Below are 57,671 nucleotides of genomic sequence, written 5' to 3'. Positions count from 1 at the left end.
ATGTTGCGGCCGTGGTAGATGAGGACTTCCTTCATCCGGCCGGTGACGTAGAGCCCTCCGCCGTGGACCACGGCCAGGTCGCCCGTACGGAGGAACCCGCTCCGCCCGTCGGAGGTGGCCGCGTCGAACGACGCCCTGGTCTCCTCGGGACGGTCCCAGTACCCGTGCGTCACGCTGGAGCCGCTGATCCAGATCTCCCCCACCGCGCCGTCGGGCAGGACATCCCCTGTGTTCGGGTCGACGATCAGCAGCCGTGTGTCGGAGCCGGGGATCTCGACGTCGCCGCAGCGCACGAGTTCGCGTCCCGGCTCGTCCCCGGGGACCGGGTGGAACTCGCCCTTCTCCAGGCGTGCCGCGTCGACGCGGACCACGGTGGGGGGTTCGTCCCCGGCGTCGCAGGTCACCATGAGGGTCGCCTCGGCCAGCCCGTAGCCCGCGACCAGGGTTCCGGGACGGAATCCGAAGTCCTCGAACCGCCGTGAGAAACGGCGCAGGGTCGCGGGCAGCACCGGTTCGGCACCGTCAAGCGCCCACTTCCACCGCGAGAGATCGATCCCCTCGGCCTGTTCATCGGTGATACGGCGAACACACAGGTCGTAACCGAAGTTCGGAGAGGAGGAGAAGTCGAGGTCGCGTTGGTCGATCAGGTGGAGCCAGGAGTGCGGACGCCGCAGGAAGGCGGACGCCGGCATGTGGACTGTGCTCGCCCCGTAGTAGAGGGGGAACAGGAACATGGACAGCAGGCCGAAATCGTGGTGCATCGGCAGCCAGCCGCCGAAGCGGTTCTCGGATCCGCACCCGTTGACCCGGCTGAAGTGCTCGGCGTTGTCAACGATGTTGTGGTGGCGCACCACGACGCCGCGGGGCGTGCTCGTCGATCCGGAGGTGAACTGGAGGAAGGCGACATGGTCGGGTCCGGTCCCGGGGTCGCTCCAGGCGCCGGGGCCGGGAAGTTCCTCGGACCGGTCGGTCACGATGACGGGAGGAGCGTCGTCGAGGGTGCCGACCCATGCCCCGGTGTCCCCCACCGCTGATTCCTCGGTCAGCAGAGCGGACGCTCCGATACTGCGGATCATCTCTCCCGACCGGTCGCTGCGGTGCCGCTGGCCGTCCGGCAGCGGGGCGACCGCCGGTACGACCCCGGCGTAGAGGCACCCGATGAACGCTGTGAAGAACGCCGTTCCCGGCGGGTACAGCAGCAGCGCGCGATCTCCCGGGGAGAAGTCGCGTTGCAGCAGGGCCGCCACACGACGGGCCCCCCGGTCGAGGGCCGCATAATCGAGGGTTTCTACCGAGTTCTCCAGGGGATTGGCCACGAAACTGACGGCTTCCTTGTTCGGAACCGAGTTCGCGTGCGCCACAAGGCAGGAGACAAGGGTGGGACCCGACTCGACCTTCGGAAGAACATCCATCAACTCACCTCTCGGTATCCCTCACCTCCGGAACACACCGATCATGCAGAGGTCCGCCGACCGGGACAAGGTGTGATCCAGCGGATGAACAGCCATACCCGACCGGGCATACCCGGTCGAATATCCGGCTCCGCGATGCGGAGAGAAGCGTGTTTCCCGAGGTCGTATCCGGTACGTCCGCCCGCCGGCCCACGTGTTCGACAGGAAGGTCGGCCACGACGTTCACCACTTCCTTCTCTTGAGACACCGATAATTCACTGTTTCCACGAGAGAACGCTGTTCCAGGGGTTGCTCCCCGCTGACCTGCTCGGATCACACCTCGGCGTGCCAGGAGGACCATCGATTCGGCCTTGACCGTCCTTTACGGCCGAAGTGACGCCGTACAGGACAGCAGGACAAGCCGCCCGGAAGGTCCATTTGCCATCCGGGAACCCCAGAAGCGCACCATACGTCTTCCACCTGCATCTTCACCGACAGCCACCGCCCCCTCGACACCCCATCTCGGGAGCGGTGATCCTGAAATTCAGAGCACAAATTCCTTTCATATTGGACTACAAAATTCCCTGGCGCATCGCCGATGCCACTGCAGAAGCACGGTTGGGGGCATCGAGTTTCGCGAGGACACTTGTCACCAACCGCTTTGCACCGTGCTCAGAAATACGAAGCCTCCGCCCGATCTGCCTATTACTGAGACCCTCCGAAAGAAGGATCAGGGTTTCGCGCTGGCGTTCGGTTATCCGAGTGGAACGTATCGCCGTCCTGACCTGGTGCGACCCCTGGAGCAGGAGCTCCCGTGCCACTTCAGAGGGCATGGGGAAGTCTCCGGACAGCACACGGGACACTGCGTCGGCGATGATCCCTGCATTCAACTTGCTTTGCAGGAGAAAGCCGTCAGCCCTAGAGAAATCCTCCATAAATTCGATTCGCGATGGATCTCTGATCAGGATCAAGACCTTGCAGGAAAGAGGGATATCGGACCACTGGACGGATCCGATGTCGGCATCGGCGAGAATCAGGACGCAGCGGGACAGGTCGATCGATCCGAAGTCGACGCTCCGAACGTCCCGAGAGATGAGTGGCACCCAGAGCGGGAATTCAGACATGAGGGTCCGCATACCCTGCCTCAGCACACTGTCCGCGACCGAGACGATCACCTGCGTGCCGACCAACTGATCCGAACAGTTCCGCCACAGCCCCGATTCACGCATCGGAGATTCGGAGTCCCGACTGACCAAGCAATTATCTTCTGCGCCACTCACGGTCATTATTTGATCCAAAAGATGGTATGAGCCGACTCGTTGACCGAGACCTCCAAGCCCCCGACGAGACCCCAGCACCCCTTTAACAAAGAACCCCAAGAGAGCATAAAAATAACCCCGCAATGATCGGAAGAACCAGCCAGCGGGGAAGAGAGCACCTGAACAAGACCTAAGACCCAAGAACCCCAGGAAAATTTAATCCAGTGAAGGAACATGAAAATTTCACACGCGGGACAAATATCACCAGGACCTCAGATCAGGGTGTGCGAATTTCGCTGGGAGCGCTCCCAACCGCATCGCAACGACCCCATGGTAGGGAGATCATCCTCACACTGTCAAGGCATGAGCATCCAAAAAGGGACGTTTCATGATTGGAGCGCTGCCGGTCGGCCCGGCTCGGAGGAGGAGGCTTCAGGCCGCACCGGAGATAGTCGGATAGAAAATGTCTGCCCTCCTTCCGGAGGGCCTGCCACCGAAGGTCCGGGGAAGTGAAGTCCTTGCACGTCCAAGCCTTTTCCGGAGGCACGGCGGACTCATGCCGCCGTGCCTCCGGCGCTCGCCGACACTGTGGGAATCGCGAACCAATCGGAATTCAGTACCGAACGGACTGCCGAAAGATCCCGGTTTCGGGCAGGGCTCACCCGGCTAACGACACGTGCCCGTTCTCTTCCTGAAACCGTTCGGGGAGGGCCCGCCGACCCCGCACACTGACCGGAGGGCTATGCGGAGGCGGTCACGGGGACGCCCTGATCGGCGGCGGTGGCGAAGTCGTCGTCCACGACCACCACCCGGCGGCCGACGCGGGCCAGCAGCGAGGCGGCGGCGGTGGCGCGGTAACCGCCGCCGCAGTGCACCCACACCGCCCCTTCCGGAACCTCGTCGACGCGCCGGGACAGTTCGGGCAGCGGAATGTGGACGGCACCGGCGACGTGGGAGCCCTCCCACTCGCGGCCGAGCCGCACGTCCAGCACCGCCCCGGGTTCGGGCAGGCCGTCGGGGACCCTCCCCTCCAGTGCGGCGGCCAGGTCGGCGAAGTCGGCGGTGTCCGTGGAACGGACCTGGCCGGGCTCCGCGGCCATCTGCTCGGGGGTTCCGGTGGCCGCGGCAGCGACGCGGTCGATACCGATCCGCACGAGGTCGCGCTGAGCCCGCGCGACCTCGTCGGCGCTCTGCCCCAGGAGGGTGAGCGGTGCCCCCCAGTCGATGAGCCAGCCCAGCCAGGTGGCCATCGGCCCGTCCAGGGCCAGGCTGACGGTTCCGGCCAGGTGGGCGCGGGCGTAGGCCTTGCGGTTGCGCAGGTCCACGACCCACTCGCCCGCCGCCAGGCGTAGGCGCAGGTGGTGCGGGTCCGCGACGGCGGGCGGGCGCAGGTCCACCGGTTCGGGACCGGCGAGGTTGGTCACGCCCATGTGGGCGTAGTAGGCGGGGTAGGTGTCCAGGCCCGCCAGGGTGTGGGCGACGAACTCGTCGGCGGCCAGCCGCAGCGCGGGGTTGCGCTCCCTCTCCCGCCCCACGGTGGAGGTGCCCCCCTCGGCCCGTGCCGCCGAGCAGAAGCCGCCGAAGCCGTGCGTGGGCCACACCTGTGCCCCCTCGGGGAGCAGGTCGGCGAGCCGGTGCGCGGAGGCGTGCTGGCGCCGGGCGAGGGCCTCGGCGTGCTCGCGGCCCAGCAGGTCGGTGCGGCCGGTGGTGCCGAACAGCAGTGAGCCGCCGGTGAACACACCCTCGGTACCGTCGGGGCCCTCCAGTACGTAGGCGAGGTGGTGGAAGGTGTGTCCGGGGGTGGCGACGGCGCGTACCCGCATGCGCGGGGAGACCTCCAGGAGGTCGCCGTCGGAGAGCGGTGTGCGCTGGAAGGCGACATGGTCGGCGGCGGCCATCGCGTAGGTCGCACCGGTCAGTCGGCACAGTTCCAGACCACCGGAGACGTAGTCGTTGTGGATATGGGTCTCCACCACGTGGGTGATACGCGTCCCGAGGCGGCCCGCGAGGGCGATGATCCGGTCGACGTCGCGCTGGGGGTCGACCACCAGGGCCGCCTCGCCGTCGTTGGCCAGGTAGCTGCGGTCCCCAAGCGAGGACGTCTCGATCACCCGGACGTCGATCCCGGACTCCATCGTCACCACTCCCCTGGCCCGCCGGATACCACGCGGGCGCCGGCGGGCCGTTGCTGTCAGTGTCCGGCGTGTGATCCTTACCGTCCGCTGTGCCGGAACACCCCCTTGCGATCGGCGGCACGGGGACGCGGCGCGGCGGGCCGCTCCCCCCCGTCCGGTGTGTCTTGCTCCCCCGGACCGGCCTCTGCCGCCGGTCCACCTCGCACCGCCGCCCAGGCCAGGGGCCAGAACGCCACGATCGCGGCGGCTCCGATCACGTAGCCGATGGTGAACAGCGGCGTCAGCATCGCCAGGCCCAGGACGACCAGGGCGACCACCACCAGGGCCGTCATCGTCCGGCCCGTGATCACGGTGCGCATGGCCCCCATCGCAAACGCCAGCGCGCCGCACAGGAAGGTGACCGCGCTGACCAAGAACATCACCACGGTCGACGGCCTCGTGGCCTGTACCAAGGCGAGGACGTCGGTTCCGGCCTGGCTCACCGCCGCGACGGCCGGCTCCTTCCCCGCCAACGCGGCGAGGAACACCAGGGCCACGGTGACCAGGGGCAGCCCAAAGGAGCTCCAGCGTTCCTCACCCGCCTCCCGCAGCATGTCGTGCAGCCCTTGGAAGGCCAGGGCGAGCAGGGCCAGCGCCACGACCGCCAGCACGTGCGTCAGGGACCACCGGGTCGGATCGGCCGCGATCACCTCCGCCAGACCCTCCGCAGTGACCGTGGTGTGCGCGAGAAAGGGGTGGTACAGGATCACGGCGAACAGGGCCACCGGCGCGGTGAACATGGTGACGGCTCGAAACCAGTCGCGCGTACGTGCGGGCATACTGCCCCCTCCGGTGCGGGAACCGGCCCGGGAGTCCGTGCGCCCCGGGCGCGAACGGCTTCCCTCCAGCCTACGGCGGCGGACGGCCCTCGTACAGGAAATCCGTACCACCGCCCGAGGCGCGGCGCTTGTCAGCGGCGTGCGGACCCACGCCTTCCCGAGGCCCCGTCGGCACATCGCACGAACGGCGGCACCGGAAATTGCCCCGATTGCGCAGAGACGGGCACCGGTTCCCCCTCCAGGAGGTGGACACGGCCCGGGCTGGATCCGATCCACCGCGACGGGGCGGCCGCCCTCGTGCGGCCCGGCCCCACCGAAAGCCGATCGTCAATGGAGGTCAGAGCGCCTCCACACCGGTCCGGTGCCGCGATCGAGCGGACCGACGGTGGGAGGGTCCGCTCGGGTCACCCACGCTCGGCCCGGCGGGCGCGGTGCTCCCGCAGGAAGTCCCGATACCAGTGGTAGCTGTCCTTGGGGTGGCGCTCCAGGGTGTCGTAGTCGACCCGAACCAGCCCGAACCGCCGGTCGTAGCCGAAGGCCCACTCGAAGTTGTCCAGCAGCGACCACACGAAGTAGCCGCGCACGTCCACGCCCGCCTCGATCGCCCTGGCCAGGGACGCCAGGTGGTCGCGCAGGTAGTCCACCCGCCCGGTGTCGCGGACCCGGCCCCGCGCGTCGGGCCGGTCGTCCTCGGCCGAGCCGTTCTCGGTGATGAACACGGGCGGCATGCCGGGGTAGCGGCGGTTCAGGTCCACGAGCAGGTCGGCGAAGGTGTCGGGGACGACCGGCCACCCCATGGTGGTGTGCCGCACGCCCTCGAAGGGCACCTGTTCGGTGCCGATGTCCGCGGCGGTGCGCAATTCGGGGTCGGGTTCGGTGTGCGGGGCGTCGCGCAGCATGATCGGCCGGTAGTAGTTGATCCCCAGGAAGTCCAGCGACTGGGCGATCACCTCCAGGTCTCCCTCGCGGCGGTGGGAGCCGTCGGCCAGGGCGCCCCAGGTCTCGGTCTCGTTGTCGGGGTAGGCACCGGTGAGGATCGGATCCAGCCAGGTGCGGTTGTGCAGGGTGCGCGCCCGCTCCACGGCCGCACGATCGGCCTCGCTGTCGGTGGCGGGCAGCAGGTGGTCGGGGTTGAGGGTGATCCCCACCTGCTCGGCTCCGGCGTCGCGCAGTTCACCGACGGCCAGACCGTGGGCGAGCAGGAGGTGGTGGGCGGCGGCCAACGCGGGACGGCCCTCCCTGGTTCCGGGTGCGTGGCGGCCCACGGCGTGGCCGACGAAGGCCGAGCAGAAGGGTTCGTTGAGGGTGATCCAGCGGCGGACGCGGTCGCCGAGGCGGTCGGCGACCAGTCCGGCGTACTCGGCGAAGCGGTGCGCGGTGTCCCGGTCGCGCCAGCCGCCGCCGTCCTCCAGGGCCTGGGGCAGGTCCCAGTGGTAGAGGGTGAGGGCGGGTTCGATCCCGGCCTCCAGGACCGTGTCCACCAGGCGGTCGTAGAAGGCCAGGCCCTCGGGGTTGGCCGGGCCGCGGCCGGTGGGCTGGACCCGGGGCCAGGCGACGGAGAAGCGGTACAGGTCCACCCCGAGGCCGGCCATGAGCGCGACGTCCTCGGGGTAGCGGTGGTAGTGGTCGCAGGCGGTGTCGCCGCTTTCGCCCCGGGCGACGCGGCCGGGGGTGCGGCAGTAGGTGTCCCAGATCGAGGGGCCCCGTCCGCCCTCGTGTGCCGCTCCCTCCACCTGGTAGGCAGCGGTGGCGGTGCCGAAGAGCAGTTCAGGTGGGAGGGCGGGGTCGCTCATGCTGGGACCTTCCTGATTGGGAGCGCTCCCACCCTAATGGTCCCCTCGTCCGGCTCGGAAGGGAAGCGTCCCCTCCCCGGCTCGGGGCGGCCCGGCGGTCTCCACCGCCGGGCCGCCCGGGCCCGTCAGGAACCGCCGTTGAGCATGGCCGCGGTGAGGACGTTTCCGGCCACACCCCAGCCGCCGTCGACGACCTCGTCGACCAGCACGACCGTGGTGGCCCTGGCGCGCTCACCGTAGAGGTCGGCGTACAGATCGGTGGTGCGCTCGACGATCTCCTTCTTCTGCTCGTCGGTGAGGGTGTCGGCAGGGACCTTGAAGTTGGCGAAGGGCATGGATCTCTCCTCCAGTCGAAAGCGGGTAAGGCGGGTGTTCCTCCGCCGGAGCGGAAGTCCGGTGGTGCGGCCGGGGCTAGACGATCCCGCCGTTGGCGCGCACGATCTGGCCGTTGACCCAGTGCCCCGCGGGCGAGGCCAGGAAGGCCACGGTCGCGGCCATGTCCTCGGGGGTGCCCAGCCGCTCCAGCGGGGCCCGCCGCGCGAGCGCGGCCACGGTCTCCTCGTCCTTGCCCTCGAAGAAGAGTTCGGTGGCCGTGGGGCCCGGAGCGACGGCGTTGACACTCACGTCGCGCCCCCGCAACTCTTGTGCGAGGACCTGGGTCATCACCTCGACGGCCCCCTTGCTCGCCGCGTAGGCGCCGTAGGAGGGGAAGCGCAGGCCGACGACTGAGGAGGACAGCGTCACGATCGCGCCGCCCGGGCGGACCCGCCGGGCCGCCTGCTGGGCGACCACGAACGCGCCGCGGACGTTGGTGCGGTGCAGGGCGTCGAACTCCGCCAGGTCGAGGCCGGCGATCGGTGCGAGCGCGATCCGCCCGGCGGAGTGGACCACCGCGTCCACCCCGCCGAAGGCCCGCTCCGCGGTGTCGAAGCTCTCCGCGACCGCGTCCGGGTCGGCGACGTCGGCGGCCGATGCCAGCGCCCGCCCGCCGCCCGCCTCGATCTCGCTCACCACGGCGTCGGCCTCACCCTTGTTCGCGGCGTAGCCGACGACGACCGCCATGCCCTGACCGGCGAGGGCGAGGGCAACGGCGCGGCCGATCCCCCGGGATCCTCCGGTGACGACCGCGACGCGGGACTCCGCGGTGTTCGTGCTGTTCTGTGTGGTCATGCCCCCATACTGAGCGGCTTCGGCAAGAAGTGGCAGAGGCTCCGGACAGGGGGGACGCCGTCCCCTGTCTCCCGCGGCCGGACAGGGCGCACACTGGAGACGATGAGTACCGCCAAGTACGCCGAACTCGGTGCCTTCCTGCGCTCGCGCCGTGACCGCGTGCGCCCCTCCGACGTGGGCCTGCCGCACGGGCCGCGCCGCCGCGTGCCGGGGCTGCGGCGCGACGAGGTCGCCCAGTTGGCGGGTGCCTCGGTGGAGTACTACACCGAACTGGAGCGCGGCCGCGGATCCCAGCCCTCGGAACAGATGCTGAGCGCTCTGGCACGGGCGCTGCGGCTCACCCGCGACGAGCGCGACCACCTCTACCGTTTGGCGCACCGCCCGGTGCCCGCCGACGGCGGCGGCGCCTCGCACGTCCACCCGGGCATGCTGGACCTGCTGGACCGGCTGGACACCACCCCGGCCCAGGTGATCACCGACCTGCACGTCACACTCGTCCAGAACCGGCTGGCGGTCGCGCTGCTCGGCGACCAGTCGGGATTCCACGGCAGGCGGGCGAGCTTCGTCTACCGGTGGTTCACCGACCCCGCGGCCCGCGACCTGTACCCCGAGGAGGACCACGACGGTCAGACACGCGCCTTCACCGCCGACCTCAGGGCGGCGGCGGGGCGGCGGGAGTCGTCGGACACCGAGGCCGTGTCCCTGGTCACGGCGCTGCTCGACGAGTCACCGGAGTTCGCGCGGGTGTGGGCCGAACACGATGTGGCGTTCCGGCGCCAGGACCGCAAGCGGATCCGGCACCCGGAACTGGGGACCCTGGAGGTCGACTGCCTGAACCTGTTCAGTGAGGACGGGCGCCAGCGGCTGCTGTGGTTCACCCCGGCCGTGGGGACCGACAGCGCCGACCGCCTCGCGCTGCTGTCGGTGCTCGGCACACAGGACATGGCCCGTTGACGTCCTTCCCTGGGCGAACCCCGGGAAGGACGTCAAGAACCCCCCGACGGCCGGTCGGCCCTCTTCGTCCGCCGCGAACAGGGCACCGCACGGATCCACCTGCGCGGGATCCAGCCCGAGCGCGGCCTCGGCCCCGGATCCCGCTCCGACCCGCCAGCCGGCCACGAACTGGCCATCGGAGGCGAGTCCTGCGACGGGTTCCTGTACGAGTCCTACTCCTGGGCCGGCCTGGACCCGCCAGGCTTGGTGGTCCCCTGGGCCCGGGACCAGGAGGAGTCCCCACAGCCCGGCCTGTCGCCGCTGAGCCGCGTGTCGGGGGGCCACGAGGCGCTGTCCGGCACCGGAGCCTGCTCGGCTCCTGGGCGACGGGGACCACGTCACAGGAGGGGGCGCCTCTGCGTGCGCACCACGCACGGCGGGGTCGCGCCGGTGGAGGTGCTCGACGCGTCCGACCGTTCCGCCCGCCCACCCCGCACCCCGTGGGCGGGGTAACGCGGGCCAATCGGCTTCGCCCTCCCTACGGCAAAAGGCGGCTTGGTACCCTTCCAGGGCCAGTCGTACCACTTTCGTGGTCAGGGAATCCGGTGTGAATCCGGAACTGACGCGCAGCGGTGATGGGGACGGGCGGGGTATCGCGCCACTGGGCGGGGCCGCGGCGACCGAGCGTCGGAGCGGCCGCTCCCGGGAAGGCACCCCGTCCGGGTGAACCAGAGTCCGAAGACCTGCTGGCACCCGCGCGCCGACCGCGCGCGGGGTCCACGGCCAGGCTCCGCGTTCGAGCCCCGACACAAAGGCATACCTCCATGCTGCGCACAGCGCTGTCCCCCGCCCCTGCCCTGCTCGCCCTCTCCCTCCTGGCCACCGCCTGCGGCGCGGCCCCCGAGGAGGCCGAGGACGGCTCCGGGGCCGCCGCCGGCACCCCGACCCTCGACAACTGCGGGCACGGGGTCGCCGTGGGATCGCCCCCGGAGCGGGTCGTCTCCCTCAACCAGGGCACCACCGAAATCCTGCTCTCCCTCGGCCTTGAGGAGCGCGTCGTCGGCACCGCCACCTGGACCGACCCGATCATGGAGGGGCTGGAGGAGGCGAACTCCGGCATCCCGCGCCTGGCCGAGAACAACCCGTCTTTCGAGGCGGTCTTGGAGGCCGAGCCGGACTTCGTGACCGCCTCCTTCGAGTCCACGCTCGGCGCGGGCGGCGTCGCCACCCGGGAGCAGTTCGAGGACCTGGGCGTGGGCACCTACGTGTCCCCCTCCGACTGCGCGGCGGGCAAGGACAACGACAGCGGCGGCGACGGCTCACGCAGTGAGGCGCTCACCCTGGACACCGTCTACGGGGAGGTGCGCGACCTGGCCCGGATCTTCGGGGTGGCCGAACGCGGCGAGGAGCTCGTCGCGGAGCTGGAGCAGCGAGTGGACACGGCCACCGACGGGCTGGACGTCGCGGACGTGACGGTCATGTACTGGTTCGCCAATTCCGAGTCGCCCTACCTCGCGGGCTGCTGCGGCGCCCCCGGCATCATCACCCGCGCGGTGGGCGCGGAGAACGCCTTCGACGACACCCGCGACGAGTGGCCCCAGATCAACTGGGAGACCGTCGCCGACCGCGACCCGGACGTCATCGTGCTCGGCGACCTGACCCGCGACTCGCAGACGGCGGAGACCGCGCAGGCCAAGATCGGCTTCCTGGAGGACAACCCCGCCACCGCCGAACTCACCGCCGTGCGCGATGAGCGCTACGTCCTGCTCAGCGGGCAGGCCATGAACCCGACCATCCGCACGGTCGAGGGCATCGAGATCGTCGCCGCCGGGCTGCGGGATCTCGGGCTCGCCCTGTGAGGGCCCTCCAGCTCGTCCTGCTGGTCGTCGGCGGTCTGGTGGCGCTGGCCGCGTCCGTCGCGGTCTCGGTGACCCTCGGCCCCGCCGACATCTCCACCCTCGACGTGTGGCGGTCCGTCTGCGCCCGCCTGGGGTGGGGCGAGTCCCCCCTGAGCGCGCTGCGCGAGGGCATCGTGTGGGACCTGCGTATGCCGCGTACCCTGCTCGCCGCGGTGTGCGGGGCTGGCCTGGCCCTGTGCGGGGCGGTCATGCAGTCCCTGCTGCGCAACCCGCTCGCCGACCCGTTCGTGCTCGGGGTGTCCTCCGGTGCCTCGACCGGCGCGGTCGCGGTGCTGGTGCTGGGCTGGGGCGCCGGCGCGGTGTCCCTGTCGGCGGGCGCCTTCGTGGGTGCGCTGGCCTCCTTCGGCCTGGTGATGCTGCTGGCGCACACCCTCGGCGGCAGCCTGGACCGGGTGGTGCTGTCCGGGGTCGCGGCCATGCAGTTGTTCTCGGCGCTGACCTCGGTGATCGTGCTGACGTCGGCGTCGGCGGAGACCACCCGGGGCGTGCTGTTCTGGCTGCTGGGCTCGCTCAGCGGTTCGCGGTGGTCCGACGTGGCGCTGTGCGCGGGCGTGCTGGGCCTGGTGCTCGCCGTCTGCCTCGCACACAGCACGACCCTGGACGGGTTCGCCTTCGGCGAGGAGGCGGCGGCGAGTCTGGGCATCCGGGTGACCCGGGTACGTCTGGTACTGCTGTGCGCCACCGCGCTGCTCACGGCGGCACTCGTCAGCTCGGCGGGGGCGATCGGTTTCGTGGGGCTGGTGCTGCCGCACGCCACCCGTGCGCTCACCGGCCCCGGACACGCCCGGCTGCTGCCCGTCACGGCACTGATCGGTGCCGTCTTCCTGGTGTGGGTGGACACGGCCGCCCGCACCGTGCTCGACCCGCGGGAGATCCCGGTGGGGGTGGTGACCTCCCTCATCGGGGTGCCCGCCTTCGTCGCCGTGCTCTACCGCGCCAGGAGGCGCACGTGAGAGACCTCGAACCCGGTGCGGCGCCCTCCGGAGGGCTGCGCGCCGACGCCGTGGGGCACCGAACCGGACGGCGGCTGGTCCTGGACGGCGTCACCCTCGCCCCGCGGCCCGGCGAGACCGTCGGCCTGCTGGGACCCAACGGTTCGGGCAAGTCCACCCTGCTCAGGATCCTCGGCGGCGTCCTCGAACCCACCGCGGGGACGGTCACCCTGGACGGCCGTCCGCTGCACCGGTACGGCCGCCGCGCCGCCGCGCGCCGTATCGCCGCCGTCCAGCAGAGCTCCCAGGCCCAGACCGAGTTGACCGTGCGGGACGTGGTGTCCCTGGGGCGCGTCCCGCACCGCCGCCCGTGGGCGGTGGCCTCCGGGGCGGACCGCCGGGCCGTGGACGCGGCCCTGAAGCGGGCCGGGCTCACCGGCCGGGCGGACCAGTCCTGGCACACCCTCTCCGGCGGCGAGCGCCAACGCACCCAGATCGCCCGCGCCCTCGCCCAGGAGCCGAACGAGCTACTGCTCGACGAACCCACCAACCACCTCGACATCCAGCACCAGATCGACCTGATGGAGCTGATCACGGGTCTGCCCGTCACCACCGTGATCGCCCTGCACGACCTCAACCTGGCCGCGATGTACTGCGACCGCCTGCTCGTCCTGCGCGGCGGCCGCGCCGCGGCGGAGGGCACGCCCGCCCAGGTCCTGACCCCGTCGCTCATCGCGGACGTCTACGGGGTCCGGGCCGAGGTCGGCTCCGGGCCGGGGTATCCGGTGATCCGGTTCCTGCGACGCGGCAGCGGAAGCGGCGCACAGGGGGCGGTACACGCGAACGCACACGGCACGACCACGACCACCGTCAGCACCGAGGAAGGAATCCGACCTTGACGCGGATCGCTCTGCTGTCCACCTCCGACACCGACCTGCTCTCCGCACGGGCCAGCGGAGCCGACTACACGTGGGCCAACCCCTCACGCGCCTCCGACGCCGTGCTCACCGACACCGTCGGGGGCGCCGACGTGGTGGTGGTGCGCCTGCTGGGCTCCCCGCACGATCTGTGGCCGGGCCTGGACGACGCCCGGGGGCGTGGCACACCGCTGGTCGTCCTCGGCGGCGAGCAGCAGCCCAGCGCCGAACTGATGGAGCACTCCACCGTCCCCATCGGGCTGGCGGCCGACGCCCACCGCTACCTCGCGGAGGGCGGGCCGGCCAACCTGGGGCGTCTGCACGCCTTCCTGTCGGACACCGTGCTGCTGACCGGGGAGGGGTTCGAGCCGCCCGAGCCCGTCCCGGCGTGGGGCCGCGGCGCACGCGACCTGCCCGACGCCCCGGGGCTGCCCCGGGTGGGCATCCTCTACTACCGGGCGCACGAGGCCAGCGGCAACACCGCGTTCGCGCACGCGCTGGCCGACGCGGTCGACGCCACCGGGACGGCCGTGGGCGTGCCCGTGTTCGCGGGGTCGCTGCGCTCGGCCCCCGACGAGCTGTTCGAGGCGCTGGCGGAGTTCGACGCCCTGGTGGTCACCGTGCTGGCGGCGGGCGGCAGTGTGCCCGCGTCGGCGGGAGCGGGCGGCCACGACGAGGCGTGGGACGTGGAGCGGATCGCCGCGCTGGACGTGCCGGTCCTCCAAGGGCTGTGCCTGACCAGCTCGCGCGCCGACTGGGAGGCCTCCGACGACGGGGTCACCCCGCTGGACTCGGCGAGCCAGATCGCCATCCCGGAGTTCGACGGGCGGATCATCACGGTGCCCTTCTCCTTCAAGGAGTTCGACAGCGACGGGCTGCCCCACTACCGGGCCGACGCCGAGCGCTGCGCCCGCTTGGCCGGGACCGCTGCCGCCCACGCCCGGCTGCGGCACGTGCCGCCCGCCGAGAAGCGGATCGCGGTGGTGCTGTCGGCCTACCCCACCAAGCACTCGCGAATCGGCAACGCGGTCGGCCTGGACACCCCGCGGTCACTGGTGCGGCTGCTGCGCCGCCTGCGCGCCGAGGGCTACGACCTGGGCGGGCCCGACGCCCTGCCCGGCCTGGACCTGGCCGACGACACCGAGGCCGGGGACGCCCTGGTGCACGCCCTGATCGCGGCGGGCGGCCAGGACGAGGACTGGCTGACCTCCGGGCAGATGACCGATGCCCAGGTGCGGATCACGCCGGAGGAGTACTCCGCCTGGACCGGGCACCTGCCCGCGTCGCTGAAGGAGGCGATGGCCGAGCACTGGGGCCCCGCGCCCGGCCGCCTGTACGTCAACGACTCCGGTGAGCTGGTCCTGGCGGCGATGCGTGCCGGGAACGTCGTCGTCCTGGTCCAGCCGCCGCGCGGGTTCGGGGAGAACCCGGTGGCGATCTACCACGACCCGGACCTGCCGCCCAGCCACCACTACCTGGCCGCCTACCGGTGGCTGGAGCACGGGTTCGGCGCGCACGCCGTCGTCCACCTGGGCAAGCACGGCTCCCTGGAGTGGCTGCCGGGCAAGAACGCCGCGCTGTCGGCCGAGTGCGCCACGGACGCGGTGCTCGGCGACCTGCCGCTGGTGTACCCGTTCCTGGTCAACGACCCGGGCGAGGGGGCGCAGGCCAAGCGCCGCGCCCACGCCACGGTCGTCGACCACCTCATTCCGCCGATGGCGCGCGCGGAGACCTACGGCGACATCACGCGGCTGGAGCAGTTGCTGGACGAGTACGCCAACATCGCGGCCATGGACCCGGCGAAGCTGCCCGCGATCCGCGGCGAGATCTGGTCGCTGATGCGCGCGGCGGAGATGCACCGCGACCTGGGTCTGGAGGAGCGGCCCGGTGACGAGGAGTTCGACGACTTCCTGCTGCACGTCGACGGCTGGCTGTGCGAGATCAAGGACGTGCAGATCCGCGACGGCCTGCACGTGCTCGGCGAGGCGCCGGAGGGTGGGACGCGGGTGAACCTCGTGCTGGCCGTGCTGCGGGCCGCGCAGGTATGGAGCGGCGAGCGGGCGGCGCTGCCCGGTCTGCGGTCCGCCCTCGGCCTGAGGGAGGGCGCGCCCACCGCCGAGGTCGACGGGGTGGAGGCGCGCGCCCGCGACCTCGTCGAGCGGATGGAGGCCGCCGACTGGGACCCTGCCGCCTCGGCCGGCCTGCACGACGCACCCGAGGTGCGCCGCGTCCTGGAGTTCGCGGCCACCCAGGTGGTGCCGCGCCTGGCACGCACCACCAACGAACTCGACCACACCGTCCACGCCCTGGCGGGCGGATACGTCCCGGCGGGCCCGTCCGGTTCGCCGCTGCGCGGCCTGGTCAACGTGCTGCCCACGGGACGCAACTTCTACACCGTCGACCCCCGCGCCGTGCCCTCACGGCTGGCCTGGCAGACCGGGCAGGCGATGGCCGAATCGCTGCTGCGCCGCCACCTGGACGAGACCGGCACCTATCCGGAGTCGGTGGGGCTGTCGGTGTGGGGCACCTCCGCGATGCGCACCTCCGGCGACGACATCGCCGAGGTCCTGGCACTGCTGGGCGTGCGCCCGGAGTGGGACGAGGCCTCGCGGCGGGTCTCCCGCCTGGACGTGGTGCCGCTGGAGGAGCTGGGACGTCCGCGCGTGGACGTCACCGTGCGCATCTCCGGCTTCTTCCGCGACGCGTTCCCGCACGTGGTGGCCCTGCTGGACGACGCCGTGACCCTGGTGGCCGACCTGGACGAGCCGGACGAACAGAACTTCGTGCGCGCCCACGCCCGCGCCGACCTGGCCGAGCACGGCGACCGGCGGCGCGCCACCACCCGCATCTTCGGTTCCGCGCCCGGCTCCTACGGCGCGGGCATCCTCCAGGTGGTGGAGTCGGGCACCTGGCGCGACGACCGCGACCTGGCGGAGGTGTACACGGCCTGGGGCGGCTTCGCCTACGGGCGCGGCCTGGACGGCGCCCCGGCCGCCGACGACATGCGCACCAACTACCGCCGGATCAAGGTCGCGGCGAAGAACATCGACAGCGCCGAGCACGACATCGCCGACTCCGACGACTACTTCCAGTACCACGGCGGCATGGTGGCCACGGTGCGCGCGCTGACCGGCTCCGACCCCAAGGCCTACGTGGGCGACTCCACCTCGCCGGACGCGGTGCGCACCCGCACCCTGGGCGAGGAGACGGCGCGCGTGTTCCGGGCCCGGGTGGTGAACCCGCGCTGGATCTCCGCGATGCGCCGCCACGGCTACAAGGGCGCCTTCGAACTGGCGGCGACGGTGGACTACCTGTTCGGGTTCGACGCCACGGCCGGGGTCGTGCACGACTGGATGTACGAGAGGCTCGCGGCGGAGTACGTGCTGGACGAGGCGACGCAGGAGTTCCTGCGCCGCTCCAACCCGTGGGCGCTGCACGGGATCGTGGAGCGCCTGCACGAGGCGGCACGGCGCGGGCTGTGGTCCGAGCCCGACCCGGCGACGCTGGAGGCGCTGACCGAGGTCTACCTGGAGGTGGAGGGCGACATGGAGGACCGGGCGGAGTGAGGGTACGGATCCTCGGTATCGGGATGGGTCCGCAGCACGTCACGGGCGAGGTCGCTGACGCGCTGCGGGGCTGCGACTACGCGGTGGCGGCCCGCAAGCGCGACGGCAACGCCCTGCTGGCCGTACGCCGGCAGGTCTGCGACGCCTACGGTGTGCCCCTGGTGGCCGTGCCCGACCCCGAGCGCGACCGAGACCCGGCGGACTACCGGGCCGCGGTCGCCGCGTGGCACGAGGCGCGCGTGGCCGCCTACGAGCGGGTGCTGGGCGAGCGCGGCGGGACGGCGGCGTTCCTGGTGTGGGGTGACCCGTCGCTGTACGACTCCACCCTGCGGATCGTGCGGGCGATCACCGATCGGGGCGCGATCCCGGTGGAGTTCGACGTGCTGCCGGGGATCAGTGCCCCGCAACTGCTGGCCGCCCGGCACCGGATCGTGCTGCACGAGGTGGGCCGCCCGGTGCACGTCGTTCCAGCGCGCGGACTGGGCGGGGCGGTGGCCGCCGGGCTGGACGGGATCGTCGTCATGCTCGGTGGGGAGAGCGCGTTCGAGGGGCTGGAGGGGTGGTCGGTGTGGTGGGGGGCCAACCTGGGCACCGACACCGAGGAACTGGTCTCCGGTCGGGTCGGCGACGTGCTGCCCGCGATCGGAGCGGCTCGGTCCAGGGCCAGGGAGCGGACCGGGTGGGTCATGGACATCGCCCTGCTGAGGAGGCCGGAATGAGTGCCGTCGGGGGGAGGCGTGCCGGGCTGCTGGTGGCCGGGACCACCTCCGACGCGGGCAAGAGCGCCGTGGCCACCGGGCTGTGCCGGGCCTTCGCGCGGCGCGGGGTGCGGGTGGCGCCCTACAAGGCGCAGAACATGTCCAACAACTCGATGGTCTGCCACGGCCCGGACGGCCGCCCAGCGGAGATCGGGCGCGCCCAGTGGGTGCAGGCGCTGGCCGCCCGCGCCGTGCCGGAACCCGCCATGAACCCGGTGCTGCTCAAACCGGGCGGCGACCGGCGCAGCCACGCCGTCCTGCTCGGCCACCCGGCGGGCGAGGTGTCCTCCTCCGACTGGGAGGCGGGCCGCCGCCACCTGGCACAGGCCGCGCACGCCGCCTTCGACGGCCTGGCCGCGCGCTACGACGTGGTCGTCGCCGAGGGCGCGGGCAGCCCCGCCGAGATCAACCTGCGTTCGGGGGACTACGTGAACATGGGGCTGGCCCGGCACGCGGACCTGCCGGCGGTGGTGGTCGGCGACATCGACCGGGGTGGGGTGTTCGCCGCGATGTACGGCACGGTGGGTCTGCTGGAGGCGGCGGACCAGGCGCTGGTGGCGGGGTTCGTGGTCAACAAGTTCCGGGGGGACCCCGCGCTGCTGCGGCCCGGGCTGGACAGCCTGGAGCGGATGACCGGGCGTCGGGTGTACGGCACCCTGCCGTGGGACCAAAGGCTGTGGCTGGACTCCGAGGACGCCCTGGACCTGGAGGGCCGCCGGTCGACGGGGACCGCCGCCCGCAAGGTGGCGGTGGTACGGCTGCCCCGGATCAGCAACTTCACCGACGTGGACGCCCTGGGGCTGGAGCCCGGCCTGGACGTGGTGTTCGCCTCCGGCCCGCGCGACCTGGCCGACGCGGACCTGGTGGTACTGCCCGGCACCCGGGCCACCCTCGCCGACCTGGTGTGGCTGCGTGCGCGCGGGCTGGACCGGGCGGTCGCCGAACACGTGCGACGCGGCCGTCCGCTGCTCGGTGTCTGCGGCGGGTTCCAGATGCTCGGCCGGGCCGTCGCCGACCCCGACGGGGTGGAGGCCGCGCCGGGCACGGCGGCGGAGGGCCTGGGGCTGCTCGACGTGCGTACCGGTTTCACGGCGGAGAAGACCCTGGGGCTGCCGTCCGGAAAGGCGTGGGGCGTGCCCGTGGACGGCTACGAGATCCACCACGGCCGGGTCGCGGTGGGCGGCGGCGCTGAGGCGTTTCCGGGCGGTGCACGGTCAGGGCGGGTGTTCGGCACCCTGTGGCACGGCTGTCTGGAGGGCGACGCCTTCCGCTCCGCCTTCCTGGCCGAGGCACTCGGCCTGGAGCCCTCCGGGGTGTGCTTCGCCGATGCCCGGGAGCGGCGTATCGATCTGCTCGCCGACCTGTTGGAGGAGCACGTGGACACCGGCGCGCTGCTCGGCCTGGCCCGTGAGGGTGCTCCGGAGGGGCTGCCGGTGCTGGCCCCCGGTGGAAGCGGTGCCGCGTGAGACTCCTGTTGTTGGGCGGCACCTCCGAGGCCCGCGAGCTCGCCGCTCTCCTGGTGGAGGCGGGCGTGGACGTCACCACGTCGTTGGCCGGGCGGGTGGCCCGGCCGCGCCTGCCGGTGGGCCGGGTGCGCGTCGGCGGGTTCGGCGGGGTGCCGGGGCTGCGTGCGGCGCTCGCCGACTACGACGCGGTGGTGGACGCCACCCACCCCTTCGCGACGGGCATGAGCGCCAACGCTGCGGCGGCCTGCACCGATCTTCCCCTGCTGCGGTTGGAGCGGCCCGGGTGGGAACCCGATCCGGCCTGGTACTACGTCGACGACCACGAGGCGGCCGCCGCACGGGCCGCCGAACTCGGGGAGCGGCCCTTCCTCACGGTGGGCCGCCAGGAGCTGGCCCGGCTCGTCCCGGCGCTGGGGCCGCTGGCGGTGCTGGCCCGGGTCGTGGACGTGCCCGACCTGGACCTGCCCGCTGCCTGGCGGCTGGTGACCAGCCGGGGACCCTACCGGCTGGGCGGTGAGCGGGAGCTGATGGCCGGGCACGGCGCGGACGTGCTGGTGACCAAGGACGCGGGCGGTACCTACACTTGGCCGAAGATGGCGGCGGCACGGCTGCTGGGCGTGCCGGTCGTGGTGGTGCGCCGTCCGTGGGGCCCGGCCGGGGTGCCCACCGTCCACGACGTGGCGTCGGCTTTCGACTGGGTGCGCGCCCTGCGCCGGTGAACCGGGGCCGCACCGGGACGCTGGGCCTCGGCGCGGCCGGACCCGGTTCAGCCGCGCTGTCCCCAGTCGAGGAGGTCGGCCAGGCCCGCGGCGGCGAAGGCGGCGGCCAGGTCGTCCCGGCCCTCGGTGAAGTGGGCCCAGCCCTCGTAGTGGACGGGGACCACGCGCCGGGCGCCGAGGACACGTGCCGCCTCGGCCGCCTGGGCGCTGTCGAGGACGAGGGTGCTTCCGCCGAAGATCTCGGGGAAGCGCGGTGCGCCGGCGAACAGCAGGGCGGTGTCCACGGGGGCGAAGCGCTCGGCGATCCGCTCGACCGCGTCGAGGCTGGCGTTGTCACCGCTGACGTAGACGGTGGGCAGGCCCTCGCCGGTCAGGACGAAGCCGACGACCTGGCCGGTGAACGGTTCGACCTCCTCGCGGGGTCCGGGGCCGTGGACGGCCGGGACGGCGGTCACGGTGACGGTCCCTCCCCCGGGTCGGTCCAGTTCGGCGCTCTCCCCGTCGGCCAGGCCCCGGGCCGTGCCGCCGAGGCGCTTGCCACCGCCGGTCGTGGTCAGGGTGAGGGGGACGTCGGCGAGCAGTGCGCGGCCGGAGGTGTCGAGGTTGTCGGGGTGCTCGTCGTGGGAGAGCAGCACGGCGTCGACGCGTCCGAGGTCGGCGGGGACACCCGCGGCGGGGGCGGTCTTGGTCAGGGTCGGCCCGGCGACGGCGTTCTGGTCGCCGGGGGCGTCGAAGGTCGGGTCGGTCAGGAAGCGCAGGCCGCCGTAGTCGAAGAGGGCGGTCGGCCCGCCGAAGACGCGGACGGGGAACTGCGCGGTGGTGGTGCCGGTCGCGGACATGAGCACATACCTCACGGATAGAAGATGTTTTATCCGTGATGCACTCTAGATCCACCTCACGAATAGAAGCAAGTTCTTCCGTGAGAAATAGGTGTGGCCCGCTGCGAACAGCGGGCCACTGCGGACAGGGCCGGCACTCAGACCTCCGGTGCGGGCTCGACCCCGACCTGCCAGACGTGGCCGTCCGGGTCGGTGCACAGGGCGACACAGCCCCACGGCCGGTGCTCGGGTTCGGCGAGCACCCCTCCCCCGGCGTCCCGGACCCGCCCGACCAGTTCGGCCACCTCCCCCTCGGTCGGCACCCCCGCACCCAGGAGGCACTCGCTGGTCCCGGCCGGGGTGAGGGCGCGACCGTCACCCAGAACCCAGTCGAACCCGTCGTCGGGAACGAGCACCAGAACGGTGCGCTGGTCGAGGCGGAACATCAGCGGTTCGGGCATCCCGTCCTCGGCGGGCTCCCCGATGGGCTCGAACCCGAAGGCGTCGCGGTAGAACCGCATCGACGCCGCCCGGCCGGAGATCGGCAGGCAGACCTAGAGATCACGGACCCGCACGGACATGTTCGCTCCTCTTCGATCGGGACACACGACAGGGCATCCCCATCCGAGAACGACAACAATGCGGCGCCCAGTCGAAGGTTGCCCACTAGGTTGCCCACTAGTTCTAGCGGGCAACCTAATGGGCAACCCGCCAGTGGAGCGTGCACGATGACGAACTCTTCGCACTGGTACGGGACCTGCGACGTTTCGGTGGCGACCTCGTCCGACGTCGAGGTCAAGAGAGCGCACGACAGGCTGCCCAAGTCCACGCACGAGACACTGTCCGCCTTCGCGAACAAGGAGGGCGGCGTCCTGATCCTCGGCCTGGACGAGAAGAGCGGCTTCGAGTCCGTCGGGGTGAGGGACGCGGCCAAGCTCGTTGCCGACCTCGGGCCGCAGTGCTCGGAGTTCGAGCCACCCATCCGTGCCGACATCAAGACCCGCAGATTCGAGTCGGTGGACCTCATCGTCGCGGAGATCCCGGAGACCCTTCCGGCGCAGAAGCCGTGCCACCTCAAGTCGATGGGGATCTATCAGGGCAGCTTCATACGTGTCGGTGACGGTGACCGCCGCATGACGCAGTACGAGATCCTCGCCGCTCTGGACGAGGGCGCTCTGAGCCGCTCGGAGATCCAGACCAGGACGGGGCTGCCCAGACAAACGGTCTTGCGGTGGCTGGACCGGCTGAAGCGAGCAGGCCTTGTGGAGAGCCTCGGACGGAACCGCAACGAGATCCGCTACCAACGGACCGGGCAGCAACGCTTGACCGAGGCCGACGACGTGAACGGCTGAGAACCGAGAGCGTGATCCCTGCCGGAGAAGGACACAGGGGCGGCGCCGCACCCGCAGGGCTCAGCGACGGCCGGGCACCATTGCGGCGACGGCCGCCGCCGTGCACACCGCGCCCAGGCCCACCCGGCGGGCCAGCGCCGTGGCGCGCCCGATGTCGGCGGGCGCGGCCTGGCGCCCCTCACCCATGACCGGGCGGTGCTCGGTCCGGTCCCCGTACCGGTTGGTACCGCCCAGGCGGATGCCCAGGGCGCCCGCGAAGGACGCCTCCACCACCCCGGCGTTGGGGCTGGGGTGGGCACCGGCGTCGCGGCGCCACGCCCGCAGCGCCGCGCGCGCCCGCCCCGGCGCGGCGGCCGCCGCCCAGGCACCCGCCAGGCGCGCACCGGGCACGTTGAGCACGTCGTCCAAGCGGGCGGACGCCCAACCGAAGCGGGCGTAGCGCACGCCGCGGTGCCCGACCATGGCGTCGAGCGTGTTGGCGGCGCGGTAGGCCAGCAGACCGGGTGCTCCGGCGAGCGCCCCCCAGACCAGCGGCGCGACCACCGCGTCGGAGGTGTTCTCGGCCACCGACTCCACGACGGCCCGCGCCACCTGCGCAGAGTCCAGCGCGCTGGTGTCGCGCCCCACCAGGGAGCGTAGCCGTCGGCGCGCGGCGAGCAGGTCACCGGCGGCGAGCAGCGCGTGCACGGCGTCGGCCTCCCGTTCCAGCGAGCGCCCGCCGAGCACGGTCCACGTGGCCAGGGCGGTCACCGCCACCCGTGCCGCCGGACGGCGGGCGGCCGCCCGCTCCAGGACGGCGCCCAGCCCTGCGGCGGCGCCCACCAGGAGGGCGGTGTGGGCGGCACCGCGCGCGTGCGCGTCGGCGTACAGGCGCCGCTCCAGCGCCGCCGCCACCCTGCCGAACCCGGCCACCGGGTGGAACCGGCGGGGGTCGCCCAGCAGCCGGTCCGCACCGTACCCCAGCAGGAGGCCGGCGGCCCGGGCCCCGCGGGCGTTCAGGCGCGGTCGGCGCACGACCGCACCTCCCCGGCCAGGGCGTCGAGCAGGAGGCGGGAGGTCTCCGGGGGGCGCACGGCCACGCGCACCCAGGAGGCGTCCAGCCCGGGGAAGGTGTCGGCCCGCCGCGCCGCCACGCCCCGGGCGCGCAGACGGGCGTGGACGCCCTCGCCCGCCCGCACGAGGACGAACGGTGCGCGCGAGGGCACGAAGGGCAGACCCGCCGCGCGCAGACCGGATTCGAGGAAGGCGCGCCAGCCCTCCAAAGTCCGCGCGCGCTCCAGCGCCTCGGCGCCCGCCCGCCCGCCCGTGCAGGCGACGGTGGCGGCGACGGCCGGGGCCGACACCGACCACGGCGTCTGCGCGCGTGCCATCTCGGCGATCACCACCGCGTCCCCGACGGCGTACCCGGCGCGGATACCCGGGATCGACCAGTGCTTGGTGAGGCTGCGCAGCACCACCAGCCCCTCGCTGCGCTCACCGGCCAGCGACTCCGGCTCGCCCGGCACGGCGTCCATGAACGCCTCGTCCACGGCCACCACCCGCCCGGGACGGCACAGCTTGCGCAGAGCCCGGGCCGGGTGCAGGACACCGGTGGGGTTGGTCGGGTTGCCCACCACCACCAGGTCGGCGTCCTCGGGCACGGCCCCGGGGTCGAACGCGAACCCGTCCCCGGCGGCGCAGAACACGGGGGTGACGGTGTGCCCGGCCTGTTCCAGTGCGGCGTGCGGCTCGGTGAACTGGGGGTGCACCACGACCGGCCGACGCCAGGGCCGCACCCGCGCGAGCAGGGTGAACGCCTCCGCGGCACCCGCCGTCGGCAGCGCCTCGGCGCTTTCGCGGCCGTGGCGGCGGGCGACCGCGTCACGGGCCGGTGCGGGGTCGGGGTAGGCGTCGGCGCGGTCCAGGCTCTCGTGCAGAACCCGGTCCAGCCAGGCGGGGCGCGGCCCGGCGTAGACGTTGACGGCGAAGTCCAGCAGGCCGCCGCGCGCCTCGGTGTCGCCGTGGTGGCGCAACGGTTCGGCGACCGGTTCCGGGAGGTCCGCGAGGGTGCCGGGCGGTCGGCTCGCGGCGCGGAGCGGAGCGGTGGCGGGACGTGCTGCGCTCCCCCGGGCCGCGTCGGCGAACCGGGCGGCGAACCGGGGGTGCCCGGCCCAGTGGACGTGCAGATAGGAGGCGTGCAGAGTCGGTGAGGCGAACCCCTCCGGCCCGCCGTCGATCTCCCACGCCTGGCCGCCCTCGGCGGAGCCGGGGGTGAGGCGTGTGCGGTGGAACTCGTGGCCGGTCGCCCGCTCCCCCGCCCGGGTGAGCAGGGTGTCGCGGGGCGCGGCCGCCTCGGGATAGCGCAGGGTGAGGCGCTCCGTCATCCGGGCGTCGGCGGGAACGGCACCGGCCATGGGGGCGCCGTCGAGGGAGCGCGCCAGGTAGAGCAGCCCGGCGCACTCGGCGACCGTGGGCACCCCCTCGGCCACGGCCTCCCCCAGTTCGTTCAGCAGGCCCCGGTTGGCGGACAGTCGGCCGACGTACACCTCCGGGAAGCCGCCGCCCAGATAGACGCCCCGGGTCCCGGCGGGCAGCGCCGTGTCGGTGAGCGGGTCGAAGCCGACCACCTCGCATCCGGCGGCGGTGAGCAGCTCCTCGGTCTCGGGATAGCGGAAGGTGAAGGCCCGGCCGCCCGCCACGGCCACCACCGGCCGGCCCCGTCCCGGGGCCGCCCCCAGTTCCCGAACCGGGTCCCAGGGCCGGGCGTCCAGGTCGGGCGCGGACCGGGCCAGGTCGAGCAGCGCGGCCAGGTCCACCTGCTCGGCGACGCGCTCGCCGAGCCGCCGGACCACCTCCGCGGATTCGGCGCGCTCGGCCGCCGGGACGAGCCCCAGGTGCCGGGACGGACGGGAGATCCCCCCGTCGCGGCCCACCACGCCCAGGACGGGCAGGCGTGTGGAGCGGACGATCTCGGCGGTGTTGCGCTCCGATCCCGCCTTGTTGAGGATCACGCCCGCCACCTGGACCCCCGGGTCGTAGGCGGCCATACCCGCCACCAGCGCACCCACCGACCGCGACATGCGGGACACGTCCACCACCAGCACCACCGGTGTGCGGGTCAGTGCGGCCACGTGCGCCGACGAGGCGAACCCGCCGGTGCCGATCCGCCCGTCGTGCAGACCCATCACCCCCTCCACGACCGCGACGTCGGCGCCGCGCGCGCCGTGCAGCAGCAGCGGCACCACCCGGTCCTCCCCCACCAGGTGGGGGTCCAGGTTGCGGCCGGGCCGCCCAGTGGCCAGCGCGTGGTAGCCGGGGTCGATGTAGTCGGGCCCCACCTTGTGGCCGCTCACCGCGTACCCGGCCTCGCGCAGCGCCGCCATGATCCCGGTGGCGACGGTGGTCTTGCCCTGCCCGGTCATGGGTGCGGCAACCATCAGCCGGGGCAGGGGGGTCACCACTCGATCCCCCGCTGCCCCTTCCGCCCGGCGTCCATGGGGTGCTTGACCTTGGCCATCTCCGTGACCAGGTCGGCGGCCTCCACCAGGCGCGGGTGGGCGCGGCGGCCGGTGATCACCACGTGCTGGCGGCCGGGGCGCTCGGCAAGCGCGGACACCACGTCCCCGACGTCGATCCACCCCCAGTCGAGGGGGTAGGTGAACTCGTCGAGGATGAGCAGGTCGTGCGTCTGGTCGGCCAGGCGGCGCTTGATCTCCGCCCAGCCCTCGGCGGCAGCGGCGGCGTGGTCCTCGGCACTGCCCTCCTTGCGGATCCACGACCAGCCCGAACCCATCTTGTGCCACTCCACGGGGCCGCCCTCCCCGGTCTCCTCGTGCAGGCGGCCCAGGCGCTCCAGGACGGTCTGCTCGCCGATGCGCCACTTCGCCGACTTGACGAACTGGAACACCCCGATCCGCCAGCCCTGGTTCCAGCCGCGCAGCGCGAGGCCGAACGCGGCGGTCGACTTGCCCTTGCCGTCTCCGGTGTGCACAGCCAGCAGCGGCTGGTGGCGGCGCTGGCGGGTGGTGAGCCCGTCGTCGGGGATCACGTTCGGTCGTCCCTGGGGCATCAGGCGGCCCTCTCTCGTACGGCGCCGCCCAGCGCGGTGGCGCTGACGTCGCGGACGGGCATGTGGTCGGCGCCCAGGTGGGCGGCCAGACGTGCGGCCAGCCCCAGGCGCAGCGGCCCGGACTCGCCGTCGACCACGACCGTGGTGACGCCCAGTCCGGCGACGTGGTCGGCGGCCCTCAGCGCACGGCCGACGGCCCCCTTCCCCCCGGTGGCGCGGCCGTCGGTGACCACCACCAGGAGCGGGCGCAGCCTCGGATCGCGCAACCGCTCGCGGCGCAGGACCCGGGCCGCCTCCAGCAGGCCCTCCGCGATCGGAGTGCGCCCCCCGGCGGGCAGGCCGTCCAGGCGGGCGGCGGCGATGTCCACCGACCGGGTGGGCGGCAGTGCGAGTTCGGCGGTCTCGCCCCGGAAAGTGACCAGGCCGACCTTGTCGCGGCGCCGGTAGGCGTCCAGGAGCAGGGAGAGGATGGCGGTCTTCACCTCGCCCATGCGCTTGCGCGCCGCCATGGAGCCGGAGGCGTCCACGCAGAACAGGACGAGGTTGCTCTCCTGGCCCTCGCGGACCGCCGCGCGCAGATCGGCGGGTTCGAAGCGCAGGCGGCCGCCGCTCCGGGGCCGGGACGCGGCGGCCCGCACGGTCTCGACCATGTGCAGGGTGCTTCCGGAGCCCCGGCCGAGCGGGGCTGCTCCGATCCTGCGTCCGCGCACGCCCACGGCGCGGCTGCGCCTGCCGTCGGCCCCCTCCCCGGAGCCCCGCACGGTCAGCAGCCGGGTCCGGTAGGGGTCGGCGGCCTTGGCCACGGGCGCACCGCCCGCCGGACCGGGTGCCGGGGCGTCCTCACCGAAGCGGTCGCCCCGGGCCTCGGGTCCGGTGGCGTCCCCGGAGGCGGGCGGCTCTGGGGCAGCGGGCCCGTCCGTGTCCGGGTGGTCGGGGGTGTCTCCGGGATCCGTCTCGTCGGTACCGGTGGGGCCGTCGGTCCCGGGGCGGTCGCCGCCACCGTCCGGGCCGTCCGGCTCCGGGGGATCGGGCGGCAACTCCTCGTCGCCCAGCACCCGGTCGAGGAGGTCCTCGTCGAGGCCGGGGGCGTCGAAGGGGTTGCGACGGCGCCGGTGCGGCAGGGAGAGAAGAGCGGCGCGGCGGATGTCGGCCCTGGTGACCGAGGCGCGCCCCGCCCAGGCCGCGTGCGCCATCGCCGTGCGCGCGGTGACGATGTCGGCCCGCAGCCCGTCCACCTCGAAGGCCGCGCACACCTCGGAGACCTTCAGCAGCGCGGCCTCCGACAGCCGCACCCTGGCGAGCCGCCCGCGGGCGGCGGCCACGCGCGCGGAGAGGGACTCCTCCGCCGCACGGTAGCGCTCGGCGAAGGCGGCGGGGTCGGTGTCGAAGGCCATGCGGCGGCGCACCACCTCCACCCGGACGGCGGGGTCGGCGGGGGCGGCCACGTCCACGGCGAGCCCGAACCGGTCGAGCAACTGCGGGCGCAGCTCGCCCTCCTCGGGGTTCATCGTGCCGACGAGCAGGAACCGGGCGGCGTGTTCCACGGAGAAGCCGTCGCGCTCCACGGTCGCCCGGCCGGTGGCGGCGGCGTCCAGGAGAAGGTCGACGAGGTGATCGTGGAGCAGGTTGACCTCGTCCACGTAGAGGATGCCTCGGTGGGCCCTGGCCAGCAGCCCGGGTTCGTAGGCGACCCTGCCGTGGGTGAGCGCCTGCTCCAGGTGCAGGGAGCCCAGTACCCGGTCCTCGGTGGCGCCCACGGGCAGTTCGACCAGGCGCGCCGGGCGGCTCTCCACGGGGGTCCCGGGTTCGAAGGGGCCGTCCGGGGAGCGCTGTCCGGGGTCCGCAGGGTCCACGGAGAACCGGTCGCCCCGGTAGACGTCCACGGGCGGCAGGAGCGAGGCCAGGCCCCGCACCGCCGTGGACTTGGCGGTGCCCTTCTCGCCGCGCACCAGCACGCCGCCGATCTCCGGTGAGACGCTGATGAGGACGAGGGACAGGCCGAGGTCGTCGAGGGGTTCGTCGTCGCAGCCGACGATCGCGGAGAAGGGGTAGTGCGAAGACCGCAATGGCATGTGAGGCTCCCGCTCGTTGCGCCATCGTTCAAGGACGGACGCGAGGCCGGTCTTCGGACTTGCCGGGTCCCCACCAGGGGGCTCGGTTCACCGCAGCGGGCCTGTGCCGGAGTCTCACCGGGCTTCCCAGATTCTCCCCTCCCGCCCTTCCCACCGTTTCCGATAGCCGGACCGTCGGAGCACCTCGCACCTGTGGCAACGATAACGTCAGGTGCATGTCGGACAAGACGCCCCCTTCTCCCGGGACCGGGATCACCGTCATCGGCATCGGCGCGGACGGCTGGCCGGGCCTGCCGGAGCGGCTGCGCGGCCTGGTCATGGCCGCGCAGACGGTGCTGGGCGGGCACCGGCACCTGGCGCTGCTGCCGGACCGCCCCGGGCAGCGCCGCGAGGTGTGGCCCTCCCCCCTGCGCGAACAGCTGCCGGACCTGCTCGCCTCCCTCGACGACGCCCCCGTGGTGGCGCTCGCCTCCGGCGACCCGCTGGTGTCCGGGATCGGCACCACCCTGATCGACCTGCTGGGCGCGGACGCCGTGCGCGTCGAACCCGCGGTGTCCTCGGTCGCCCTGGCCCGCGCCCGGATGGGCTGGCCCGCCGAACGGTGCACCGTGGTAACCCTGGTCGGCCGTGATCCCCGGCGGCTGTTGCGCCACCTGGCCCCCGGCCACCGCGTCCTGGCGCTCTCCTCCGACGCTCGCACCCCGGCGGCGGTCGCCGCCCTGCTGGCCGGGGCGGGCTACGGGGCCACCCTCATGACCGTGCTGGGCGACCTGGGATCGGACACGGAGTCGACCCTGGCGGCCACCGCCGAACGCTGGCTGTCGGCCCCTCCCGAGACAGTGCCCTCGCTGAACGTCCTGGCCCTGGAACTCCTCGGCCCGCCCGGCCACGGCCTGGTGCCGGGACTGCCCGACGACGCCTTCGAGAGCGACGGGCAGCTCACCAGGCGGGACCTGCGCGCCTCGGCCCTGGCCCGGCTGGCGCCCGCACCCGGGCAGCACCTGTGGGACGTGGGGGCGGGCGCGGGTTCGGTGGGGATCGAGTGGATGCGCGCCCACCCGGCCTGCACCGCCACCGCCGTGGAGGCCGACGCCGAGCGGGCCGAGCGGATCGTGCGCAACGCGGGCCGCCTCGGCGTGCCCGGCCTGACCGTGGTCACCGGCCGCGCCCCGGCGGTGCTGACCGGGCTGCGCGCACCCGACGCGGTGTTCGTGGGCGGCGGGGCGACCCGGCCGGGCGTGCTGGACTCCTGCCTGGGTGCGCTGCGTCCCGGCGGGCGGATCGCGGTGCACGGGGTGACGGTGGAGACCGAACACCTGCTCGCTGACACCCACCGGTCCCACGGAGGGGAGCTGGCCCGCATCGCCGTGGAGACCGCCGCCCCCCTCGGGGGCTTCACCGGGTGGACACCGGCACGCACCGTCACCCAGTGGTCCCTCACCAAACCAGCGTGATCTTGCTACCGGCGCAGGAAAACGGCCCTGATCCTGCACTGGTAGCAAGATCACGTGACGATCCCCCGCTATCTCGGGCGCTCCGGGTCGTACAGGTACGACTCTCCGCCGCCGTCAGGGCCGAGCGCCCGGCCCACGAGGATCACCGCCGCCTGGCGCAGCCCCGCCTTCTCCACGGCGTCGGCGATCGTGGCCACCGTGCCCCACAGCACCGCCTCGCCCGGCTGGCTGGCCCGGTAGACCACCACCACCGGACAGTCGGCACCGTACTCCGGTGCGATCTCCGCCATGAGTTCGCGCACCCGCCGGATCGCCAGGTGCAGCACCAGGGTGGCCCGGGTGGCGGCGAACGCGGCGAGGGACTCGGTCTGCGGCATGGCGGTCGAGCGGGCTCGGGTCCGCGTCAGCACCACCGACTGGGCCACCAGCGGCACGGTCAGCTCCCGGCCCGCCAACGCCGAGGCCGCCGCGTAGGCGGGCACCCCCGGGGTGACGTCCCACGGCACGCCCGCCGCGTCCAGGCGCCGGGTCTGCTCGGCCAGCGCCGAGTACAGCGACGGGTCGCCCGAGGTGAGCCGGACGGTGTCCCGGCCCGCGCCGTGCGCCTCCACCAGGTGGGCGGTGATGCGGTCCAGGTCCAGTCCCTGGGTGTCCACCAGTTCGGCACCGGGCGCACAGTGGGTGAGCACCCGCGGGTCCAGGTAGGTGCCGGGATAGAGCACGGTGTCGGCCTCGGCGAGCATCCGCGTGGCACGGACGGTGAGCAGGTCGGCGGCGCCGGGGCCCGCCCCCACGAAGTGCACGGTCACGGCTTCACCCACCTCGGTGTCCAGACGCGGCCCGTCGCGGAGACCCGGGTGCCGGAGGCCCCGACGATGAGCAGGCAGCGCATGTCGATCGCGGCCGGGTCGAGCCCCTCCAGAGTGGTCACCTCCAGGGACTCGCCGTCGCGGCCGATGGAGCGGCCCACCACGACCACGGTGCCGGGGTCGCGGTGCTCCAGCAGGATCCGGCGGGCAGCGGCGATCTGCTCGGTGCGGGAGCGGGAGGCCGGGTTGTAGACGGCCAGCGCCAGGTCTGCGTCGGCGACGGCGCGCAGCCGCCGCTCCACCACCTCCCACGGTTTGAGCCGGTCCGACAGGCTCACCACCGCGAAGTCGCCACCGACGGGGGCACCCGCGCGCGCGGCCACGGCCTGCACGGCGCTGACCCCGGGCAGCACCCGGACCGGTACGTCCCGGTAGGCGGGGTCCTCGGCGGCCTCGAACACGGCGGTGGCCATGCCGAACACCCCGGCGTCCCCGCCGGAGACCACGGCGACGCGCTCACCGTTCTTGGCGAGGTCGAGGGCGAGGCGGGCGCGCTGGAGTTCGACGGTGTTGCCGGAGGCGTGCCGGGTGAGGCCGGGGCGCTGGAGCACCCGGTCGACGTAGGGGCCGTAGCCCACCACGTGGTCCACCTCGGCGAGCGCGGCCGACACCTCGGGGGTGAGCCAGCTCTCCGGCCCCGGCCCCAGTCCCACCACCAGCAGTTCGGCGGCCGGTCCGGCGGGCTCCGGGGGCACGGGTGCCGCAGCGGCCTCACGGGAGCGGGTGCCGTTGCGGCTGTCGCCGGTGACCAGGACCAGGGAGAAGTAGGGCACCGTGGACGGGTCTGCCTCGGCGACCGGGAGGCGCCGCTCCCCGTCCATCGAGGCGCGCTCCACGTAGACCGCGTGCTCCAGCCGCCCGGCGACGGCCAGGGCGCGGCGCACGGCGGGGAACGTGCGGCCCAGCTTCATGATCACGGCGGCGTCGGTGTCGGCCAGGCGGCGGGCCAGTTCCGCCTCGGGCAGGGTTCCGGGCAGCACGGTGAGCACGTCGGTCTGCCGGGCCAGCGGCGACTCCGCGACGGCCGCGGCTGCGGTGAACGCCGGGACGCCGGGCACGATCCGCGTCTCGTAGCGCTGTGAGAGCCGGTCGTGCATGTACATGTACGACCCGTAGAACAGGGGGTCGCCCTCCGAGAGCAGGACGACGTCGCGCCCGGCGTCCAGGTGGGCGGCCAACCGCGCGGCGGACTCGGTGTAGAAGTCGGCGAGGGCGCCCTCGTAGCCACCGGGGTGGTCGGTGGTGCCGGTGGTCACCGGGTAGGTGAGCCGCTCCTCCACCGCCGTGTGCGGGATGAGGTCGGCGGCGGTACGGCGGGCGTTGGACTCCTTGCCGACACCGGCGTGGTAGGCGACGACGTCGGCTCCGGAAATGAGCCGGGCGGCCTTGAGGGTGATGAGTTCGGGGTCTCCGGGGCCGACCCCGACACCGTGGAAGCGGCCGGTCACTCCTCCTCCTTGGCGAGTGCGTTGAGGGCCGAGGCGGTCATGGCGGACCCGCCCCGGCGGCCGTGGGCGGTCACGTAGGGGATGTCGGTGCCGTGACGGTCGGCGAAGCCGGCGAGCGCCCGCTTGGACTCGGCGGCGCCGATGAAGCCGACCGGGCAGCCCACGATCGCGGCCGGGAGCGGCGCGCCGTCCGCCAGCATCTCCAGCAGGTGGAAGAGGGCGGTGGGCGCATTGCCGACCGCGACCACCGCGCCCTCCAGCAGCGGCTCCCACAGGGACACCGCCGCGGCGCTGCGGGTGGTGCCCCACTGCCGGGCGAGGCCGGGCACCCGTGCGTCGCCGAGCAGGCACAGCACCTCGTTGCCGCGCGGCAGTCGGGCGGCGGTCACCCCGGAGGCGACCATGGTGGCGTCGCACAGGATGGGCGCCCCCGCACGGAGGGCGGTGCGCGCGGCGGGCACCAGGCCGGGGTGGATGTCCAGATCGTCGGCGAGGTCCACCTGTCCGGTGCCGTGGATCATGCGCACGGCGAGGCGCTCGGCGTTGGCGGGCAGGTGCGCGAGGCGGGCCTCACGCCGAATGGTGGCGAAGGAGTCGGTGTAGATGGCGGGCCCGTCGTCGACGTAGTCGTAGCGCCGGGTCGGCCTTGTGGGCTTGGTCACCGGACCTCCCCGGGAACCACGACGCCGCGCCAGGGCGTGACGACGAGGGCGTCGGCCCCGGCCGCGTCCGCCTCGTCGGCGAGGGCGTCGGCGGCGGCCCGGTCCAGGCCCTCCGCGGGCACGGGCACGTGCCGTCCGCTTCCGGGCAGCGGGCCGTGCGGCAGCGGCGGCGCGGGGGCGGGCAGCTTCGGATCCGCGGTGACCGGCGCGGCCAGCGGCGCGGGGAGTTCGGCGACGTGCCAGGGGGCGGTGGGGCCGGTGCCGCGCCGTTCCAGGAAGGCGTCGGCCAGTCCGGTGAGCGCGTCCGCGGCCCCGTCGAGCCGGACCCGGGGGCCGTGGTGTCCTCCGATCCGGAGCTGCGCGGTCTCCCCGTCCAGTGCGGTCAGGCCGAGGTCGCAGGGGTGTTCGGCCAGGTCGCCGCGGCCGTCGTCGAGGACGAACAGGAAGCGTCCCGGGAGGACGGCGCGGCGGGGTTCGGCGCACAGCGCCCGGTCCAGGGATGCGGCGACGGGGCGCAGATCGGCCCGGCCGCCGGTGAGGCCGGTGCACGGGGAGGCCATGATGTTGCGGACCAGTTCGTGGGTGGGCGAGGGCAGCAGCCCGCTCTCCGCGATCGCCCGGAGCACCCCGGGTTCCAGTGTTCCGTCCCGGCCGGGCAGGGCGCGCAGTTGCACGTTGGCGCGGCCGGTGGTGTGGATCCGCCCGTCGCCGAACCGCTGTGCCACGGCGGCCAGGGCGCGCAGCGACCGGGCGGGGATCCGGCCGCCGACCAGTCGGAGCCGGACGAGCAGTCCGTCGTCGGCGGGCCAGGGCCGCAGGGCGCCGGGGCAGCGGTCGCGGCGGGTGCGGGGGACGGAGGGGGGCGGGTCCGTCGACGGCATGGCGTCCTTCGGGGTCAGGGACCCGGTGCGCGGGGTCCGCGATCGACCTGACGGCCGGTCACCGCCAGTGCCAGCAGGTCTTCGGACTCGGGATCGACCGGTGCGGGGCGCCTTCCCGGGGCGTGTTGCCCCAGTGGCCGCCGCCGGGAACCGCGTCCCCGGGGCCTGCTCCGCCCGTCACCCTCACCGCTGCGCGTCAGTCCCGGATTCGCACCGGGTTCCCTGCTCCATGTGGTGGAGTTCGACTGGCGTCACGAGCGTACCGCGTCCTTTTTCTACCTTTTCCGGCTGGTCCGCGCTCCGGCCGAGCCCTCGACCGGGGTCGGCGCGGGCGTCAGTCCCGGTCCTGCGCGCGACGCCCGAGACGCCAGTAGGCACAGAACTGAACGCGCCCCTTGGGCACGCCGGCCTTCAGAGCGATGGCGCGCGCCGCCAGGACGAACGACGCCTCACCGACGATGTACACCCCCGTCGCCGGGGCGATGGCAGCCGAACGCAGATGCTCCAGCGCGCGCCCGCCCGCGTCCTCGCCGGGGCCGCGCACCAGCCACACCGGGTCGGCGTCGGCCAGGGGGCGGCGATCGGCGGCGGCGGGGACCTCCAGCACGTACTCGGCGGGCGCTCCGGCGAGGGAGCGGGCGATGCCCTCCACACCGGGCAGGCCGCTCTCGTCCGCCACCACCAGGACCGGGCCGGTGTGGTCGTCCATGTTGAACAGGCGGCCCTGGTCGAGCAGGCCCACCGGGTCGCCGGGCCGGGCTGCCAGGGCCCAGCGGGCGGCCCTGCCCTCGACCTCTCCTGTGGTGGGCGAGCGGTGGACGACGAAGTCCACGTCCACCTCCCAGGCGCGGCCCGCCCTGCGGACCTCGCGCATGGTGTAGTTGCGCACGACGGGCCGCCGCTCCTCGTCGATCGCCAGCAGCCGGGAGTACCAGCCCTCCGCCGGGCCGAAGGGCAGGTCCAGGGAGCCGTCGGGGGCGGGCAGGAACAGGCGGAACCAGTGGTCGTGGCCGAGGGGCTCGAACTCTTCCTCGAAGCCGTCGCCGGTGCTGAGCAGGGTGACGCGGGCAAAGCCCGGCGAGGGCCGGGACACGTCCGCGACGGCGAAGGTGCGGACGGCGGCGCGACGGGGCGCGACGGGGCGGGTGGCGGCGAGCTGCTGGGCCACGGTGCATCCTAACGGCGGGGACGGGTCGGGGTCGGGGCCGTGTCGTCCGCGGCAGGCCCGCGAAAGCGACAGTAAGGCGAGTCTCACCTTACTTGGCACCAGGACCCCGAACGGGTGCCTGGGCCCCGTGTGCCCCGTGGAGAAGAATCCGCGTACCCATAGGGCACATTCGAATACCGCGGGCTATATTCGCGGTGCCTCACCCGGCCGGCCCCACCTCCGCCAGGAGTGCCCACTGGCCCGCGCGCGGCTGCCCAGTGGCGGCGAGGCCCGACCGGTGCCCCGCCGCGGAGAGGCCCGGGACGTGCTCGCCGCCCCCGTTTCGGCCGCGTGCTCGACGCCGAGGAGGCGGCCCGGCTGACCGACGCCGAACCGGGCGGGCCGTTCGGCGGTGTGATGGCCGCAGTGCTGCCCAGCTCCGGTGAGGCGCACCAGCGGCGGCGCCTGACCAGCAAGTGGTTCACCACGCGCATGAACGCGCTGCGCCCGGAGACCGGGCTCAGGGCCGACGCACTCGTCGGCGCGATGGTCGAGCAGGGGCCGCCCGCCGGCCTCGGGGCTGGCCCGGGCTTCCCGCTGCCGGTGTTCGTCATCTGCGACACGCTGGGGGTGCCCGCCGACGAGCTCAAGCGGGTGGAGGGCCTGATCATCGGCGGACTGAACGAGGTCCCCGTCCTCTGCTGGCCTCCGCCGCGCCCTCCCGTGCCGAGCCCCGCTCGCGGCACGGGAGGGCGTGCGGCGGTCAGCCGCCGATCACCCACGGGTCCTCGCGGGGCGGTTCGACCACCGTGAAGCAGCGGCCGCACGGCTCCCCGCCGATCTCGGGGCCGCAGTGGCGGACGCCCGCGCCCGCGCGGAGGCCGCACGACCGCATTCGCGCCCCAGGCGTTATACGGAGCCCCTCCCGCCCCGTGTCCGTGTCAGCACTCCAGGGACGCCGCCTCACGGGCCAGGGCGGTGACCGCGTCCCAGTCCCCCGCGGCGACGAGGTCGGCCGGGGCCAGCCAACTGCCGCCCACGCACCCCACGTTGGGCAGGGCCAGGTAGGTCGGCGCCGAGGCGGGGGTGATTCCCCCGGTCGGACAGAACCGCACCTGCGGCAGGGGGCCGCCCAGAGACTTCAGGAACGGGACGCCGCCCGCCGCCTCGGCCGGGAAGAACTTCATCTCGGTGATCCCGCGCTCCAGCAGCGCCAGCGCCTCGGACACCGTGGCCACGCCGGGCAGGAACGGCAGGCCCGTGTCGATCATGGCCGCGGCCAGGTCAGGCGTGCACCCGGGGCTGACCAGGAAGCGCGCCCCCGCCTTGGCCGCGGCCTCCGCCTGCTCGGCGGCGGCCACCGTGCCCGCGCCCACCACGGCGTCGGGCACCTCCGCGGCGATCCGCTCGATCGCGCTCAGGGCGGCGGGGGTGCGCAGCGTCACCTCGACACCGGGGATCCCGCCCGCCACCAGGGCCCGGGCCAGCGGTACGGCGGCCTCCGCGTCCGAGACCACCACCACGGGCAGGACCGGGGCGAGACCGAGCACGTCGGCGCCGGTTCGGGGGATCGTCGTCATGTGTACGTCTCCAAAGTCGGTGGGATCGTGGTTCACAGGCCGAAGACGCCGGCGCCGGTCTCGGCCGGGCCGACCGCGCCCCGCATGGCGGCGAACAGTTCGCGCCCGGTGCCGAACGAGGAGTCCACGCTCGGCCGCGCGGCCTCGCGGCCTTCGAGGTCGGCCAGCACCTCCAGGGTCCCCTCCACCGCGTCCAGCCGGATGGGGTCTCCGTCGCGCACGAGGGCGAGCGGACCGCCCGCCTCGGCCTCCGGGGAGACGTGGATGGCGGCGGGCACCTTGCCGGAGGCCCCCGACATCCGGCCGTCGGTCACCAGGGCGACCTTCTGGCCCTGGTCCTGGAGCACCCCGAGCTGGGGCGTCAGCTTGTGCAGTTCGGGCATGCCGTTGGCGCGCGGCCCCTGGAAGCGGACCACGGCCACGAAGTCACCGGTCAGCTCACCTGCGGAGAAGGCCGCCAAGAGCTCGGACTGGTCGGCGAAGACCCGGGCGGGCGCTTCCACGACGTGGCGTTCGGGGGCGACCGCCGACACCTTGATGACCGCGCGGCCCAGGTTGCCCGAGAGCATGCGCAGGCCGCCGTCCGCGGCAAAGGGCTCCTCCACACTGCGCAGGACGGTCGTGTCGGCGCTCTCCTTGGGGCCGTCGCACCAGGTCAGCGACTTCCCCTCCAGGCGGGGGGTCTGCCGGTAGGCGCCGAGCCCCTCCCCGAACACGGTGCGCACGTCCTCGTGGAGCAGGCCCGCGTCCAGGAGGGTGCCGATCAGGTAGGCCATGCCGCCCACCTCGTGGAACCGGTTCACGTCGGCGGAGCCGTTGGGGTACATCCGGGCGAGCAGCGGCACCACCTCGGACAGCGCGGCGAAGTCGTCCCAGGTCAACTGGATCCCGGCCGCGCGGGCGATGGCCACCAGGTGCAGGGTGTGGTTGGTGGATCCGCCGGTGGCCAGCAGCGCGACCACGGCGTTGACGATCGCCCGCTCGTCGATCTGCTCGCCGACCGGGGTGTGGTTCTCGCCCAGTGCGGTGTTGGCCAGGACGCGCCGACCGGCTTCGGCGGTCAGGGCCTCGCGCAGCGGCGTGCCCGGCTGCTCGAAACTGGCACCGGGCAGGTGCAGGCCCATGACCTCCATGAGCATCTGGTTGGAGTTGGCGGTGCCGTAGAAGGTGCAGGTGCCGGGCGAGTGGTAGGCGGCGGACTCGGCCTGGAGGAGCTCCTTGCGCCCCACCTTGCCCTGCGCGAACTCCTGGCGCACGCGTGCCTTGTCCTTGTTGGGCAGGCCCGAGGGCATCGGCCCGGCGGGCACGAACGCCACGGGCAGGTGGCCGAAGGAGAGCGCGCCGATGAGCAGGCCGGGGACGATCTTGTCGCACACGCCGAGCATCAGGGCGCCGTCGAACATGTCGTGTGAGAGGGCGACGGCGGTGGCCATCGCGATGACGTCCCTGCTGAACAGGGACAGCTCCATCCCGGCCCGGCCCTGGGTGACGCCGTCGCACATGGCGGGGACGCCGCCCGCGAACTGACCGACGCCGCCCGCCTCGGCCAGAGCCGCCTTGATGACGGCCGGGTAGGACTCCAGCGGCTGGTGTGCCGAGAGCATGTCGTTGTAGGCGGAGACGATCGCCACGTTGGGGGTGACGTCGCCGGACAGCACCTTTTTCTCGGGGAGGGCACAGGCCGCGAACCCGTGCGCGAGGTTGGCGCATCCGAGCGCTCCGCGCGCGGGGCCCTCACTGATCGCCGCGTGGATCCTCTCCAGATAGGCTGCCCGGGTGTCGGCGCTGCGCTCCGCCAGACGCCGGGTGACGTCGTCGACGACCCGGTGGACGGTGCCGGACGTGCTGGGGTCGGTGTTCGCGGTCATCGGGACTGCTCCTCTTCGTACCATGTCCGGCCGGTGCGACCGATGAGTCGGTGTGCGCCGACGGGCCCGGGGCTGCCGGCCGGATAGGTCTCGGGGCTCGTGTGCAGGCCGTTCCAGGCCTCGATGATGGGGTCCACCCAGCGCCAGGCGGCCTCGACCTCGTCGCGGCGCATGAAGAGGGTGGAGTCCCCCGCCAGCACATCCGCCAGCAACCGCTCGTAGGCCTCGGGAGCGCGGTTGGCGAAGGTGTCGGCGAAACTCAGTTCCAGCGGGACGGGGCGCAGCCGCAGCGCCCCCGCTCCGGGGGTCTTGGCGAGCATGGTGAGGTGGATGCCCTCGTCCGGTTGGAGGCGGATGACGAGGCTGGCCGCCCCCGGCGGGGTCTCGATGCCCGGGAAGATCGTGTGCGGGACGTCACGGAAGCGGATGACGATCTCCGAGCGGTCGCGCGCCAGGCGCTTACCGGTCCGCAGGTAGAAGGGGACGCCGGCCCACCGCCAGTTGGCGATCTCGGCGCGCAGGGCCACGTAGGTCTCGGCGGTGGCACCAGGCGCTCCGCCCGGTTCGTCGAGGTAGCCCGATACCTCGGTGCCGTGGATCCGCCCGGGCGCGTACTGCCCTCGGACGGTGTCCTGGGCGACGAGGTCGCCGCTCAGGGGGCGCAGCGACTGGAGGACCTTGAGCTTCTCGTCGCGGACGGCCTCGCGGTCGTAGCTGGAGGGCGGCTCCATGGCCGTCAGGCACAGCAGTTGGAGCAGGTGGTTCTGGACCATGTCGCGCATGGCGCCGGAGGTGTCGTAGTAGCCGCGCCGACCGCCGACGCCGACGGTCTCGGCCGCGGTGATCTGCACGTGGTCGATCCAGCGGGAGTTCCACAGGGGTTCGAGGAAGACGTTGGCGAACCGCAGGACCAACAGGTTCTGCACCGTCTCCTTCCCCAGGTAGTGGTCGATCCGGTAGGTCTGCTCCTCGCTGAAGACGGCGCCGACGGCGTCATTGACCTCCTGTGAGGAGGCCAGGTCGCGGCCGAGGGGCTTCTCCATGACGACCCTGGAGCCGGGGGTGACCAGTCCGGCGTCGCTCAGGCCCCGGCAGATCGGGCCGGAGATCATCGGCGGGACGGCGAGGTAGAAGACGCGCTCGCGGCCGGTGCCGAGGGCGTCGGCCAGGTCGGACCACCCGGCGGGGTCCCCGCCCACGTCGACGGTCACGTGCGAGAGGCGGGTGAGGAAACGGTGGAGGACGTCGGGTTCGGCGACCTGGACCGCCTGGTGCCCGCGGACCGCGGCGGCGGCCTTGCCGCGCAGGTCGGCGTCGGTGAGACCGTCGCGGGAGACGGTGACCACGCGGGTCCCGCCGTCCAGGTGGCCGTCGCGGTCGAGCAGGTAGAGGGAGGGCAGGAGTTTACGCATGGACAGGTCGCCGGTGCCCCCGAAGACCACCAGGTCCGTGGGGCCGGATGCGGACTGCTGCGACATTTCGTACTGCTCCAGCGAAGAGGAAGGTCGGGGAGACGAGCGAGGGCGGGGCGCGGGAGCGGGGGCCTCCCACGAACCACAGGAGTGGATTCGACTCGACTCTTCCAACTTTACGCCCGACTATGGTAAAAAACCAAGCACTCTTCAGATCACTTTTTTACATAACCCCCTGTCCATCACGCCGCTACCACGGCTTAATGGTTGAATGAAGCGCATGCCTAGAACCTCTGGACGACCGTCCTCGATGGCCAGCAGCGGCCACATCCTGGCGATGATCCGGAGCGGGACGGCGACCAGCCGCGCGGAGATCGCGCGCACCACCGGTCTCTCGCGACCCACCGTCGCCCTCCGCGTCACGGAGCTGATCGACAGCGGCTTGGTCGTCGAGGGCACGAGGGCGGTCTCCAGCGGTGGCCGGCCGCCCACGCTCCTGGAGTTCAACGCCGCCAGCGGCCTCCTGCTCACCGCGGCCCTGGGCATGGCCCGCAGCCAGGTCGCCGTGTGCGACCTCGACGGCGATGTCCTGGTCCGCACCCCCGGCGCGCTCGACCTGGACCAGGGACCGGAGGCCGTGGTCTCCTGGCTGCTCGACACCTGGTCCGAGCAGATCACCGGGCTGGGACGCACACCGGACGAGGTACGCGGCGCGGGTATCGGCCTGCCGGGAACCGTCGAGTTCCGCGCGGGCCGCGCCGAGGACCTGCCCTCCCTGGGCATGTGGGCCGGGGTCCACCTGGCCCCCCTCGTCCAGAAGCGCTTCCCGGTCGCCGTGGCCGTGGACAACGACGTCAACGTGATGGCCCTCGGAGAGCACGCCGCGGGCGCACACGGCCACACCGAGGACATGATCTTCGTGAAGGCCTCCACCGGGATCGGCGCCGGACTGGTCTCCGGCGGGAACCTGCTGCGCGGTGCGCTGGGCGCGGCCGGAGAGATCGGACACATCCCCGTCCGCGACGGCGGGGGTACGCCGTGCCGCTGCGGGAACACCGACTGTCTGGAGGCGGTGGCGGGCGGGCGCCGCCTCCTGGAGGGCGCCGCGGCGCAGGGCCTGCCGCTGTCGGGGCTCAAGGACCTGGTCTCACGGTCCGCCGAGGGCGACCCCGTGGCGGTGACCCTCGTCCGCGACGCCGGACGGCGGCTGGGCGAGGCGCTCGCCGGAGCGGTCAACCTGCTCAACCCGGAGGTCATCGTGCTGGGCGGGGACCTGTCCGAGGCCTACGACCACTTGGTGGCCGGGGTCCGTGAGGTGGTCTTCCAACAGTGCACGGCGCTGGCCACCCGGCACCTGCGCGTTGTGCCCAGCGCTCTGTGGGACGAGGCCGGGGTGCGCGGCTGCTCCGCCATGGTGGCCGAGGAGATCCTGTCCCCGGAGGCGGTGAACGCGCTCCTGAGGGGGTGAGATCCGCACACACCGAGCCTCCGGCGGGGCGCCGGGGCATCCGTCCACAGGCTGTGGACACGGACCCCCGGCCGACCTGTGCCAGAAGTACACGGGGCCGATGGGGAGAGGGTGTTCTTATGTGTCCATACTGGGCACACTTGACAAAAAGCCTCCTGGTAACGAATAGTCACCCTTCACCTGGCCTCGCCCCGCACGCCCCTGTCACGTCCGTGACCACCGCCCGTGCGGCCCCCCGCCCGGAAAGGTCCCCACCGTGCTCGACAACCCTCTCCTCCTCATCCTGCTGGGCGCCTGCATCAGCCTGGTCACGAGCGTCGTCGTCACCGCCGTCCAGGCACGCCTGATCCGGCGCGACAACGTCCGCAGCTCCTCCCGGACCTCCGCCCGCAACCTGACGAGCGCCTTCATCGCCGAGCGCGACGCCCAGGGCGCCAAGGAGAGCTACCTCACCGAGGCCGAGATGACGGTCATGTCCATGACTGACCGCAAGACCCGCGAACGCCTGCGCGACGTCGTCCGGCTGCTCCGCGAGCGCGACCTGCCGGAGATCGAGAAGCTCAGCGGCGTCCCCTCCACCCGGGCCCGGCAGATCCTGTGCGACCACGCCCTGGAGGTCCTCGGTGCCCACCTGCGCTCCGAGCGGCTGCCCGCGACGCCCCCCGAGATCCGCAAGATGCTGAGCATCGAGGAGGAGGCCCTCAGCATCCACTCCGGAGCGAGCCCCCAGGCGGACGAACCGATCGCCAAGAGCCCGGTCGCCGCCCGCCCCCGGCACACCGGTGCCAAGAGTCCGGCGACCCGCAAGAGCGGAACCAAGGGCACGCCCGCCAAGACCGCCCCGGCCAAGAGCACGACGGCCAAGTCGGGCGGCAAGTCCCGCACGGCCACCTCCTCGGAGGAGCCCGCGCCGAAGGACCCCGAGCACAGCACCTTCTGGGACGACTGAACCGGCGCGCCACCGGGTGCGCGTCGCTTCTGTCCGCGGATCGAGGGGGCTCACACCCTTCAGCGGGTCATCAGTGCATATAGCGCCCGATCGTGAGAAAGTCGTCTATACAGAGTCCGGCGATCCCATGAAGGACACATGCGGCGCACTCGTGGTCGAACCCGTGTGCTGATCCACGGCACACGCGCCCGGCGGGCCCCTGCCCCGCCGCCGCTGCGGAGTGCCCCGCCCCTGGCACGGAACCGCCCCGGTCCACCGCGTTCCGCCCCCCGCCCACTCTCCGCCGCGCCCTCGTCGCGGCCTCGCACGCCCTCCTCCGTATCCGGGACCTCCGGCGTTGACCGCCGTCCGAACCCACGGGGGCTGCCTGATGAGCGACGACCACTCCTCCACCGGCCGCGAGTCGGCCAACATACCGGTGGACCTGCCCCGTCAGCGCGGCCTCTGGCACAGGATCGCCCTGTGGGCCGCAGGGTGCCTCGCCGTCGTCCTGGTCGCCGCGGTGGGCACCGCCTACGGCTACTACCTGCTGCTGCGCTCCGGCATGATCCAGCACGACCTGGACGCCGCGCTGGGCAGCAAGAACCGGCCTGAGAAACTCAACGACGCCGTCAACGTCCTCTTCATGGGCACCGACGGCTACGAGGAGGGATCCACCGCCTACACGCGGGATTTCGAGGGCGAGCGCTCCGACGCCCTCATGCTGGCGCACATCTCACCCGGCGGGGAGCACGTCTCCGTCATCAGCTTCCCGCGCGACTCCCTGGTGCGGCTTCCGTCATGCCCTCCCTACGGCAAGGCCGAGGGCAGCGAAGCCTACGAGGGCATGATCAACGCCGCGATGTACCACGGCGGACCGCCCTGCGTCGTCCACACCGTGGAGACTCTGACGGGCATCCGGGTAGACCACTTCGTCCACCTCAGCTTCATGAGCTTCCGCGACACGGTGAACGCCATCGGCGGGGTCAGGATGTGCCTCCCCCGGCCCATGCGGGACGAGCGCTCGGGCCTCGACCTGCCCGCCGGGGAACAGGTCCTCGACGGGGACGAAGCCCTGTCCTTCGTCCGTGCCCGCTACGAGATCGGCAACGGCAGCGACATCGGCCGCATCGACCGCCAGCAGATGTTCCTCAGCGCGCTCGCCGAACAGTTGAGGAGCAGCGGTGCCCTCACCGACCCCGCCAGGCTCAACGAGATCCTCAGGTCGGTGGCCGAGCACAGTGCCACCGATCAGCGGCTCACACTCGACCGGATGCTCTCCATCGGCTTCTCGCTCTCCGACGTCGACCTCGCCGACATCGAGTTCCGGACCGTGCCCTGGTACCAGGCACCGCAGGACCCCAACCGGGTCATGTGGGACGGGGAGGAGGCCGCGGCGCTGTTCGCCGCCGTCCGCGAGGACCGCCCCCTGCCCGCACCGGGGCCCGAGGGGGCCGGCACACCGTCACCACCGGCGTCCTCCGTCCCCGACGACGGCATGTCCGGGGCCGAGGACGCGCCCACCGCCAGTGCCGGAGAGGCCCGGGACGCGACCTCGGACCCGTGCGTGGACGGCCTCGGCTTCGGTACGGGCAGGGGCTACTGACCTGCCGACGACCGGCGGCTTCGGGTACCGGTCCCCGAAGCCGCCGGCCCCTCGTACCACCGGGCCGACCGTGAACGCGCTGCCGCGCCGCAGAGGGTGTCGCGAGGAAGGCCCAGGGGCGGCAGGGGTTCAAGGAAACACAGGCTAGACCAGGGCTCCGGGAAGCAGCCCGGTCACCTGCCGGGGGTCGACCTCGGGCCGGCCGACCTCGGGCAGACCCTGGACACTGGCCACGTCTCCGCCCAGGGAACCGACCTCGTCCACGGGCAGACCGCCGGTCAGGGACTCGGGCGCGGCCATCGGCAGGGTGTCGGCCACCCCGAGCAGGGTGCCCAGGCCGCCGGTCGCGTCGAAGTTCTCCCGGTCCAGCGCCAAGGGGCCGTCCGCCGGTGCGGCCAGCGGCAGGGTGCCGCCGGTGTCCAGGTCCACGGGCATGTCGGCGGCGGGCAGCGCGCCACCGACGTCGGGGAGTCCGCCGCCCAGCAGGTCGGAGACCGGGTCGCCCGCGGGGTGGGCCAGGGGCACGGTTCCCGTGGCACCCTCGACGGTGCCGGTCGCGTCCCCGACCGTGTCCGCGGCGTCCCCGACGGCGTCGAGGGGCAGACCGGTCCCGTCGGTCACACGGTCCACGACGTCGCCCGCGGGGGCCGAGTGGTGCTGGATCCGGGGGTCGACCGAGTTCCGGCCGGGCTGGACCCGGGCCAGGTCGCCGAGGCCGTCGACCGGGGCGGGAACGCCCTGGGCGAGCGCACCGGCGACCGGAGCGGTCACCTCGCCCACGGGGAGGGTGTCCGCGGCGCCCAGGACGTCGGCACCCGCGAGGCCGGCTCCGAGGGCGACGAAACCGGCGGTGCCGGCGGCCACGAGGAGGGCTCGGGCGGAGGTACGCGCGGTCTTGAACATGGGTGGTTCCTCTCACAGGCTTGTGTGGTTCAGGCTGTGTACTCGGCGGAGCGGTGCTCCGCCACGGTCCGGGCCCCCTGGCCGGGAGGACACGTTCCGTTGCGTTGCGTTGTGGTCTACGGCTCGGCGGATACCGTCGCGCCTGGGGGGAGCGATGGGTGCGCGCCGGTTCAGTCCCTGGTCTGGCGGACCACTGACTGACGTGAACCTCGCGGTGCGGATGCGCGGCTCACGTCAGCCCCCAGAGGAGCCGGGGCGCTCGGTCCACGGCGGGGTGGACGGCCCGGGGCTGGGAGGCGTGCCGGAGACGGGGTCGCTCTGCGACCGGGGAGCGGAGCCGCTAGTCCGGGGAGAAGGTCGGCTCGTCGGCGGAGTCGGCGGGAACCGAGCGCAGGACGTGCCGGGCGGCCTCATAGCGGCCGGGGAGCGGAGAGGGTGCGGCGTTGGTCGGCAGATAGCCGACGACGCCCAAACCGCCGACCGCACCCGACGGGGCGGCGGAGGGCGTGGTGGAGGGGACGGAGACCGACCGCTCGGCGGACACGGCGCGAACACCGTCACCCGGTGTGCCGCCCGCGTCCTGGCCGTGCCCGGCCTGCGCGCAGTCCGCGCCGGAGCCGACGGTGGCGCGTGTGTCCCGGTACGGTGACCCGCCGGCCACGGAGGAGGCGGTGGAACCGGACCCGTGTTCGACGGCGTCGGTGTGGGAGGACACGCGGTCCGCAGTCCCGGAGGCGAGCGTCGCGCCGACGGTGTCCCGGACCTGCCGGACCACCGGCACGGTGTCCACGGGCACGTCCACCGCTCGCGCGGCGACCGTGTCGGAGACCTGTCGGACGGTCGCGGCGACCGGAGCGCCCACCGCGTCGGCTGCCCCGTCCGCCAGGGACGGGGCCCCGGAGGCGCCCCCGAGCGCGCCCGCCACGGTGTCCGCGGCGGTATCCGTGCTCTGGAGGCCCGTCCGCAGGGGCACCCCGAGTCCGGGGTCCGGCGCCTCCTCGCGCCGCTCACCCGTGGCGTCCGCCAGGACCGCCGAAGCGACCGGGAGGACGGAGCCGGTGTCGGTCCGCTCCGCGTGGGCGGGCACGGCCGACACCGCCCAGAGGGCGATCAGACCTGCGGCGAGCAGCCCCGCCAGGAGCAGGAACCGCCGGACCGGTGCGGCGCACACGGCAGCGCGGACGCCGGAGGCGCTCGCGAGGCCGTGGTATCCGAACACCGGGGGTTCCTTCCGCTGCGGGTACCCGCCGAACGGGACGCGGCGGGTGGAGAGGGGGACAGGGGGTACGGACACAGTGCGTCCGACCAGGGAAGAGGGGCCCGGACCAGGTCCTCTGCCTTCCGTCGCTGGCGACGTTAGCATGAATTGTGCCGGTGCCTTCGCGGTTCCGAACCGATTCCCCGTCCGTTCTTCCGCGAACCGCACCGCGATGTGGCCCCCACTGGAAAAAACGACGACAATTCGATCAATACACCCGATCACTGCATTTCCTACAGAGACCGTGCCACGGCTCTGCGGAGGTTGATTCGAGACATGACCGAAGTCCCCCAGAGCCCCCCGGCCTCCCCCGACCAACTGAACGACCTGCTCACCGGGGTGCGCTCACGTCTCGGACCGGGGATGTCCCCCGAGGGCCGTATCCGCTCCCTCCTCCAGGCCGTGCTGTCCATCGGCGGTGACCTGGACCTCGCCTCCGTCCTGCGCCGGCTCACCAAGGCCGCCGCGGACCTGGCCGGCGCCCGCTACGCGGGCCTGGGGGTGATCGACGAGAACGGTGAGTTCGCCGAATTCGTCTTCGTGGGCCTCTCGGCGGAGGCGGCCGGGCAGATCGACGGCTTCCCCCGGGGCAGGGGCCTGCTCGCCGTCCCCATGGTGGAACGCACGCCCGTGCGCCTGACGAACATCCGTGACCACCCCGACTTCGTGGGCTTCCCCGCCGGGCACCCGAGGATGTCGAGCTTCCTGGGCGTGCCCATCCAGGTGCGCGGAGAACTCTTCGGCAACCTGTACCTGGCGAACAAGACCGGCGGCGGGCAGTTCGACGAGGAGGACGAGACCGTCGTCATGGCGCTCGCGACCGCCGCGGGTGTGGCGATCGAGAACGCGCGCCTGTACGAGGAGGCGCGCCTGCGGGAGAAGTGGCTGACGGCCTCCACCGAGATCACCACCCGCCTGCTGTCGGGGGCCGACCCCCACGAGGTCCTGGAGTACGTCGCCGCCCAGGCACGGGAGATCAGCGGCGCCGACATCTCGGTGGTCATGCTCCCCGACAGCCGTGCGCGCGGCCACCTGTTCGCCGAGGTCGCCGACGGTCCCCTCGCCAAGGAGGTCCTGGGCAGCCCCGTGGAGATCGCTGGCACCGTCTGCGGCCAGGTGTTCGACAGCGGCGAGCCCACGAGCGTCCCCGACCTGGCCGAGGCCGACTGCCCGATGCTCTCGCACCGCGGGTTCGGCCCCGGGCTGGTGGTACCGCTGGGGACCACGGGCAACACCCGGGGCACGCTCGTCCTCGGCAAGGCGGCCGACAGCGCGGCCTTCACCAGCACCGTCAGGAGCATGGTCCACAGCTTCTCCGCGCAGGCCGGAGTGGCACTGGAACTGGCCGAGGTCCGCGGGGACACCGAGCGGCTGGCCGTCCTGGAGGAGCGGGACCGGATCGCCAAGGACCTGCACGACGTGGTGATCCAGCGGCTGTTCGCCTCGGCGATGACACTGATGAGCACCATGCGCCTCATCGGCTCGGAGGAGGCCGAGGAGCGGATCCGACGCGCCATCGACGAACTCGACTCCACCATCCGGGAGATCCGCTCGACCATCTTCGACCTGCAGAACCCCCCGAACCGCCGGGACACCTCGCTGCGTGGGCGCATCCTGCGGCTGGCCGAGAACGCCGCGCACAGCCTGGGCTGCCACCCCGGCGTGAGCCTGGACGGGCCAATCGACGCCTCGGTTCCCGAGGAGGTCGGCGAGCAACTGCTCGCGGTGCTCGGGGAGAGCCTGAGCAACGTCGCCCGGCACGCTCGAGCCAGCGAGGTACACGTGTCCGTGGCCATGGAGGAGCGGTCGGTCACCGGCAGGCCCAGCACGCTGACCCTGACGGTGGTGGACAACGGGATCGGGCTGCCCGCGGAGGGGCGCCGCAGCGGTCTGCGCAACCTCGACGAGCGCGCCCAGGCCCTGGGCGGCGGGTTCACCGCCCAGCGGGGCGAGTCCGCCGGGACCGTGCTCGTGTGGAAGGTGCCCGTCCCCGGTGCCGACGACCCCCTGTGACCGGCGAGGCGGTCAGTAGCGGCGCCCGCGGAGTTCGGCGACCAGCACGGCGGCCTGGGTGCGCCGCTTCAGGTCCAGCTTGGACAGGAGCGCGGAGACGTAGTTCTTCACGGTCTTCTCCGCCAGGTAGAGCCGCTCGCCGATTTGCCGGTTGGTCAGGCCCTCTCCGATGAGGTCGAGGATCTGCCGCTCCTGCGGCGTCAACTCCGCCAGGGGGTCCGGTTCGTTCTGAGCGCCGCGCAGGCGCTCCATCATGGCCCCCGTGCTGCCCGAGTCCAGGAGCGACCCGCCGGCGGCCACCGTACGCACGGCGCCGACGAGGTCGGCGCCGTGGATCTGCTTGAGCACGTACCCGGCGGCGCCCGCCATGACGGCGTCATAGAGGGCGTCCTCGTCGGCGAACGAGGTCAGCATCAGGCAGGCGATCTGGGGACTGCCGGAACGGATCTCCCGGCACACCTGAACCCCGGATCCGCCGGGCAGGCGGACGTCCAGGACGGCCACGTCGGGCAAGACCACCGGGATGCGGGAGAGCGCCTGCTCCGCGGTCCCCGCCTCACCGACGACGACCATGTCCTCCTCACTCTCCAGCAGCGCCGCGACACCGCGGCGGACCACCTCGTGGTCGTCCACGAGGAAGACCCTGATCGCCCCGCCTCCGGCTTCGCTACCCGCCATCCGCACGTCCCCATTTTCCTCGTGCCCGGATCCGACACCGCTCCGAAGTAGACGGTAGCGCCTGAGGGAAAACGAATGTGGGTCCTATGGCATGAAATTCCCCGGGCGAAGGTCCCGGAACGGGACGATCCCCACCCGGGAAGACCGGGATCAGTGGTTCACTGCGGAAGGGAGCAGCCTCACGGGCGCCGGTCCGCCCAGGGGCGAGCCAGCTCGAACGCGCGGCAGGCCGCCAGCACCCGGGCGTCGGCGTGCCGGGGGCCGACCACCTGGAGCCCCACCGGAAGCCCGGCTTCGGTGAACCCGCACGGCACACTCGCCGCCGGCTGCTGGGTCATGTTGAACGGATAGCTGAACCCCGCCCATGACGTCCACCGCTGTCCCTTGAGGGCGGGCGGGGACTCCCGTCCGGCCTCGAAGGCGGTGATCGGCGTGGCGGGGGTGATGAGGAGGTCGTACTCGGTGTGGAACCGGCCCATCCGCTCGCCCATCGCCATCCGCAGCGCCATCGCCGTCAGGTAGTCCTGCGCGGAGTAGGTCAGTCCCTCTTCGACGATCTCCCCCAGACCGGGGTCGAGCAGGTCGCGCTGGCGCTCGGTGAGCCGTTCGGTGCTCTTGGCCGCGCCGGAGTACCAGAGCACGTGGAACTCGTCGGCGGACGGCGGCAGGCCGGGATCGGCCTCCTCCACCACGGCCCCCAGTTGCTCGAACACGGTCGCCGCGGCGGCGACCGCACGCGCCACCTCCGGGTCGACGTCCAGGCCGCCCAGGGTGGGGCTGTAGGCGATGCGCATCCCCCCCACGAGGCCCTCGGCGTCCGAACGCAGGCGCACGTCCGCGATCCCGGTCCCCGGCTGCGGCAGGGCCATCCAGTCGCGGGGGTCGAACCCGGTCATGCACTCCAGCATCAGAGCCGTGTCGCCCACGGTGCGGGCCATCGGCCCGGTGTGCGCCAGGGAGCCGAACGGGCTGGCCGGGTAGTGCGGAACCAGCCCCCAGGTCGGCTTGATACCGCAGACCCCGGTGAAGCTCGCCGGGATGCGGATGGAGCCGCCGCCGTCGGTACCGGTGGCCAACGGTCCCATCCCCGCGGCCACAGCGGCGGACGACCCCCCGCTAGAGCCGCCGGGGGTCGTGGACAGGTCCCACGGGTTGCGGGTGACACCGGTGAGCGGGCTGTCGGTGACGCCCTTCCAGGCGAGTTCGGGCGTGGTCGTCTTGCCGACGAACACCGCGCCCTGTTCCCGCAGCCGGGCGACCACCGGGGAGTCCTCCTCCCAGGGGCCCTCCTGCGACGCGGTGACCGAACCGCGCAGGGTCGGCCAGCCCCGGGTGAGGTGGATGTCCTTGACCGAGGTCGGCACGCCGTCCAGGGCCCCCTCGGGCTCGCCCCGGCGCCACCGCTCCGCCGAGGCCCGGGCCGCCTCACGCGCCTCCTCCGGGCGCACCAGGCAGAAGGCGTTGAGCGCCGGGTTGTCCCGCTCGATGCGCTCCAGCACCGCGTCCACGGCCTCCACCGGGGAAAGCTCACCGGAGGCATAGGCGGCGAGCAGCCGCTCCGCCGACAGGTCGGCCGGGCTCTCGGGCTCGCCGCCCGGTGCGCGCGGCACCTCGGAGGAGGGACTGCCTCCGCCGCCGGCTCCTCCGTCGGCTCCGGTCCCCTCGGTACGGATCCTCACTTCAGCCTCCAGGTCACCCCGTGGTCGGTGGTCAAGGGTCAGCCCGGCACGTAGCCGCGGCTCTTGTCGACGACGTTGAGCAGTGCGCGCCCGTCCAGGTAGCGGGCGAGGTTGTCCAGGAACAGGTCGGCGAGGTCCGCGCGCCAGCCGACCACGTCACCGGACATGTGCGGGGAGACCACCGAGCCGGGCAGGTTCCACAGCGGCGAGCCCTCCGGTAGCGGCTCGCCTTCGAACACGTCCAGCGCCGCGCCCCGGATCCGTCCGCCGCGCAGTGCCTCCGCGAGGTCGTCCTCGGCCACGATGGGCCCGCGCGCCACGTTCAGCAGGCGTGCGTGCGACGGCATCAGGTCGAGGAAGGCGTGGTCGACCAGACCGCGTGTGGCATCGGTGAGCGGCGCGGCGACCACGACGTAGTCGGACCGGGGCAGTGCGTCGGCGAGGGTGGGGCCGCCGTCGGTGCCCCGCTCGGCGAGGGTGGACTCGACCACCGACCCGAAGTCGGGGTCACCATCGCGGGCGTGGCTGCCGGAGGCGCTGACCTGCATGCCCACCGCCGCGAGCTTGCGGCCGATGGCGCGGCCGATGGGGCCGGTGCCGACGACCAGGACGCGTTTCCCGGCCACCCGCTCGGACTCCCGGTGCTGCCAGCGGCGCTCGCGTTGGAGGGCCCAGGTGCGGTGGAAGTCCTTGGCGAAGGCGACCACCTGGCCGAGCACGTACTCGGCGATGTGCTCGTCGAAGACGCCGCGCGAGTTGGTGAGCACCACGTCGCTCTCGACCAGTCCGGGAAAGACGAGGTTGTCCACGCCGGTGGTGGCGGCGTGCACCCACGCGAGGGTGTCGGCCTTGGGCCAGGACGAGGCCAGCGCTTCGGAGAACAGGTCCCACACCAGGAGCACGTCGGTGCCGGGCAGCTGGGAGGCCAAGCCGTCGGCGGTCGTGTAGACGACCTCTCCCAGTCCGGGATGGCCGTCGATCCGCTCGTGCCCCGGCGGCGGTTCGTCCCCCTGCAGGACGAGGAGACGGGGCCGCTGGGGCGCGTTGGGGCTGTTCAAGGACGTGCACTCCGATCGGCGACGTGGGCCTGTGCTGTCGTCTGGGATGGGGATGTTCCGCCCTGTCACGGGAAACGCTAGGGAGCCGGAAGAGGATTGTCAACAATCCACAAATGGGTTGTTCGACGGCACACCCGAAGACGGGCGCGGCCCGCCCAGAAATCAGACATTCCGCTCAGTACACCCCTTGCCGCACGACTCTACGGATCATAATATTGTCGACAATCAGCGGATTCATCTGCCGACGCGCCACCACTCCCGCACAGCCACCCGCCGAGGGGGACCCCATTGCCCAGGTACATGACCATCACACTGGCCAAGCGCGGTGTCTCCTGCGTGGCTGAGCTTTTGGACAAGGACGCACCGCGCACCTGCGACGCCGTGTGGAACGCCCTTCCCCAAGGGGACGCCGTCCAACACGCCAAGTACGCCCGCAACGAGGTCTACACGATGGTGCCGCGGTTCGCCGACCCCGATCCGGGACGGGAGAACCCCACGGTCACCCCCATCCCCGGCGACGTCGTCTACTTCCTCTTCGAGGACGGCATGCTCGACCGGGGCTTCAAGGAGGACGCGGGCATCGGCCACCTGCCCGGCGTGGTCGACCTGGCCCTGTTCTACGGCCGCAACAACCTCCTGCTCAACGGCGACGTCGGCTGGGTGCCCGGCAACGTGTTCGCCACCGTCGTGGAGAACCTGCCCGCCATGGCCGAGGCCTGCCACGACGTCTGGCGCTCGGGCAGCGTCGGGGAGCGCCTGCTCTACGAACGCCTCGACCGCTGACCGCTCCGGCCGCCGGACACCCTCCGGCCGGGCCACGGACCGAACCCCACACCGCGACGCTTTCCCAAGGAGGTGAGTGACCGATGCGCACCGATGGAGACCACGCCGAGAGCACCGGCGCCGAGCACGAGGTCGTCGAACTGGCCGCGAGCAGGCCGACCCCGTGGCAGTCAGGGGTCGGAGTGATCGCACCCTACGACTTCGCCCTCGACCGGGAGCTCTGGCGCTGGACACCCGACGACGTGTCACTGCACGTCACACGGCTGCCCTACGTGCACGTCCCCGTGACCGTGGACCAGGCCTCCGCCCTGTGCGTGGCGGAGAACGTGGACCCGGCGGTCCGCGCCCTCCTCGCCCCCGAGCCGCTCGCCATCGGCTACGCGTGCGCGTCCGGCAGCTTCGTGCACGGGGTCGAGGGCGAGCGCCGCCTGCACCGAACGATGGCGGAGGCCGGCGCCCCGGCGGCCGTCACCACGTCGGGGGCGCTCATCCGGGCGCTGGAGGCGCTCGACCTCACCCGGATCGCGGTCGTCACCCCCTACGTGGACAGCGTGACCGACCGCCTCCTGTCCTACCTGGGCGAGCACGGCACCGAGGTGACCTCCAGCGTCGGGCTGGGCCTGCTCAGCCACATCTGGAAGGTCACCTATGCCGAGGTGTCCGAGGCGGTGCACTCGGTGGACCGCCCCGACGCCCAGGGCATCTACATCAGCTGCACCAACGTCCTCACCTACGACATCATCGCGCCCCTGGAACGCGAACTGGGCAAGCCGGTCATCGCGGCCAACCAGGTGACCATGTGGGCACTGCTGCGCGAGGCCGGCCGCCAGGCGGTCGCCCCCGGCCAGAGACTGATCGACGTCGCCGCCCCGAGCGCGGTGTGACCCCCGGACCCGCAGGAAGGAGCGCCATGCACAGGATCGGATTCCTCTACCCCGGTTTCAGCGCCGAGGACGACTACCCGGCGTTCGCCGCCGTGCTCGGCGGCGGAGTGGAACTGACGGTGGTGCACACGCTCATGCGTGAGGACGCCCACCGGGTGGACGCCCTGCTGGACGTGGGCGGACCGGACGTCCTGGGGGAGGGTGCCGCGAAGCTGCGCGAGGCCGGAGTGGACGCGGCCGTCTGGGCGTGCACCAGTGGCAGCTTCGTCTTCGGGTGGGACGGCGCCCGCGAACAGGTCCGCGGCGTGGCCGAGGCCGCCGGGGCACTCGCCTCCAGCACCTCGTTCGCGTTCGTGCACGCCCTCCGGCGGCTCGGGATCTCCCGGGTGGCGATCGCCGCCACCTACCCCGACGACGTCGCCGAACGGTTCGTCGACTTCCTGGGCACCGGGGGGACCACCGTACTCTCGCTGGCCAGCCGGGGCATCGTCACCGCGGCGGAGGTCGGCCGCCTCGCCCCGGACCAGGCCCTCGACTTCGTCGTCTCCAACGACCACCCGAGGGCCGAGGCCGTCCTCGTCCCAGACACCGCCCTGCACAGCGCCGGACTCATCGGACCGGCGGAGGCCCTGCTGGGCAAGCCCGTGCTCACCGCCAACCAGGTGAGCATCTGGGAGGGGCTGCGTCTGGCGGGCACGACCGCGGCCGGGACGGCACCGGGTGCCCTGTTCCGCGCTGGGGCCTCCGCCGAAGCGCCCACCACCCGTTAGGTACTGTTTTGATCCTGTCGTCCACGAAAGGACAGCGGCCCATGCCCGCTCCAGGACACCTGAGACCCGTGTCCCGGCGGTCCACCGCCGAACTGATCGCCGACCAGCTCAGGTCAGCGATCATGTACGGCACCCTGGCCCCGGGAGACCAGCTCGGGGAGGCGGAACTCTCCAGTCGGCTCGGGGTCAGCCGCGGTCCGCTGCGCGAGGCCATGCAGCGCCTCGTCCAGGAGGGGCTGCTGCGCAGCGAACGGCACAGGGGCCTGTTCGTGTGCGAGCTCACCACCCAGGACGTCCGGGACGTGTACGTGGCCCGCCTCGCGGTGGAGCGCACCGCCTGCGAACTCATCATGCGGGGCAACCGCGGTGAGGCGCTCGCCCGGCTCACCCCCGCGCTGGAGGCCCTGGCCGAGGCGGCGCGCACCGGGGACCGCGACGCCATGAGCGACGCCGACCAGGACTTCCACCGGACCCTGGTGAGCTGCTCCGGCAACGGAAGGCTGGAGCGCATGGCGCAGACGCTCCTGGTGGAGACCCGCATGTGCCTGACGGTGATGCAGAAGGTCTACCCCGAACCCGGAGAACTCCTCGACGAGCACCAGCGCATCCTCGACTCCATCGTCGAGGGCGACGAGGACCGGCTGCTGGAGCTGATCGCGTCGCACCTGATGGACACCGTGGCGCGCATCGACGCCGAACACGGCACGGACGCCTGAGGCGGGTTCGGTCCAGGCCACCGGCACGGACGGTCGCGGCCACCGGCCAGGGGTCGATCGCCTGGACGGCGCGGTTCACGAACGCGAGGCCCTCTTCCACGGTCGTTCACGCGTCCCCGGTTCCCGGGGATCCCGTGGGGGGCGTTCTCCACTGGCGTGCCCGTGCGGCCATCCGTTCCTTCGCCTCGTCATAGCTGATCTCTCCCTCAGCCGCACGTTCCACGTCAGCGATGGCGGCCGGAGCCGGCTCGATGCCTCCGGCACGCACGGAAGCGACAGCGGCTCCAGTCTCGCTCCTCCGCAGATGCTGCTCGTAGACCTCCATCAAGGTCTCGTACTCCCGCACCAAGATCAGGACCCCCTGAGGACGCCGGTAGGAGCCCGTGGCCACAGGTTCTCCACCCAGTTCGTTCGGCAGAGCCGCCGGTAGCTCAGAGAGTCTGCTTCGCGCTTCGTCGACACCCATCGGGTGCGAAATTCTCGCGCCCATAGCACAATCACGCCAGACTTCCGCGGGAATGTCGTACGACATTCCCGCGGAAAGACCGATCCGCTCAGAGGCCGCCGATGCCCACGTACTTGGTGTCGAGGAACTCGTCGATGCCCACTCGGCCACCCTCGCGGCCCAAGCCGGAGTGCTTCACCCCGCCGAAGGGCGCCGCCGGGTTGGAGACCACGCCCTGGTTGAGTCCGACCATGCCCGTCTCCAACGCCTCGCTGACCCGGAACGCGCGGTTCAGGTCCCGCGTGTACAGGTAGCTGACCAGGCCGAACTCGGTGTCGTTGGCCGCCGCCACCACCTCCTGCTCCGTCTCGAAGGTGAGCACCGGCGCCACCGGGCCAAAGATCTCCGTGAACGACAGCTCGCTGTCCATCGGCACGTCGGCGAGGACGGTCGGCTGGTAGAAGTGGCCCTCTCCCTCGCCGTGACCGCCGCCGACGAGGACGCGCGCGCCCCTGCCGACCGCGTCGTCCACGAGCCCCTGCACCTTCTGGCGGGCCTTGTCGTCGATCAGCGGGCCCACGTCGACGCCGTCGTCCACCCCGCGTCCCAGGCGCAGAGCGCCCATGCGCTCGCTCAGCCGCCGGGAGAACTCCTCGGCCACCCCGGACTGGGCGTAGATGCGGTTGGCCGCCGTGCACGCCTCACCGATGTTGCGCATCTTGGCGAGCATCGCGCCGTCCACGGCCGCGTCCAGGTCGGCGTCGTCGAAGACCAGGAACGGCGCGTTGCCGCCCAGTTCCATGGAGGTGCGCAGCACCTGCCCGGCGCTCTGTTCGAGGAGCTTGCGCCCCACCGCCGTGGAGCCGGTGAAGGAGACCTTGCGGATGCGGCCGTCGCTCAGCAGCGGTTCGGTGACCGAACCCGGGTCGGTGGTGGGGATGACGCTGAGGACACCCTCCGGCAGCCCGGCCTCGGCCAGGATCCCGGCCAGCGCCAGCGCGCACAGAGGGGTCTGGTGCGCGGGCTTGAGGATCATCGTGCACCCGGCGGCGATCGCGGGCCCGATCTTGCGGGTGCCCATCGCCATCGGGAAGTTCCAGGGGGTGATGAGCATGGAGGGGCCGACGGGGCGGCGCATGATGAGGAAGCGCGACTTGCCGTCGGGCGAGGTGGCGAACCCGCCCTCGATCCGCACGGCCTCCTCGGAGAACCAGCGGAAGAACTCCGCCGCGTAGGCGATCTCGCCGCGCGCCTCGGCCAGCGGCTTGCCCATCTCCAGGGTCATGAGCAGGGCCAGGTCCTCCTGGCGCTCCATGAGCAGCTCGTACCCCCGGTACAGGATCTCGCCGCGCGCCCGGGGCGCGACCTGTGCCCACGAGGACTGGGCACGGTGCGCCGCCTCCAGAGCGGCCAGTGCGTCCTCCTTGCCCGCGTCGGCGACTTCACAGAGGATCGTCCGTGTGGAGGGGTCCTCCACACCGAAGGTGGCGCCGGACGCGGCGTCGCGCCACCGGCCCCCGAGGAAGAGCCTCTTGTCCACCTGTGCGACGACCCGTGCTTCCTGATCCGACATGTTCCCCACTTCCAGTCGCAAACCGCTCCGGTCGGCCCCGGAGCCACGGTCGGAATTGCCCAGCGCGCTCTGGACACCGCCCGGTACGGATGCTTCCATAGCACTGTCGATTGTCAACAATCCTACGGATTTCGCAACCACGGAATTGAGGCCCGTTCATGGCGGAACTCTCCCCGATCCTCAAGCAGGCGACCCCGGTTCTCGCGGCCCGGGGCGAGGGGGTCTACATCTACGACGAGGACGACCGCCGCTACCTCGACTTCACCGCCGGTATCGGCGTCACCAGCACCGGGCACTGCCACCCCAAGGTCGTGGCCGCCGCCCAGGAGCAGGTGGCGACCCTGGTCCACGCCCAGTACACCACCGTGATGCACCGCCCCCTGCTCAAGCTCACCGAGCGCCTCGGCGACGTGCTGCCCGAGGGTGTGGACCGGCTCTTCTACGTCAACTCCGGCAGCGAGGCCGTGGAGGCGGCGCTGCGCCTGGCCCGCCAGGCGACCGGGCGGCAGAACGCCGTCGTGTTCCAGGGCTCCTTCCACGGGCGGACCATGGGCGCGGCGTCCCTGACCACGTCGGGCGTGAAGATCCGGGCGGGCATCGGCCCCCTGGTTCCGGGGGTGGTCGTCTCCCCCTTCCCCTACGCCTACCGGCTGGGCATGTCCGAGCAGGAGGCGGTCGACCACGCCCTGCGCGAACTGGACTACCAGTTCGCCACCGTGTCCTCCCCCCAGGACACCGCGGCGGTGTTCATCGAGCCGGTCCTGGGCGAGGGCGGCTACGTCCCCGTGCCGGACGCCTTCCTCCAGGGGCTGCGCGAGCGCGCCGACCAGCACGGCTTCCTCCTCGTCGCGGACGAGGTGCAGACCGGTTTCGGCCGTACCGGAACCTTCTGGGGGCACGAGCCCTCCGGCATCCGCCCGGACATCGTCATCACCGCCAAGGGCCTGGCAAGCGGCTTCCCGCTCTCCGCCATCGCCGCTCCGGCCGCGATCATGGAGAAGGCGTGGCCGGGCTCCCAGGGCGGCACCTACGGGGGCAACGCCGTCTCCTGCGCCGCCGCTCTGGCCACCCTGGAAGTGATCCAGGAGGAGCACCTCGTGGAGAACGCGGCCCGGATGGGCGAGCGACTGCGCGAGGGCCTGGAGAAGGTCGCCGGCTCCCACTCGGTGATCGGCGACGTGCGCGGCCGGGGCCTGATGGTCGCCAACGAGTTCACCGCGCCCGACGGCTCACCCGACGCCGCCACAGCGCAGCGCGCCCAGCAGATCGCCGCGAAGAACGGTCTTCTCCTGCTGACCTGCGGCCCCGCCGGAAACGTCGTGCGGATGATCCCCGCCCTCATCGTCAACGGCGAACAGGTCGACAACGCCGTGTCGCTGTGGGCGGCCTCCGTGGAGGAGGCGGCCTCCTCCTGAGACAGAGGTGACCCGTAGTCTGGCGCTGGGCCGACGGGCCCCGGGCGGACCGACGGCGCGCCCGGGACCGCACACGGCCCCGGGCGCGTCCGGTACGCGCCCCTCCC

The 57,671-nt window shown here is 72.8% G+C and carries 47 protein-coding genes and 3 riboswitches (1 of these 50 running past the window's edge); of the genes, 20 read left to right on the top strand and 27 right to left on the bottom strand.

Features of this window, described 5'->3' with window-relative positions; translation table 11 throughout:
* The 7 genes from B042_RS22645 to B042_RS0109790 all read right to left on the bottom strand — a co-directional run.
* A protein-coding gene (locus B042_RS22645; protein ID WP_081748701.1) for a fatty acyl-AMP ligase crosses the window boundary here: on the bottom strand, positions 1-1,412 show its 5' portion. It extends 394 nt beyond the left edge of the window; the window shows 1,412 of its 1,806 coding nt (coding positions 1-1,412); the start codon lies at positions 1,410-1,412; its stop codon lies beyond the left edge, outside the window.
* Positions 1,413-1,963: 551 nt separating this feature from the next.
* Positions 1,964-2,671 (bottom strand): LuxR C-terminal-related transcriptional regulator, encoded by a 708-nt coding sequence (locus B042_RS22640; RefSeq protein ID WP_197024239.1) that lies wholly within the window; start codon positions 2,669-2,671, stop codon positions 1,964-1,966.
* A gap of 719 nt (positions 2,672-3,390) precedes the next feature.
* Complete coding sequence (locus B042_RS0109810; protein ID WP_051415585.1) at positions 3,391-4,785, bottom strand: MBL fold metallo-hydrolase; 1,395 nt, start codon at positions 4,783-4,785, stop codon at positions 3,391-3,393.
* A gap of 77 nt (positions 4,786-4,862) precedes the next feature.
* Positions 4,863-5,603 carry a hypothetical protein gene (locus B042_RS0109805; RefSeq protein ID WP_028648142.1) on the bottom strand — a complete coding sequence of 247 codons (741 nt, stop codon included), beginning with the start codon at positions 5,601-5,603 and terminating at the stop codon, positions 4,863-4,865.
* A gap of 404 nt (positions 5,604-6,007) precedes the next feature.
* Entirely contained in the window at positions 6,008-7,396 is a 1,389-nt protein-coding gene (locus tag B042_RS0109800; protein ID WP_028648141.1) for a GH1 family beta-glucosidase, read from the bottom strand.
* Between the two features lie 125 nt (positions 7,397-7,521).
* The gene (locus B042_RS0109795) at positions 7,522-7,731 is read right to left on the bottom strand and encodes a 4-oxalocrotonate tautomerase family protein (protein WP_028648140.1); all 210 of its coding nucleotides are present in this window, start codon (positions 7,729-7,731) and stop codon (positions 7,522-7,524) included.
* A gap of 76 nt (positions 7,732-7,807) precedes the next feature.
* Entirely contained in the window at positions 7,808-8,566 is a 759-nt protein-coding gene (locus B042_RS0109790) for an SDR family oxidoreductase (protein ID WP_028648168.1), read from the bottom strand.
* A gap of 102 nt (positions 8,567-8,668) precedes the next feature.
* On the opposite strand from B042_RS0109790, the gene B042_RS0109785 reads away from it, so the two are divergent.
* The 8 genes from B042_RS0109785 (at position 8,669) to B042_RS0109745 (ending at position 19,776) form a co-directional block, all read left to right on the top strand.
* Positions 8,669-9,520, top strand: a complete 852-nt coding sequence (locus B042_RS0109785) for a helix-turn-helix transcriptional regulator (RefSeq protein ID WP_036554469.1) — start codon at positions 8,669-8,671, stop codon at positions 9,518-9,520.
* A gap of 535 nt (positions 9,521-10,055) precedes the next feature.
* Positions 10,056-10,265: riboswitch (cobalamin riboswitch) on the top strand.
* Positions 10,266-10,323: 58 nt separating this feature from the next.
* On the top strand, positions 10,324-11,358 hold the full coding sequence (locus B042_RS0109775) for an ABC transporter substrate-binding protein (protein WP_028648138.1): 1,035 nt from the start codon (positions 10,324-10,326) through the stop codon (positions 11,356-11,358).
* Positions 11,355-12,371: an iron ABC transporter permease gene (locus B042_RS0109770; RefSeq protein ID WP_028648137.1), complete on the top strand. Its 1,017-nt coding sequence runs from the start codon at positions 11,355-11,357 to the stop codon at positions 12,369-12,371. The genes B042_RS0109775 and B042_RS0109770 overlap by 4 nt, the downstream gene beginning before the upstream one ends.
* Entirely contained in the window at positions 12,368-13,249 is an 882-nt protein-coding gene (locus tag B042_RS22635) for an ABC transporter ATP-binding protein (protein WP_197024238.1), read from the top strand. The genes B042_RS0109770 and B042_RS22635 overlap by 4 nt, the downstream gene beginning before the upstream one ends.
* Positions 13,246-16,833 carry a cobaltochelatase subunit CobN gene (gene cobN, locus B042_RS0109760; protein ID WP_028648136.1) on the top strand — a complete coding sequence of 1,196 codons (3,588 nt, stop codon included), beginning with the start codon at positions 13,246-13,248 and terminating at the stop codon, positions 16,831-16,833. The genes B042_RS22635 and cobN overlap by 4 nt, the downstream gene beginning before the upstream one ends.
* Positions 16,830-17,552 carry a precorrin-6A synthase (deacetylating) gene (gene cobF, locus B042_RS0109755; RefSeq protein WP_028648135.1) on the top strand — a complete coding sequence of 241 codons (723 nt, stop codon included), beginning with the start codon at positions 16,830-16,832 and terminating at the stop codon, positions 17,550-17,552. The genes cobN and cobF overlap by 4 nt, the downstream gene beginning before the upstream one ends.
* The gene (locus tag B042_RS0109750) at positions 17,549-19,057 is read left to right on the top strand and encodes a cobyric acid synthase (protein ID WP_028648134.1); all 1,509 of its coding nucleotides are present in this window, start codon (positions 17,549-17,551) and stop codon (positions 19,055-19,057) included. The genes cobF and B042_RS0109750 overlap by 4 nt, the downstream gene beginning before the upstream one ends.
* Positions 19,054-19,776: a cobalt-precorrin-6A reductase gene (locus B042_RS0109745; RefSeq protein WP_028648133.1), complete on the top strand. Its 723-nt coding sequence runs from the start codon at positions 19,054-19,056 to the stop codon at positions 19,774-19,776. Before B042_RS0109750 ends, B042_RS0109745 begins: the two co-directional genes overlap by 4 nt.
* Before the next feature lie 47 nt (positions 19,777-19,823).
* Here the strand turns inward: B042_RS0109745 and B042_RS0109740 are convergent, their stop codons facing one another.
* Positions 19,824-20,615, bottom strand: coding sequence for an MBL fold metallo-hydrolase (locus B042_RS0109740; RefSeq protein WP_028648132.1), 792 nt, complete (start codon positions 20,613-20,615; stop codon positions 19,824-19,826).
* Between the two features lie 137 nt (positions 20,616-20,752).
* Positions 20,753-21,115, bottom strand: coding sequence for a VOC family protein (locus B042_RS0109735; protein WP_051415584.1), 363 nt, complete (start codon positions 21,113-21,115; stop codon positions 20,753-20,755).
* Between the two features lie 207 nt (positions 21,116-21,322).
* On the opposite strand from B042_RS0109735, the gene B042_RS0109730 reads away from it, so the two are divergent.
* Complete coding sequence (locus B042_RS0109730; protein ID WP_028648130.1) at positions 21,323-21,946, top strand: RNA-binding domain-containing protein; 624 nt, start codon at positions 21,323-21,325, stop codon at positions 21,944-21,946.
* Positions 21,947-22,006: 60 nt separating this feature from the next.
* On the opposite strand, the gene B042_RS0109725 is transcribed toward B042_RS0109730, so the two are convergent.
* From B042_RS0109725 to B042_RS0109710, 4 genes are read right to left on the bottom strand one after another with little or no spacing between them, the layout of a single operon-like run.
* Positions 22,007-22,960 (bottom strand): cobalamin biosynthesis protein, encoded by a 954-nt coding sequence (locus B042_RS0109725; RefSeq protein WP_028648129.1) that lies wholly within the window; start codon positions 22,958-22,960, stop codon positions 22,007-22,009.
* A complete protein-coding gene (locus tag B042_RS22630) occupies positions 22,942-25,362 on the bottom strand; it encodes a cobyrinate a,c-diamide synthase (RefSeq protein WP_036554531.1) in 2,421 nt (806 codons plus the stop codon). The genes B042_RS0109725 and B042_RS22630 overlap by 19 nt, the downstream gene beginning before the upstream one ends.
* Positions 25,363-25,379: 17 nt before the next feature.
* The gene (gene cobO, locus B042_RS0109715) at positions 25,380-25,994 is read right to left on the bottom strand and encodes a cob(I)yrinic acid a,c-diamide adenosyltransferase (protein ID WP_028648128.1); all 615 of its coding nucleotides are present in this window, start codon (positions 25,992-25,994) and stop codon (positions 25,380-25,382) included.
* Entirely contained in the window at positions 25,994-28,066 is a 2,073-nt protein-coding gene (locus tag B042_RS0109710; protein WP_231493902.1) for a VWA domain-containing protein, read from the bottom strand. Before B042_RS0109710 ends, cobO begins: the two co-directional genes overlap by 1 nt.
* A gap of 26 nt (positions 28,067-28,092) precedes the next feature.
* Positions 28,093-28,230, bottom strand: a riboswitch (cobalamin riboswitch).
* 51 nt (positions 28,231-28,281) lie between these two features.
* On the opposite strand from B042_RS0109710, the gene B042_RS0109705 reads away from it, so the two are divergent.
* Positions 28,282-29,520, top strand: a complete 1,239-nt coding sequence (locus B042_RS0109705) for a bifunctional cobalt-precorrin-7 (C(5))-methyltransferase/cobalt-precorrin-6B (C(15))-methyltransferase (protein ID WP_028648126.1) — start codon at positions 28,282-28,284, stop codon at positions 29,518-29,520.
* A gap of 68 nt (positions 29,521-29,588) precedes the next feature.
* On the opposite strand, the gene B042_RS0109700 is transcribed toward B042_RS0109705, so the two are convergent.
* The 5 genes from B042_RS0109700 to B042_RS0109680 form a co-directional block, all read right to left on the bottom strand.
* Positions 29,589-30,341: a cobalt-precorrin-4/precorrin-4 C(11)-methyltransferase gene (locus B042_RS0109700; protein ID WP_028648125.1), complete on the bottom strand. Its 753-nt coding sequence runs from the start codon at positions 30,339-30,341 to the stop codon at positions 29,589-29,591.
* The gene (locus B042_RS0109695; protein ID WP_028648124.1) at positions 30,326-31,837 is read right to left on the bottom strand and encodes a precorrin-2 C(20)-methyltransferase; all 1,512 of its coding nucleotides are present in this window, start codon (positions 31,835-31,837) and stop codon (positions 30,326-30,328) included. Before B042_RS0109695 ends, B042_RS0109700 begins: the two co-directional genes overlap by 16 nt.
* The gene (locus B042_RS0109690; RefSeq protein ID WP_028648123.1) at positions 31,834-32,499 is read right to left on the bottom strand and encodes a precorrin-8X methylmutase; all 666 of its coding nucleotides are present in this window, start codon (positions 32,497-32,499) and stop codon (positions 31,834-31,836) included. Before B042_RS0109690 ends, B042_RS0109695 begins: the two co-directional genes overlap by 4 nt.
* Positions 32,496-33,380, bottom strand: coding sequence for a nitrite reductase (locus tag B042_RS0109685; protein WP_028648122.1), 885 nt, complete (start codon positions 33,378-33,380; stop codon positions 32,496-32,498). Before B042_RS0109685 ends, B042_RS0109690 begins: the two co-directional genes overlap by 4 nt.
* A gap of 54 nt (positions 33,381-33,434) precedes the next feature.
* Positions 33,435-33,645, bottom strand: a riboswitch (cobalamin riboswitch).
* A gap of 69 nt (positions 33,646-33,714) precedes the next feature.
* Positions 33,715-34,548, bottom strand: coding sequence for a siderophore-interacting protein (locus B042_RS0109680; RefSeq protein ID WP_028648121.1), 834 nt, complete (start codon positions 34,546-34,548; stop codon positions 33,715-33,717).
* A gap of 330 nt (positions 34,549-34,878) precedes the next feature.
* Between B042_RS0109680 and B042_RS24340 the strand changes: the two genes are divergently transcribed.
* Complete coding sequence (locus tag B042_RS24340; protein WP_028648120.1) at positions 34,879-35,340, top strand: hypothetical protein; 462 nt, start codon at positions 34,879-34,881, stop codon at positions 35,338-35,340.
* 128 nt (positions 35,341-35,468) lie between these two features.
* On the opposite strand, the gene eda is transcribed toward B042_RS24340, so the two are convergent.
* Genes eda through zwf form a run of 3 tightly spaced genes read right to left on the bottom strand, consistent with a single transcriptional unit; the run spans position 35,469 to position 39,453 of the window.
* Positions 35,469-36,107, bottom strand: coding sequence for a bifunctional 4-hydroxy-2-oxoglutarate aldolase/2-dehydro-3-deoxy-phosphogluconate aldolase (gene eda, locus B042_RS0109670; RefSeq protein ID WP_028648119.1), 639 nt, complete (start codon positions 36,105-36,107; stop codon positions 35,469-35,471).
* Between the two features lie 32 nt (positions 36,108-36,139).
* A complete protein-coding gene (edd, locus tag B042_RS0109665; RefSeq protein WP_028648118.1) occupies positions 36,140-37,975 on the bottom strand; it encodes a phosphogluconate dehydratase in 1,836 nt (611 codons plus the stop codon).
* Positions 37,972-39,453 carry a glucose-6-phosphate dehydrogenase gene (zwf, locus tag B042_RS0109660; protein ID WP_028648117.1) on the bottom strand — a complete coding sequence of 494 codons (1,482 nt, stop codon included), beginning with the start codon at positions 39,451-39,453 and terminating at the stop codon, positions 37,972-37,974. Before zwf ends, edd begins: the two co-directional genes overlap by 4 nt.
* A gap of 214 nt (positions 39,454-39,667) precedes the next feature.
* Between zwf and B042_RS0109655 the strand changes: the two genes are divergently transcribed.
* The 3 genes from B042_RS0109655 (at position 39,668) to B042_RS22620 (ending at position 43,389) form a co-directional block, all read left to right on the top strand.
* Positions 39,668-40,855, top strand: a complete 1,188-nt coding sequence (locus B042_RS0109655) for an ROK family transcriptional regulator (RefSeq protein ID WP_028648116.1) — start codon at positions 39,668-39,670, stop codon at positions 40,853-40,855.
* Positions 40,856-41,111: 256 nt separating this feature from the next.
* Positions 41,112-41,804: a hypothetical protein gene (locus B042_RS0109650; RefSeq protein WP_028648115.1), complete on the top strand. Its 693-nt coding sequence runs from the start codon at positions 41,112-41,114 to the stop codon at positions 41,802-41,804.
* 220 nt (positions 41,805-42,024) lie between these two features.
* Positions 42,025-43,389, top strand: a complete 1,365-nt coding sequence (locus tag B042_RS22620; RefSeq protein WP_369797689.1) for an LCP family protein — start codon at positions 42,025-42,027, stop codon at positions 43,387-43,389.
* 144 nt (positions 43,390-43,533) lie between these two features.
* Here the strand turns inward: B042_RS22620 and B042_RS22615 are convergent, their stop codons facing one another.
* Both B042_RS22615 and B042_RS0109635 read right to left on the bottom strand, forming a co-directional pair.
* Positions 43,534-44,292 (bottom strand): hypothetical protein, encoded by a 759-nt coding sequence (locus B042_RS22615; RefSeq protein WP_051415583.1) that lies wholly within the window; start codon positions 44,290-44,292, stop codon positions 43,534-43,536.
* A 340-nt stretch (positions 44,293-44,632) separates the two neighbouring features.
* Entirely contained in the window at positions 44,633-45,511 is an 879-nt protein-coding gene (locus B042_RS0109635) for a hypothetical protein (RefSeq protein ID WP_028648114.1), read from the bottom strand.
* A 315-nt stretch (positions 45,512-45,826) separates the two neighbouring features.
* Between B042_RS0109635 and B042_RS0109630 the strand changes: the two genes are divergently transcribed.
* Complete coding sequence (locus tag B042_RS0109630) at positions 45,827-47,563, top strand: GAF domain-containing protein (protein WP_028648113.1); 1,737 nt, start codon at positions 45,827-45,829, stop codon at positions 47,561-47,563.
* 12 nt (positions 47,564-47,575) lie between these two features.
* Here B042_RS0109630 and B042_RS0109625 read toward each other — a convergent pair whose 3' ends face one another.
* The 3 genes from B042_RS0109625 to B042_RS0109615 all read right to left on the bottom strand — a co-directional run bounded on the left by B042_RS0109625 (position 47,576) and on the right by B042_RS0109615 (position 50,978).
* Positions 47,576-48,241: a response regulator transcription factor gene (locus B042_RS0109625; protein ID WP_028648112.1), complete on the bottom strand. Its 666-nt coding sequence runs from the start codon at positions 48,239-48,241 to the stop codon at positions 47,576-47,578.
* A 179-nt stretch (positions 48,242-48,420) separates the two neighbouring features.
* Positions 48,421-49,920: an amidase gene (locus B042_RS0109620; protein WP_028648111.1), complete on the bottom strand. Its 1,500-nt coding sequence runs from the start codon at positions 49,918-49,920 to the stop codon at positions 48,421-48,423.
* Between the two features lie 38 nt (positions 49,921-49,958).
* Positions 49,959-50,978, bottom strand: coding sequence for a D-2-hydroxyacid dehydrogenase (locus B042_RS0109615; protein WP_028648110.1), 1,020 nt, complete (start codon positions 50,976-50,978; stop codon positions 49,959-49,961).
* A 300-nt stretch (positions 50,979-51,278) separates the two neighbouring features.
* Between B042_RS0109615 and B042_RS0109610 the strand changes: the two genes are divergently transcribed.
* The 4 genes from B042_RS0109610 to B042_RS0109595 all read left to right on the top strand — a co-directional run bounded on the left by B042_RS0109610 (position 51,279) and on the right by B042_RS0109595 (position 54,131).
* On the top strand, positions 51,279-51,761 hold the full coding sequence (locus tag B042_RS0109610) for a DUF3830 family protein (protein WP_028648109.1): 483 nt from the start codon (positions 51,279-51,281) through the stop codon (positions 51,759-51,761).
* Positions 51,762-51,844: 83 nt separating this feature from the next.
* Complete coding sequence (locus B042_RS0109605; RefSeq protein ID WP_028648108.1) at positions 51,845-52,645, top strand: Asp/Glu racemase; 801 nt, start codon at positions 51,845-51,847, stop codon at positions 52,643-52,645.
* A gap of 26 nt (positions 52,646-52,671) precedes the next feature.
* On the top strand, positions 52,672-53,415 hold the full coding sequence (locus B042_RS0109600) for a maleate cis-trans isomerase (RefSeq protein ID WP_028648107.1): 744 nt from the start codon (positions 52,672-52,674) through the stop codon (positions 53,413-53,415).
* Between the two features lie 41 nt (positions 53,416-53,456).
* Positions 53,457-54,131, top strand: coding sequence for a GntR family transcriptional regulator (locus B042_RS0109595; RefSeq protein ID WP_028648106.1), 675 nt, complete (start codon positions 53,457-53,459; stop codon positions 54,129-54,131).
* Between the two features lie 554 nt (positions 54,132-54,685).
* Here B042_RS0109595 and B042_RS0109585 read toward each other — a convergent pair.
* Positions 54,686-56,149, bottom strand: a complete 1,464-nt coding sequence (locus tag B042_RS0109585) for an NAD-dependent succinate-semialdehyde dehydrogenase (RefSeq protein WP_028648105.1) — start codon at positions 56,147-56,149, stop codon at positions 54,686-54,688.
* Positions 56,150-56,307: 158 nt separating this feature from the next.
* Between B042_RS0109585 and B042_RS0109580 the strand changes: the two genes are divergently transcribed.
* On the top strand, positions 56,308-57,564 hold the full coding sequence (locus tag B042_RS0109580; protein WP_028648104.1) for an aspartate aminotransferase family protein: 1,257 nt from the start codon (positions 56,308-56,310) through the stop codon (positions 57,562-57,564).
* Positions 57,565-57,671: the final 107 nt, after the last annotated feature.

The sequence above is a fragment of the Nocardiopsis sp. CNT312 genome (genome assembly GCF_000515115.1).
Taxonomy (GTDB): domain Bacteria; phylum Actinomycetota; class Actinomycetes; order Streptosporangiales; family Streptosporangiaceae; genus Nocardiopsis.
The sequence above is the reverse complement of the archived record's forward strand: the minus strand, read 5'-3'. Positions and strand labels throughout refer to the sequence as shown.

Coding starts and splice junctions, on each gene's coding strand:
- B042_RS0109810 (WP_051415585.1), bottom strand. CDS start 4,785: ATGGAGTCCGGGATCGACGTCCGGGTGATCGAGACGTCCTCGCTTGGG.
- B042_RS0109805 (WP_028648142.1), bottom strand. CDS start 5,603: ATGCCCGCACGTACGCGCGACTGGTTTCGAGCCGTCACCATGTTCACC.
- B042_RS0109800 (WP_028648141.1), bottom strand. CDS start 7,396: ATGAGCGACCCCGCCCTCCCACCTGAACTGCTCTTCGGCACCGCCACC.
- B042_RS0109795 (WP_028648140.1), bottom strand. CDS start 7,731: ATGCCCTTCGCCAACTTCAAGGTCCCTGCCGACACCCTCACCGACGAG.
- B042_RS0109790 (WP_028648168.1), bottom strand. CDS start 8,566: ATGACCACACAGAACAGCACGAACACCGCGGAGTCCCGCGTCGCGGTC.
- B042_RS0109785 (WP_036554469.1), top strand. CDS start 8,669: ATGAGTACCGCCAAGTACGCCGAACTCGGTGCCTTCCTGCGCTCGCGC.
- B042_RS0109775 (WP_028648138.1), top strand. CDS start 10,324: ATGCTGCGCACAGCGCTGTCCCCCGCCCCTGCCCTGCTCGCCCTCTCC.
- B042_RS0109750 (WP_028648134.1), top strand. CDS start 17,549: ATGAGTGCCGTCGGGGGGAGGCGTGCCGGGCTGCTGGTGGCCGGGACC.
- B042_RS0109740 (WP_028648132.1), bottom strand. CDS start 20,615: ATGTCCGCGACCGGCACCACCACCGCGCAGTTCCCCGTCCGCGTCTTC.
- B042_RS0109735 (WP_051415584.1), bottom strand. CDS start 21,115: ATGCGGTTCTACCGCGACGCCTTCGGGTTCGAGCCCATCGGGGAGCCC.
- B042_RS0109730 (WP_028648130.1), top strand. CDS start 21,323: ATGACGAACTCTTCGCACTGGTACGGGACCTGCGACGTTTCGGTGGCG.
- B042_RS22630 (WP_036554531.1), bottom strand. CDS start 25,362: ATGGTTGCCGCACCCATGACCGGGCAGGGCAAGACCACCGTCGCCACC.
- cobO (WP_028648128.1), bottom strand. CDS start 25,994: ATGCCCCAGGGACGACCGAACGTGATCCCCGACGACGGGCTCACCACC.
- B042_RS0109710 (WP_231493902.1), bottom strand. CDS start 28,066: ATGCCATTGCGGTCTTCGCACTACCCCTTCTCCGCGATCGTCGGCTGC.
- B042_RS0109705 (WP_028648126.1), top strand. CDS start 28,282: ATGTCGGACAAGACGCCCCCTTCTCCCGGGACCGGGATCACCGTCATC.
- B042_RS0109685 (WP_028648122.1), bottom strand. CDS start 33,380: ATGCCGTCGACGGACCCGCCCCCCTCCGTCCCCCGCACCCGCCGCGAC.
- eda (WP_028648119.1), bottom strand. CDS start 36,107: ATGACGACGATCCCCCGAACCGGCGCCGACGTGCTCGGTCTCGCCCCG.
- edd (WP_028648118.1), bottom strand. CDS start 37,975: ATGACCGCGAACACCGACCCCAGCACGTCCGGCACCGTCCACCGGGTC.
- zwf (WP_028648117.1), bottom strand. CDS start 39,453: ATGTCGCAGCAGTCCGCATCCGGCCCCACGGACCTGGTGGTCTTCGGG.
- B042_RS0109655 (WP_028648116.1), top strand. CDS start 39,668: ATGCCTAGAACCTCTGGACGACCGTCCTCGATGGCCAGCAGCGGCCAC.
- B042_RS22615 (WP_051415583.1), bottom strand. CDS start 44,292: ATGTTCAAGACCGCGCGTACCTCCGCCCGAGCCCTCCTCGTGGCCGCC.
- B042_RS0109630 (WP_028648113.1), top strand. CDS start 45,827: ATGACCGAAGTCCCCCAGAGCCCCCCGGCCTCCCCCGACCAACTGAAC.
- B042_RS0109625 (WP_028648112.1), bottom strand. CDS start 48,241: ATGGCGGGTAGCGAAGCCGGAGGCGGGGCGATCAGGGTCTTCCTCGTG.
- B042_RS0109610 (WP_028648109.1), top strand. CDS start 51,279: ATGACCATCACACTGGCCAAGCGCGGTGTCTCCTGCGTGGCTGAGCTT.
- B042_RS0109605 (WP_028648108.1), top strand. CDS start 51,845: ATGCGCACCGATGGAGACCACGCCGAGAGCACCGGCGCCGAGCACGAG.
- B042_RS0109600 (WP_028648107.1), top strand. CDS start 52,672: ATGCACAGGATCGGATTCCTCTACCCCGGTTTCAGCGCCGAGGACGAC.
- B042_RS0109595 (WP_028648106.1), top strand. CDS start 53,457: ATGCCCGCTCCAGGACACCTGAGACCCGTGTCCCGGCGGTCCACCGCC.
- B042_RS0109585 (WP_028648105.1), bottom strand. CDS start 56,149: ATGTCGGATCAGGAAGCACGGGTCGTCGCACAGGTGGACAAGAGGCTC.
- B042_RS0109580 (WP_028648104.1), top strand. CDS start 56,308: ATGGCGGAACTCTCCCCGATCCTCAAGCAGGCGACCCCGGTTCTCGCG.